The 57,025-nt window shown below is 59.8% G+C and carries 52 protein-coding genes and 3 tRNA genes (2 of these 55 running past the window's edge); 35 read left to right on the top strand and 20 right to left on the bottom strand.

Translation table 11 applies throughout. The features are described from left to right. Together secD and secF are read left to right on the top strand one after the other, a co-directional pair. Positions 1–1,630 carry the 3' portion of a protein translocase subunit SecD gene (gene secD / locus KUV46_13245; protein ID QYJ00291.1) on the top strand. 47 nt of this gene lie to the left of the window's left edge, so only the last 1,630 of its 1,677 coding nucleotides appear in the window; its start codon lies off the left edge, out of view; the stop codon is at positions 1,628–1,630. 9 nt (positions 1,631–1,639) lie between these two features. Continuing rightward, a complete protein-coding gene (secF, locus tag KUV46_13240; protein QYJ00290.1) occupies positions 1,640–2,608 on the top strand; it encodes a protein translocase subunit SecF in 969 nt (322 codons plus the stop codon). 2 nt (positions 2,609–2,610) lie between these two features. Here secF and KUV46_13235 read toward each other — a convergent pair whose 3' ends face one another. Beyond that, on the bottom strand, positions 2,611–3,375 hold the full coding sequence (locus tag KUV46_13235; GenBank protein QYJ00289.1) for an NAD kinase: 765 nt from the start codon (positions 3,373–3,375) through the stop codon (positions 2,611–2,613). Between the two features lie 104 nt (positions 3,376–3,479). Here KUV46_13235 and KUV46_13230 point away from each other — a divergent pair, with 104 nt between their 5' ends. From KUV46_13230 to KUV46_13180, 11 genes are all read left to right on the top strand, one after another. Next, positions 3,480–4,271 (top strand): class II aldolase/adducin family protein, encoded by a 792-nt coding sequence (locus KUV46_13230; protein QYJ00288.1) that lies wholly within the window; start codon positions 3,480–3,482, stop codon positions 4,269–4,271. A 120-nt stretch (positions 4,272–4,391) separates the two neighbouring features. Next, on the top strand, positions 4,392–5,609 hold the full coding sequence (hemA, locus tag KUV46_13225) for a 5-aminolevulinate synthase (protein QYJ00287.1): 1,218 nt from the start codon (positions 4,392–4,394) through the stop codon (positions 5,607–5,609). A gap of 158 nt (positions 5,610–5,767) precedes the next feature. Continuing rightward, positions 5,768–7,072 carry a serine hydroxymethyltransferase gene (locus KUV46_13220; GenBank protein ID QYJ00286.1) on the top strand — a complete coding sequence of 435 codons (1,305 nt, stop codon included), beginning with the start codon at positions 5,768–5,770 and terminating at the stop codon, positions 7,070–7,072. A 7-nt stretch (positions 7,073–7,079) separates the two neighbouring features. Continuing rightward, positions 7,080–7,550, top strand: coding sequence for a transcriptional regulator NrdR (gene nrdR / locus KUV46_13215; protein QYJ00285.1), 471 nt, complete (start codon positions 7,080–7,082; stop codon positions 7,548–7,550). Next, positions 7,547–8,206, top strand: a complete 660-nt coding sequence (locus KUV46_13210) for a RibD family protein (GenBank protein QYJ00284.1) — start codon at positions 7,547–7,549, stop codon at positions 8,204–8,206. The genes nrdR and KUV46_13210 overlap by 4 nt, the downstream gene beginning before the upstream one ends. 91 nt (positions 8,207–8,297) lie before the next feature. Further along, the gene (locus KUV46_13205) at positions 8,298–8,927 is read left to right on the top strand and encodes a riboflavin synthase (protein QYJ00283.1); all 630 of its coding nucleotides are present in this window, start codon (positions 8,298–8,300) and stop codon (positions 8,925–8,927) included. After that, entirely contained in the window at positions 8,924–10,051 is a 1,128-nt protein-coding gene (ribB, locus tag KUV46_13200) for a 3,4-dihydroxy-2-butanone-4-phosphate synthase (protein QYJ00282.1), read from the top strand. Before KUV46_13205 ends, ribB begins: the two co-directional genes overlap by 4 nt. Then, on the top strand, positions 10,051–10,479 hold the full coding sequence (gene ribH, locus KUV46_13195) for a 6,7-dimethyl-8-ribityllumazine synthase (protein QYJ00281.1): 429 nt from the start codon (positions 10,051–10,053) through the stop codon (positions 10,477–10,479). Before ribB ends, ribH begins: the two co-directional genes overlap by 1 nt. Next, positions 10,476–10,952: a transcription antitermination factor NusB gene (nusB, locus tag KUV46_13190; GenBank protein QYJ00280.1), complete on the top strand. Its 477-nt coding sequence runs from the start codon at positions 10,476–10,478 to the stop codon at positions 10,950–10,952. The genes ribH and nusB overlap by 4 nt, the downstream gene beginning before the upstream one ends. Before the next feature lie 6 nt (positions 10,953–10,958). Further along, positions 10,959–11,888, top strand: coding sequence for a thiamine-phosphate kinase (thiL, locus tag KUV46_13185; GenBank protein QYJ00279.1), 930 nt, complete (start codon positions 10,959–10,961; stop codon positions 11,886–11,888). Positions 11,889–12,025: 137 nt separating this feature from the next. Further along, the gene (locus tag KUV46_13180) at positions 12,026–14,191 is read left to right on the top strand and encodes a sodium-translocating pyrophosphatase (GenBank protein QYJ00278.1); all 2,166 of its coding nucleotides are present in this window, start codon (positions 12,026–12,028) and stop codon (positions 14,189–14,191) included. Between the two features lie 114 nt (positions 14,192–14,305). Here KUV46_13180 and bamE read toward each other — a convergent pair whose 3' ends face one another. Beyond that, the gene (bamE, locus tag KUV46_13175; protein QYJ00277.1) at positions 14,306–14,785 is read right to left on the bottom strand and encodes an outer membrane protein assembly factor BamE; all 480 of its coding nucleotides are present in this window, start codon (positions 14,783–14,785) and stop codon (positions 14,306–14,308) included. Positions 14,786–14,855: 70 nt separating this feature from the next. Between bamE and KUV46_13170 the strand changes: the two genes are divergently transcribed. The 6 genes from KUV46_13170 to KUV46_13145 all read left to right on the top strand — a co-directional run bounded on the left by KUV46_13170 (position 14,856) and on the right by KUV46_13145 (position 18,494). Next, positions 14,856–15,389, top strand: a complete 534-nt coding sequence (locus KUV46_13170) for a hypothetical protein (GenBank protein ID QYJ00276.1) — start codon at positions 14,856–14,858, stop codon at positions 15,387–15,389. A 91-nt stretch (positions 15,390–15,480) separates the two neighbouring features. After that, the gene (plsX, locus tag KUV46_13165; protein QYJ00275.1) at positions 15,481–16,521 is read left to right on the top strand and encodes a phosphate acyltransferase PlsX; all 1,041 of its coding nucleotides are present in this window, start codon (positions 15,481–15,483) and stop codon (positions 16,519–16,521) included. 2 nt (positions 16,522–16,523) lie between these two features. Then, on the top strand, positions 16,524–17,486 hold the full coding sequence (locus KUV46_13160) for a ketoacyl-ACP synthase III (protein QYJ02410.1): 963 nt from the start codon (positions 16,524–16,526) through the stop codon (positions 17,484–17,486). Positions 17,487–17,536: 50 nt separating this feature from the next. Next, positions 17,537–17,836 (top strand): integration host factor subunit alpha, encoded by a 300-nt coding sequence (locus tag KUV46_13155; GenBank protein ID QYJ00274.1) that lies wholly within the window; start codon positions 17,537–17,539, stop codon positions 17,834–17,836. Between the two features lie 12 nt (positions 17,837–17,848). Beyond that, positions 17,849–18,358 (top strand): MerR family transcriptional regulator, encoded by a 510-nt coding sequence (locus tag KUV46_13150; GenBank protein ID QYJ00273.1) that lies wholly within the window; start codon positions 17,849–17,851, stop codon positions 18,356–18,358. Between the two features lie 59 nt (positions 18,359–18,417). After that, a tRNA-Pro gene (locus tag KUV46_13145) sits at positions 18,418–18,494 on the top strand. A gap of 2 nt (positions 18,495–18,496) precedes the next feature. On the opposite strand, the gene glpK is transcribed toward KUV46_13145, so the two are convergent. Then, entirely contained in the window at positions 18,497–20,005 is a 1,509-nt protein-coding gene (glpK, locus tag KUV46_13140) for a glycerol kinase GlpK (GenBank protein QYJ00272.1), read from the bottom strand. 125 nt (positions 20,006–20,130) lie between these two features. Between glpK and KUV46_13135 the strand changes: the two genes are divergently transcribed. Continuing rightward, positions 20,131–22,569 carry an EAL domain-containing protein gene (locus tag KUV46_13135; protein QYJ00271.1) on the top strand — a complete coding sequence of 813 codons (2,439 nt, stop codon included), beginning with the start codon at positions 20,131–20,133 and terminating at the stop codon, positions 22,567–22,569. Positions 22,570–22,707: 138 nt separating this feature from the next. After that, positions 22,708–22,784: transfer RNA gene (locus KUV46_13130), tRNA-Asp, on the top strand. An 85-nt stretch (positions 22,785–22,869) separates the two neighbouring features. On the opposite strand, the gene KUV46_13125 is transcribed toward KUV46_13130, so the two are convergent. The 6 genes from KUV46_13125 to KUV46_13100 form a co-directional block, all read right to left on the bottom strand. After that, positions 22,870–23,685, bottom strand: coding sequence for a crotonase/enoyl-CoA hydratase family protein (locus KUV46_13125; GenBank protein ID QYJ00270.1), 816 nt, complete (start codon positions 23,683–23,685; stop codon positions 22,870–22,872). Between the two features lie 103 nt (positions 23,686–23,788). After that, positions 23,789–24,820 (bottom strand): deoxyhypusine synthase, encoded by a 1,032-nt coding sequence (locus KUV46_13120; GenBank protein QYJ00269.1) that lies wholly within the window; start codon positions 24,818–24,820, stop codon positions 23,789–23,791. Positions 24,821–24,936: 116 nt separating this feature from the next. Beyond that, entirely contained in the window at positions 24,937–26,124 is a 1,188-nt protein-coding gene (locus tag KUV46_13115) for a type III PLP-dependent enzyme (protein QYJ00268.1), read from the bottom strand. A 378-nt stretch (positions 26,125–26,502) separates the two neighbouring features. Next, entirely contained in the window at positions 26,503–27,663 is a 1,161-nt protein-coding gene (metC, locus tag KUV46_13110; protein QYJ00267.1) for a cystathionine beta-lyase, read from the bottom strand. Further along, positions 27,660–28,511 carry a sulfurtransferase gene (locus tag KUV46_13105; protein QYJ00266.1) on the bottom strand — a complete coding sequence of 284 codons (852 nt, stop codon included), beginning with the start codon at positions 28,509–28,511 and terminating at the stop codon, positions 27,660–27,662. The genes metC and KUV46_13105 overlap by 4 nt, the downstream gene beginning before the upstream one ends. After that, positions 28,511–29,515 (bottom strand): cysteine synthase A, encoded by a 1,005-nt coding sequence (locus tag KUV46_13100; GenBank protein QYJ00265.1) that lies wholly within the window; start codon positions 29,513–29,515, stop codon positions 28,511–28,513. The genes KUV46_13105 and KUV46_13100 overlap by 1 nt, the downstream gene beginning before the upstream one ends. Before the next feature lie 127 nt (positions 29,516–29,642). Between KUV46_13100 and KUV46_13095 the strand changes: the two genes are divergently transcribed. Next, positions 29,643–30,167 (top strand): cupin domain-containing protein, encoded by a 525-nt coding sequence (locus KUV46_13095; GenBank protein QYJ00264.1) that lies wholly within the window; start codon positions 29,643–29,645, stop codon positions 30,165–30,167. Next, entirely contained in the window at positions 30,164–30,871 is a 708-nt protein-coding gene (locus tag KUV46_13090; protein QYJ00263.1) for a hypothetical protein, read from the top strand. The genes KUV46_13095 and KUV46_13090 overlap by 4 nt, the downstream gene beginning before the upstream one ends. A 51-nt stretch (positions 30,872–30,922) precedes the next feature. Here the strand turns inward: KUV46_13090 and KUV46_13085 are convergent, their stop codons facing one another. From KUV46_13085 to KUV46_13070, 4 genes are read right to left on the bottom strand one after another with little or no spacing between them, the layout of a single operon-like run. Beyond that, on the bottom strand, positions 30,923–32,155 hold the full coding sequence (locus tag KUV46_13085) for a cyclopropane-fatty-acyl-phospholipid synthase family protein (GenBank protein QYJ00262.1): 1,233 nt from the start codon (positions 32,153–32,155) through the stop codon (positions 30,923–30,925). Then, on the bottom strand, positions 32,152–32,955 hold the full coding sequence (locus KUV46_13080; GenBank protein QYJ00261.1) for a DUF1365 domain-containing protein: 804 nt from the start codon (positions 32,953–32,955) through the stop codon (positions 32,152–32,154). Before KUV46_13080 ends, KUV46_13085 begins: the two co-directional genes overlap by 4 nt. Further along, positions 32,952–34,283, bottom strand: coding sequence for an FAD-dependent oxidoreductase (locus KUV46_13075; GenBank protein ID QYJ00260.1), 1,332 nt, complete (start codon positions 34,281–34,283; stop codon positions 32,952–32,954). Before KUV46_13075 ends, KUV46_13080 begins: the two co-directional genes overlap by 4 nt. A gap of 2 nt (positions 34,284–34,285) precedes the next feature. After that, entirely contained in the window at positions 34,286–35,716 is a 1,431-nt protein-coding gene (locus KUV46_13070) for a DNA photolyase family protein (GenBank protein QYJ00259.1), read from the bottom strand. A gap of 183 nt (positions 35,717–35,899) precedes the next feature. Here KUV46_13070 and rfaE2 point away from each other — a divergent pair, with 183 nt between their 5' ends. Then, a complete protein-coding gene (gene rfaE2, locus KUV46_13065) occupies positions 35,900–37,351 on the top strand; it encodes a D-glycero-beta-D-manno-heptose 1-phosphate adenylyltransferase (protein QYJ00258.1) in 1,452 nt (483 codons plus the stop codon). Here the strand turns inward: rfaE2 and KUV46_13060 are convergent. From KUV46_13060 to KUV46_13050, 3 genes are read right to left on the bottom strand one after another with little or no spacing between them, the layout of a single operon-like run. Further along, positions 37,348–38,256, bottom strand: a complete 909-nt coding sequence (locus KUV46_13060) for a DUF3089 domain-containing protein (protein QYJ00257.1) — start codon at positions 38,254–38,256, stop codon at positions 37,348–37,350. The genes rfaE2 and KUV46_13060 overlap by 4 nt on opposite strands. A gap of 2 nt (positions 38,257–38,258) precedes the next feature. Continuing rightward, positions 38,259–38,636, bottom strand: a complete 378-nt coding sequence (locus tag KUV46_13055; GenBank protein ID QYJ00256.1) for a hypothetical protein — start codon at positions 38,634–38,636, stop codon at positions 38,259–38,261. Further along, positions 38,629–39,636, bottom strand: a complete 1,008-nt coding sequence (locus KUV46_13050) for a phosphotransferase family protein (protein ID QYJ00255.1) — start codon at positions 39,634–39,636, stop codon at positions 38,629–38,631. The genes KUV46_13055 and KUV46_13050 overlap by 8 nt, the downstream gene beginning before the upstream one ends. Before the next feature lie 80 nt (positions 39,637–39,716). Here KUV46_13050 and KUV46_13045 point away from each other — a divergent pair, with 80 nt between their 5' ends. Next, a complete protein-coding gene (locus tag KUV46_13045) occupies positions 39,717–40,457 on the top strand; it encodes a DUF502 domain-containing protein (GenBank protein ID QYJ00254.1) in 741 nt (246 codons plus the stop codon). On the opposite strand, the gene recG is transcribed toward KUV46_13045, so the two are convergent. Then, positions 40,407–42,473, bottom strand: coding sequence for an ATP-dependent DNA helicase RecG (gene recG, locus KUV46_13040; protein QYJ00253.1), 2,067 nt, complete (start codon positions 42,471–42,473; stop codon positions 40,407–40,409). The two genes, KUV46_13045 and recG, sit on opposite strands and share 51 nt — an antisense overlap. A gap of 168 nt (positions 42,474–42,641) precedes the next feature. Between recG and KUV46_13035 the strand changes: the two genes are divergently transcribed. The 4 genes from KUV46_13035 to KUV46_13020 all read left to right on the top strand — a co-directional run bounded on the left by KUV46_13035 (position 42,642) and on the right by KUV46_13020 (position 48,256). Continuing rightward, on the top strand, positions 42,642–42,845 hold the full coding sequence (locus KUV46_13035; protein QYJ02409.1) for a succinate dehydrogenase assembly factor 2: 204 nt from the start codon (positions 42,642–42,644) through the stop codon (positions 42,843–42,845). A gap of 57 nt (positions 42,846–42,902) precedes the next feature. Continuing rightward, positions 42,903–46,349 (top strand): transcription-repair coupling factor, encoded by a 3,447-nt coding sequence (gene mfd, locus KUV46_13030; GenBank protein ID QYJ00252.1) that lies wholly within the window; start codon positions 42,903–42,905, stop codon positions 46,347–46,349. A gap of 112 nt (positions 46,350–46,461) precedes the next feature. Further along, the gene (locus KUV46_13025) at positions 46,462–47,559 is read left to right on the top strand and encodes a CoA transferase (GenBank protein ID QYJ00251.1); all 1,098 of its coding nucleotides are present in this window, start codon (positions 46,462–46,464) and stop codon (positions 47,557–47,559) included. Positions 47,560–47,881: 322 nt separating this feature from the next. Continuing rightward, a complete protein-coding gene (locus KUV46_13020) occupies positions 47,882–48,256 on the top strand; it encodes a helix-turn-helix domain-containing protein (protein ID QYJ00250.1) in 375 nt (124 codons plus the stop codon). A 12-nt stretch (positions 48,257–48,268) separates the two neighbouring features. On the opposite strand, the gene KUV46_13015 is transcribed toward KUV46_13020, so the two are convergent. Beyond that, on the bottom strand, positions 48,269–49,222 hold the full coding sequence (locus tag KUV46_13015; protein QYJ00249.1) for a LysR family transcriptional regulator: 954 nt from the start codon (positions 49,220–49,222) through the stop codon (positions 48,269–48,271). Positions 49,223–49,422: 200 nt separating this feature from the next. On the opposite strand from KUV46_13015, the gene KUV46_13010 reads away from it, so the two are divergent. Together KUV46_13010 and KUV46_13005 are read left to right on the top strand one after the other, a co-directional pair. Further along, entirely contained in the window at positions 49,423–49,923 is a 501-nt protein-coding gene (locus KUV46_13010; GenBank protein ID QYJ00248.1) for a hypothetical protein, read from the top strand. Continuing rightward, on the top strand, positions 49,920–50,564 hold the full coding sequence (locus KUV46_13005) for a GNAT family N-acetyltransferase (protein ID QYJ00247.1): 645 nt from the start codon (positions 49,920–49,922) through the stop codon (positions 50,562–50,564). Before KUV46_13010 ends, KUV46_13005 begins: the two co-directional genes overlap by 4 nt. A 72-nt stretch (positions 50,565–50,636) precedes the next feature. Here the strand turns inward: KUV46_13005 and KUV46_13000 are convergent, their stop codons facing one another. Further along, complete coding sequence (locus tag KUV46_13000; GenBank protein ID QYJ00246.1) at positions 50,637–51,506, bottom strand: LysR family transcriptional regulator; 870 nt, start codon at positions 51,504–51,506, stop codon at positions 50,637–50,639. Between the two features lie 98 nt (positions 51,507–51,604). Here KUV46_13000 and KUV46_12995 point away from each other — a divergent pair, with 98 nt between their 5' ends. The 3 genes from KUV46_12995 to KUV46_12985 are packed head-to-tail and all read left to right on the top strand — an operon-like array spanning position 51,605 to position 56,511. Further along, entirely contained in the window at positions 51,605–53,179 is a 1,575-nt protein-coding gene (locus KUV46_12995) for an oxidoreductase (protein ID QYJ00245.1), read from the top strand. 21 nt (positions 53,180–53,200) lie between these two features. Further along, a complete protein-coding gene (locus tag KUV46_12990; GenBank protein QYJ00244.1) occupies positions 53,201–55,621 on the top strand; it encodes a DUF2309 domain-containing protein in 2,421 nt (806 codons plus the stop codon). Further along, positions 55,564–56,511: a sulfate adenylyltransferase subunit 2 gene (locus KUV46_12985; protein QYJ00243.1), complete on the top strand. Its 948-nt coding sequence runs from the start codon at positions 55,564–55,566 to the stop codon at positions 56,509–56,511. The genes KUV46_12990 and KUV46_12985 overlap by 58 nt, the downstream gene beginning before the upstream one ends. A gap of 40 nt (positions 56,512–56,551) precedes the next feature. On the opposite strand, the gene KUV46_12980 is transcribed toward KUV46_12985, so the two are convergent. Beyond that, positions 56,552–56,641, bottom strand: a tRNA-Ser gene (locus KUV46_12980). A gap of 225 nt (positions 56,642–56,866) precedes the next feature. Here KUV46_12980 and KUV46_12975 point away from each other — a divergent pair. Continuing rightward, positions 56,867–57,025: the start of a septal ring lytic transglycosylase RlpA family protein gene (locus tag KUV46_12975; GenBank protein QYJ00242.1), read on the top strand. The gene runs 921 nt beyond the window's last position; the window shows 159 of its 1,080 coding nt (coding positions 1–159); the start codon lies at positions 56,867–56,869; the stop codon falls past the right edge of the window.

Here is a 57,025-nt window from a genome sequence, read left to right as displayed (position 1 = left end):
CCTTTGGGGTACGCTCATGGCAATTCCAAACGCGTTTACGGATGGCTTCCTCGGCGTTCAGCCGCGCGAACCAGAATCTGAAGCACCGCAGGACATCGCGGCCTACCAAGCGCAAATGGATGCAGCCGAGGAATCCTGGTGGCCCAGTTTCCTTCCCACCAATAAAGTCAACCTCGGGCTCGACCTTCAGGGCGGCGTCTATCTACTGACTCAGATCGATCCGGCAGAAGTTGCCGCAAACCGCCTCGAAACCCTCCAGACCGATATCGTTCAGGCGCTCAATCGCGACCCACTCATCCAGCGCGATGTGCCGGAACAGCAGGGGACGACACTTCCGATCCAGTTGCGTAATCCAGAAGATATGGAAGAAGCGCTGCGCCGCCTTCGTCGCATCAATCCGACCATTGGCGCGACCGGCGGCGACCGTGTTCTTTCAATCGAGCGTGTTGGCCCTCAGCGTATCATGGTGAGCGTGAGTGAGGATGCTCAGCAGGCGCTCGCCGCTGACGCGCAAGGCACGATGATCACGATCATTCGCCGCCGCCTTGACCCTGATGGCGTCAGCGAGGTCTCCATCACACCGCAAGGCGATACGCGTATCGTCATCGAAGCCCCAGGTGAAGCTGACCCACGGCGCATCAAGAATATCCTCAGCCAGGCTGGCCGTCTGACCTTCAACATGGCGAACATGGACCCGTCAGCCGTCAACGCGGCGCAGGCAACGCGTCCGCCACCAGGTTTTGAGCTTCTGGTGGATGAGTTCGGCCGCCCTATGCTGGTCAGCAGGACGCCCGTGGTCACCGGCAGCGACATCGCAAGCGCAAGTCAGGGCCGCAACCCGGACGACAACTCGCCGGCCGTGGATTTCCGCCTCAATGGCACCGGTGCCGAACGCTTCGGTCAGACGACCGCCAATAATCGGGGCGAGATCTTCGCAATCGTTCTCGACGGCACGATCATGTCAGCGCCGAGAATCAATGAGCCGATCTGGGGCGGCAACGTCCAGATCACCGGACAATTCACGCTCGAAGAAGCTCAGGACCTCGCCGACATTATCGAAGCCGGTGAGCTTCCAGCCAAGCTGAACTTTATCGAAGAGCGCACGGTGGGGCCGGGCCTTGGCGCTGACTCCATTGCAGCTGGTACAAATGCAAGCCTTATCGGCCTCGCGCTCGTCGGTGTGTTCATGATCATCGCCTACGGCCTGATCGGCAGCTTCGCTGTCGGCTCGCTGCTCGCCAATATCGTTCTGATCCTCGGTGCGCTTTCTGGCCTTGGCGCGACGCTGACCCTGCCGGGTATTGCAGGTATCGTCCTCACCATTGGTATGGCTGTTGACGCAAACGTCATCGTCTTTGAACGGATCCGTGAAGAGCAACGCAATGGCCGCTCTCCGACGACGGCGGTCATCGCAGGCTATGAGCGCGCGCTGTCGACGATCCTCGATGCCAACATCACAACCTTCATCGCCGCCGCGATCCTTTACCTGCTTGGCTCCGGCCCGGTGAAAGGCTTCGCAGTGACGCTCGCCATCGGTATCGTGACATCGGTGTTCACGGCGTTCGTCGTGACCCGCTGGTTTACCGCCATGTGGCTGCGCCTCGCGCGCCCTCGCAAGCTTTCGATTTAGGGGGCCGCTATGCTTCTCCAATACTGGCCAAATAGCACCAATGTCCGCTTCATGTCGTTCAGACTGCCGGCGCTGCTATTCTCGGCGATCCTGATCGCCGCATCCTTCGCCCTCATCTTCACCAAGGGTATGAATTTCGGCATCGACTTCGCTGGCGGCTCCGTCATTGAGATTGAACAACCCGAAGGCGTGCAGGAAGAGGATGTCCGTGAGGTCATGGGCGGTCTCGGTCTTGGCGAGGTCGGCGTCAACGCCGCCCGTGGCACCGGTGTCGAAGCGATCGAAGTGATCGTCATCCGCTTTGCGACCCAGCCTGCAGAGCCCGGCATGGACCAGGACACGGCGCAGCAACAAGCCAATGACCGCGTCCGCGCCGCTTTGAATGAGGCGTTTCCAGGTCTCAACGTGCGGAGCAGTGCTGCTGTCGGGCCGAAAGTCTCCGGTGAGCTTCTCAGAAGCGGCCTTATGGCGCTTGCCGTCGCGCTGGCGCTGATGATGGCCTACATCTCGGTCCGCTTCCAATGGAAGTACGCGCTCGGCGCCGTTGCTGCGCTGTTCCACGATGTCATCATCACCATGGGCATGTTCTCGCTCACCCAATTCGAGTTCAACCTGTCCACCATCGCAGCACTTCTGACGATTGTTGGTTACTCGATGAACGACACCGTCATCGTGTTTGACCGCGTCCGTGAAGAGGCCCGCAAGTACAAGAAGATGGAGCCGGACAAGGTTATCGATCTTGCCGTCAACCAGACGCTGTCGCGTACCTTGCTGACATCCGGCACCACGCTTCTGGCGCTGTTCAGCATCTACCTTTTCGGTGGCACCGTGCTCAGCGGCATGAGCTTCGCGCTCATCTTCGGCGTGATCATCGGTACGTATTCGTCGGTGTTCGTTGCGTCCTCAGTGCTGCTCCTGCTTGGCCTTGACCAGGGTGAGAAGCAGCGCCGCGAGGTTGAAGGCTTCCAGGGCGTCTGACGCTAGAAGGAAAACTGTTCGCGAAGGATACGCTCATCCAGGGCGTGTCCCGGGTCGAACAGCATGGTGAGCGGCTTGCTGCGGTCTTCAGTGACAGAGACCTTCGCAATGTCGCGCACTTCCTGATTGTCCGCAGCAGCAGACACGGGGCGCCGGTTCGGTTCAACGATCTCGAATTCCACACGCGCATCGTGACGCAAGAGGGCGCCGCGCCAGCGACGTGGCCGGAACGCGCTCACCGGTGTGAGGGCCAACAGATTCGCGCCAATGGGAAGAATAGGGCCGTGCGCCGAGAGGTTGTAAGCTGTTGAGCCTGCAGGCGTCGCAACCATGATGCCGTCGCAGGTCAGCTCGCTCATCCGCTCATTGCCATCGACCCGAATGCGCAGCTTTGCGCTCTGGGCCGTTTCGCGGAATAGCGAGACCTCATTGATCGCAAGACGTTCGAAATGCTCACCATGCACATCAGTCGCAACCATGCGGAGTGGCACGAGCATGGCTTTCTCAGCCCGGTTCAGCCGATCAATCAGGTTTTCCTCGACATAGTCATTCATCAGGAAACCGACCGTGCCGCGGTTCATGCCATAGACGGGCTTGCGATCGTCAAAGCGCCGTCGCATCGCATTCAGCATCGACCCGTCGCCGCCAAGTGCCACGATGACCTCTGCTTCCTCCTCGGAATACTGGCCATACTGACGGGTCAGGCGCTGCAGGGCTTCCTGCGCTTCCGGTCGCCGCGATGCGGTGAAAGAGATCTTGATGCTCATTTGCGTGGTGTCGCTGCGCTTGGAGCGAAGGTCAAGCTTGCGTAGGGGGATAGTGCAAAAGGGGGCAATTGCTGTATGTTCCAGTAAAGACTTGGAGGAAGATCATGCCGGACGATATGAAATCAATTGATGTGAAGAGCGCTGTTTCCGCAGAGGAATGGCAGGCGCGCGTGGATTGCGCGATGCTCTACCGTCTCACAGCCCTGCACGGCTGGGACGACATGATCTTCACGCACATCTCGCACCGCGTCCCGGGTCCTGAGCATCACTTCCTGATCAATCCATACGGCATGCTCTTCGACGAGATCACCGCGAGCTCGCTGGTCAAGGTCGACCTTGAGGGCAATATCGTGATGGACACGCCATACTTCATCAATCCGGCGGGCTTCACCATCCACTCGGCAATTCACGCGAATCGCGAAGACGCGAACGTCGTCATGCACCTGCATACCGATCAGGGCGTTGCCGTTTCCTCGCAGAAGGAAGGCCTGCTTCCGATTTCGCAGACTGCGATGATCGTGCGCGCTGACGTTGCCTATCACGACTATGAGGGCGTGGCGCTCGACCTGGACGAGCGTGAGCGCCTTGTTGCTGACCTTGGTCCACAGAAGCACTCCATGCTGCTGCGCAACCACGGCACGCTGACCTGCGGCGAGACTGCGGCCATGACCTTCACGCGTATGTTCTTCCTGGAGCGCGCCTGTTCCATGCAGGTGATGGCGCTGTCGGCAGGCCGCGACGGCGTGCTCGAATGTGATGTTGACCTGCAAGGCAAAGTGGCCGGGCAGGGCGGCATGACCGGCCACAGCTCTGGCATGGGCTCACTGACCGAAAAGCTCGTCTGGCCAGCCATGAAACGCAAACTGGACCGCCAGTCGCCGGGCTACGACACCTGATTTTCGACTGCTGCGACAAAAGCGGTATAGCGGAAAACACCTATGGATACCGGCTTGTGGCTTTGCCATATAGCCGGGAACCCATTCACGAGCCCTAAATACGGGAAAGGTGAAAAGCCGATGAAACATCTCAAGGCGTTCGAAGATGCGCTGACTGATATTCGCGATGAGGGCCGCTACCGCGTCTTCGTCGACCTTCAGCGTCATCGCGGCAATTTCCCGAAAGCGACCGCCAAATTTGAAGATGGCGAGCGCGAGATCACCGTCTGGTGCTCGAACGATTATCTCGGCATGGGTCAGGACGATGACGTCCTGAACTCCATGCATGAGGCAATCGACAGCTTTGGCGCTGGTTCCGGTGGCACCCGCAACATTTCGGGCACGACGCGCTACCACGTCGAGCTAGAGCGTGAGCTCGCGGACCTTCACGGCAAGACCGGCGCGCTCCTGTTCACGTCTGGCTACGTCGCCAATGACGCAACCCTGTCGACGCTCGGCAAGATCCTGCCAGGCCTCATTATCTATTCCGACGCGCTGAACCACGCGTCGATGATTGAAGGCATTCGTCGCTCAGGCGCTGACCGCCGCATCTTCCGTCACAATGACGTCGAGCACCTGCGCGCCCTGATGGAAAATGATGATCCATCGCGCCCAAAGCTTATCGCTTTTGAGAGCGTCTACTCGATGGACGGCGATGTTGGACCGCTGAAAGAACTCTGCGATCTCGCAGATGAATTCGATGCACTGACCTATCTCGATGAAGTCCATGCTGTTGGCATGTACGGCGAGGAAGGCGCAGGCGTTGCCCAGCGCGAGCAGCTGATGGACCGGATCGACATTATCGAAGGCACGCTCGGCAAGGCTTACGGCGTCATGGGTGGCTATATCGCCGCGCACGACACCATCATCGACGCGATCCGCTCGATGGCTTCGGGCTTTATCTTCACCACCTCGACCTGTCCGGTTATGGCAGCTGGCGCACTGGCAAGTGTCCGCAAGCTTCGCACCGAGGACGGCCGCACGCTTCGTGCCGACCACCAGGCCAAGGCCGCGCTCCTGAAAGCGAAGTTCCGCAATGCGGGTCTGCCGGTCATGGACAGCGTAACCCACATCGTCCCGCTGCTCGTTGGCGACCCGGAAAAATGCAAGGCGCTTTCCGACACGCTGCTCTTCGACTTCGGCATCTATGTCCAGCCCATCAACTATCCGACAGTACCGCGCGGCACGGAGCGTCTTCGCTTCACGCCCGGCCCTGTGCACGATGAAGTGATGATGGATGAACTGGTTGCTGCCATCCTCGCTGTCTGGAAACAGCTTGGACTTGAGGAAGCCGCCTGATCCACAGCCTTTATTGAAGGCATGACGAACGAGACAAATGCCCGCCAGCCTCCGCCGGGAAGCTTGCGGGCATTGTTGCATTCGTCGCACACGCTCGCGTCTTGCTCCCGGACGCGAGCGCTCTTAGAGAGATCAAAACGCAGAATGAGGATCTGACCATGCCCGATACGTCTTCTTCGGCAAGCTTTGACCGTACGCGCTTCTTCTCCGCCGGTGTGAATGACACCGACAAGGAGCTTGCAGATGCGATCGCGAAGGAGCTTGACCGTCAGCAGCACGAGATCGAGCTGATCGCCTCTGAAAACATTGTCTCAAAGGCGGTTCTGGACGCGCAGGGTTCGGTCCTCACGAACAAGTATGCAGAGGGCTATCCGGGCAAGCGCTACTATGGCGGCTGCCAGTTTGTGGACCTTGCTGAAAACCTCGCCATTGAGCGGGCAACAAAGCTCTTCAACTGCGAATATGCCAACGTCCAGCCTAATTCCGGTAGCCAGGCAAACCAGGCCGTCTTCCAGGCGCTGATCAAGCCGGGCGACACCATTCTGGGCATGAGCCTCGATGCAGGCGGCCACCTCACCCATGGCGCAAAACCGAACCAATCGGGCAAATGGTTCAACGCGGTCCAGTATGGCGTTCGCGAAGATACCCACCTCATCGACTTTGATGAGGTCCGCGCACTTGCGAAAGAGCACCAGCCAAAGCTTATCATCGCAGGTGGTTCCGCCTATCCGCGCCAGATCGACTTTGCGAAGTTCCGTGAGATCGCTGACGAGGTCGGCGCCTGGTTCATGGTGGACATGGCGCACTTCGCAGGCCTCGTCGCGGGCGGCGCGCACCCGAACCCACTCGATCATTGTCACGTCGCTACGACGACGACCCACAAGACGCTTCGCGGCCCTCGCGGCGGCATGGTGGTTACCAATGACGAGACCATCGCCAAGAAAGTAAACTCGGCAGTCTTCCCGGGCATCCAGGGCGGCCCACTCATGCACGTGATCGCTGCAAAAGCGGTTGCTTTCGGAGAGGCGCTCACCGACGACTTCCGCGCCTATGCCGCGCAGGTCGTGAAGAATGCGCGCGCCATGTCCGAGGCAGCAAAGGCTTCCGGTCTCGATCTCGTTTCCGGCGGCACCGACACGCATGTCGCCCTGATCGATCTTCGCCCGAAGAAAGTCACCGGCAAGGATGCGGAGGCCGCTCTTGGCCGCGCCTACATCACCTGTAACAAGAACGGCGTGCCATTTGATCCTGAGAAGCCAGCGATCACCAGCGGTATCCGCGTCGGGTCACCTGCGGGTACGACGCGCGGGTTCGGCGAGGCAGAATTCCGACAGATCGGCGAATGGATCGGTGAAATCGTCGATGCCGTCGCAAGCGGCGATCCATCCTCAACCGAGGCGCGCATCGCCGAAGATGTGAAAGCGCTGACTGCCCGTTTCCCCATATACGAAACGCTGGGATAGGCCTGAGGTGAAGTGCCCGTTCTGCACCGCTGAAAACACGGCCGTGAAGGATTCGCGCCCGGCTGAGGACAATACGGCTGTTCGGCGCCGACGTGCATGCGAAGTCTGCGGCGGCCGGTTCACGACCTTTGAACGGGTGCAGCTGCGCGAGATCATCGTCGTCAAACGCGATGGCAAACGCGCCTTGTTCGACCGTGAGAAAGTCGCAAAATCGGTGACGATCGCGCTCAGAAAGCGCGCCGTCGGCGATGAAGGTGTCGAACAGCTCGTTTCTGGCATCGTTCGCAAGCTCGAAAGCAGCGGCGAAACCGAAGTCACCTCTGAAGACATCGGCGAACTTGTCATGGACGCACTGAAGACCGTCGATCCTGTCGGCTATGTGCGGTATGCGAGCGTCTACAAGGACTTTCGTGATCCGACAGACTTCGCGAAGTTCATCGACTCTTCCGCGCTGGACGAACCCGGTTCAGACGAGTGAGCGGTAAAGTCTCTGTCACGCTGAAACTCGCAACCTCGCTAGATGGCCGGATTGCGTTGTCTAACGGTGTCAGCCAGTGGATCACCAACAGCAAGTCTCGCGCCCGCGTCCACGAGATGAGGGCGCGTCATGACGCTGTGCTGGTCGGCGTCGGCACGGTGCTGGCCGATGATCCACTTCTGACGGCGCGGACAGTTCCTGCGCCAGCCACTCAGCCGGTTCGCATCGTCGCCGACAGCCGTCTGCGCACACCGCCTCATTCCCGGCTCGTGGAATCCATCGGCCTCGGCCGCGTCATCCTCGCCCATGATGATCACGCAGACGGAAACGCCTTTGCGAAGACGGGCGCCGAAACCTGGCCCGTAGGCTCCTCGGACGGAAGGCTAGACCTCAATCAGCTGCTGCGACGCTGCGAAGCCGAAGGGCTACAGCGCATCTTCCTCGAAGGAGGCGGCACACTCGCGGCGAGTTTCCTGGCCGCGGGCCTCGTCGACGTGCTTGCCTGGTTCCGCGCACCCATCCTCATTGGCGGCGATGGTATCCCGGCAGTCGGCGCGCTGGGGCATGAACAGATGGACCAGACCACGCGGTGGGAGCTGCAATCGCGCGAGTCGTTCGATGCAGACTGCCTCGAAATCTGGACCCCCGCATCCTAGCACTGCAACGCGCGGGTCAAATTGACCCGAGGAAAGTGATTGGTACGCCTCAATCACATGCCTATATGCCGGGTGAGGAAGAGGAATTACCATGTTTACTGGGCTCGTAACCGATATCGGCCGCGTCGACAGCGTTGAGGACACTAATGGTCTGCGGCGGATGCGTGTCGTGTCGCATTACCCCGTCGACAGCATCACAATGGGGGCTTCCATCATGCATGAAGGCGTCTGCCTGACCGTCGTCGATTTCGGCGAGGAAGACGAGGGGAGCTGGTTCGAAGTCGAAGCAGTCCCAGAGACCCTGTCGCTGACGACGCTCGGTGCGCTCACCTCCGGCTCCGGCGTTAATCTGGAGCTATCTCTCAAGCTCGGTGAAGAACTCGGCGGTCACCTCGTCTACGGCCATGTCGATGGTCTCGGCGAAATCGTGTCCGTAAAGCCCGAGGGCGACAGCTTCCGCGTCACGATACGCCCGCCCTCGGAAATCGCGCGCTATTTTGCGACGAAGGGCTCCGTCACAGTCAGCGGCGTGTCACTGACCGTCGCGAAGGCGCACGACAATGGCGACTTTGATGTCGCCATCATTCCTCACACCTGGGAAGTGACAACGCTCAGCGCATTACAGCCGGGCAGCAAAGTAAATCTTGAGGTCGACATGCTCGCGCGGTACGTCGCCCGGATGATCGGTGCCGACGCACCAGAGACCAAGGGCACAGCATGAGCGGCGATCTCCACCACGCTATTTCCTCCATCGATGAGATTATTGAGGACGCGCGCAATGGGCGCATGTTCATTCTCGTCGACGCTGAAGACCGCGAGAATGAAGGCGACCTCGTCATCCCGGCAAGCTTTGCAACGCCGGAAGCAGTTAACTTCATGGCGAAGTATGGCCGCGGCCTGATCTGCCTCTCCATGACGAAGGAACGCGCCCGCACGCTCAACCTCGACATGATGGCGCGCGACAACCGCGAAAGCATGCAGACGGCCTTCACCGTTTCCATCGAAGCCAAGGATGGCGTGACCACCGGCATTTCTGCTGCAGACCGCGCCAAGACGGTTGCGGTCGCCATCGACCCGACCAAGGACCATCACGACATCGTATCACCGGGTCACGTCTTCCCGTTGATCGCGCGCGATGGCGGCACGCTTGTTCGCGCAGGCCATACCGAAGCGGCCGTTGATATTTCTCGCATGGCTGGCCTCTATCCGGCGGGTGTGATCTGCGAAATCATGAATGATGACGGGACGATGGCCCGTCTTCCTGAGCTCGTTTCCTTTGCGCAGCTTCATGGTCTGAAGATCGGCACGATTGCCGACCTCATCGCCTGGCGCCGCAAGAATGACCGCTATCTGGAGCGTCGCGTCGAAGCCCCTCTCGACAGCGAGTATGGCGACGGCTTCAAGACGGTCGTCTTCCGCAACACGCTCGACAATTGCGAACACATCGCCGTCGTTCACGGCAAGATCACCCCTGAAGAGACTGTCCTGGTTCGCGTTCACCGCACGGACGTCCTCTCCGACATTCTCGGTCAGAAAGGTCCGCGTGCGAATCTCGTCGAGCGCGCGATGAAGATCATCGCGAATGCCGAAGAGCCGGGCGTCGTCATTTTCGTGAACACGATGCGGCCGAACTCCATTGCATCGCGCCTTGGTCTCAAGACCTCCGAAGGCGATGACGGACATATGCCACTGCGCGAATACGGCGTCGGCGCGCAGATCCTGCGTGAGCTTGGCGTGCGCAAGATGATCTTCCTTTCAGACACCAAGCCGACACGCGTGGCGGGCCTTGAGGGCTATGGCATGCAGATCGAAGGCTGGCGAACCCTCAACGACGGAAACAGCTGATGGCCCACCGCATCCTGATCGCGACCTCGCGCTACTACGAACACATCTCCCTCGAGCTTGAAGCAGGCGTTGCCGAAGCGCTGGCTGACGAGGACGTGACGCTCGAAACCATTGAAGTGCCGGGCGCTTTCGAAGTGCCGGGCATAATTGCCATGGCAGCAGACAGCGGGCGCTATGACGGCTTTATCGCGCTTGGCTGCGTCATTCGCGGTGAGACGAGCCATTATGATTATGTCTGCGGCGAGAGCGCACGCGGGCTGATGACCCTTGCCGTCGAGCGCCGTCTCGCCATCGGCTATGGCATTCTGACCGTCGAGAACGAAGAGCAGGCCCTCGCGCGCGCTGACCGCAAGCGCAAGAACAAAGGCCGCGACGCTGCCGTAGCTTGTCTCGAAATGCTGAAACTCCGCAAGAAGTTCGTCGGATGAGCAACACCCAGAAGCTCCCATTTGAAGTAATCCGTGCCCGCCGGGCAGGGGCGCGCCTTGCTGCCGTGCAGGCCCTCTATCAGATGGAGCAGACGGGCCGCGGTGCCCGCGCCGTTATCCGTGAATTCATGGAAGACCGTCTTGGCTTTGGCCCGGACGAGGAACCGGTTGAAGAGGCCGACCCGGACCTCTTCAAGGCGGTTCTTCGCGCAACCGTGGAGCACCAGGCAGAGATCGACAAGGCGATCCTCAAGCGCCTGAACAAGGGCTGGAAGCTTTCGCGCCTCGATTCCACGACCCGCGCGATCCTTCGCGCAGCGACAGCCGAATTCATCGCGCATCCTGAGCTGTCTAGGCCCGTCATCATCGACGAATATGTCTCGCTCGCGCATGACTTCTTTGAGAAGACAGAGGCGAATTTCGTGAATGCCGTACTCGACAATATCGGCAAGGATATCCGCCCAGGAGAATAAGGCCGCATGAGCGAGTTCGACTGGATTGCCCGTTACCTGCGCCCGCTCGCGAAATCTCCGGGCGCTGACGGGCTCAGAAACGATGTCGGGGTCCTTCGGCCAGCCGGTTCACCGCTTATCGCAACGCTCGATACAATGGTTGAAGGCGTCCATTTCCTGAGCGGCGACCCGCTCGACACCGTCGGACAGAAGCTCCTCCGCGTGAACATTTCCGACATTCTCTGCAAGGGCGCCGTGCCGAGGGACGCCTTGCTTTCTATCGCAATGCCGGAAGCTTTCAGCGAAGACCAATTCGCTGCCCTCTGCGAGGGGCTCCGCAGAGACCTCGACGCCTGGAATATCGCCTTGATCGGCGGCGACACAGTGCGCACGACAGGCCCGCTTTCACTTAGCCTGACGCTCACTGGCACATGCCTGACCGAAAGCGTTATCCAGCGAAGCGGCGCGCGTAAAGGCGACACGGTCTATGTGACCGGCAAGATTGGCCGTGGGGGCCTAGGCCTCCGCGATGCGCAGAGCGACATCGATAGCGAGCATGCCGCTCATTACCGCGTTCCAGACATCCCTCCCCTGAACATCGCAGATCTCATCGCCGCGTTTGCGACTGCGTCCATCGACGTTTCCGATGGATTGATCTCCGATGCCGGACACCTGGCGCAAGAGAGCAAGGCCTCCATCAAGATCGACCTTGGGCAGGTCCCCTTTGCCGAGACCGTTCGTGATGCTGAACACGCCCTTGAAATGGCGACATCCGGCGACGACTACCAGACCCTGTTCACGGCGCCTGACACCGACAAACACCGCCTGCTTGGAACCGCAGAATCTCTCGGTCTTCACGTCTCACCGGTCGGCGTCGTGCGCGCTGGCGAGGGCATTATGCTGAGCTTGAATGGCTCTGATGTGCCATCGCCTGTCCGGACAGGATACCGCCACTAGGCCACTTTCGTCCCCAAACCCTTCATTCGAAGTTTCTTGCTAATCGCCGCTTGGTTTGGCAGTCCTGAATCCACACAAGGGCAGGGCTGATTCAACGCGAATACAGCCTCATAATAAATAAGGGAGGAAGGGCACTAATGACCCTATGGTACTGGATCGCACTGGCGGCGGGCTTCGCCGCGGTGCTGTATGGCTGGCTGCAGTCGCGCTCGATTATGAGCGCCGATGCCGGCACAGAGAGAATGAAGGAAATTGCGGGCGCAATTCAGGAAGGGGCAAACGCCTATCTGAAACGCCAGTATACCACCATCGGCATGGTGGGCGTTGGCGTAGTCATCGTCCTGTTTATCGCGTTCAGAAACTGGGAAGTTCCTGTCGGTTTCATTATCGGTGCAGTGCTTTCAGGCGCGGCGGGCTTTATCGGTATGAAAGTGTCCGTGCAGGCAAACGTGCGCACCACCCAGGCGGCTAGCAAAAGCCTGCAAGGCGGTCTGAACATCGCGTTCAAGTCGGGCGCCGTTACCGGCATGCTGGTCGTAGGTCTCGCCCTGCTGGGTGTGGTTGCGTATTACGGCCTTCTGACCGGTGTCGTCGGCTATGGTGAAAGCGACCGCGCTGTCGTCGATGGTCTCGTCGCACTCGGCTTTGGTGCTTCGCTGATCTCGATCTTTGCCCGTCTTGGCGGTGGTATCTTCACCAAGGGCGCGGACGTTGGCGGCGACATGGTCGGCAAGGTCGAGGCTGGCATCCCGGAGGATGACCCTCGCAATGCCGCAACCATCGCAGACAATGTCGGCGACAATGTCGGCGACTGTGCTGGCATGGCAGCTGACCTCTTCGAAACATTTGCCGTGACAATCGTCGCGACCATGGTTCTCGGCGCAATATACTTCAGCGGCCTTGGCTACCTGAACTCCATCATGCTTCTGCCGCTCGCAATCTGTGCTGTCTGTATTGTGGCGTCCATTGCAGGCACCTGGTTCGTGAAGCTTGGTAAGGGTTCGACCAATATTATGGGCGCGCTCTATAAGGGCCTCATCGCAACGGGTGTGTTCTCGCTTGCTGGCCTTGCCGTTGCCGTCAATTACGGTCTTCCAAACGGCTTCGGTGAACTCGAAGGCGCTGGCGCAGCTCTGCGTCTTCTCACCAATGAAGGCGGCGAAGCGGCAACTGTCACAGGCCTCGATCTCTTCTTCTGCGGTGTCGCAGGTCTGGTTGTGACCGCGCTCATCGTCGTCATCACGGAATACTATACTGGCACGGCTTACCGTCCGGTGCGTTCCGTGGCGAAGTCGTCTGAGTCCGGCCACGGCACGAACGTGATCCAGGGTCTCGCTGTCTCGCTCGAGTCGACAGCGCTTCCAGCGATCGTGATCATTGCCGGTATCATCCTGACCTTCAATCTTGCGGGCCTTTATGGCATCGCGATCGCTACGACGACGATGCTGGCTCTGGCAGGCATGATCGTGGCGCTCGATGCGTTCGGACCTGTGACGGATAATGCCGGCGGCATCGCCGAAATGTCCGACCTTCCAAGCGAAGTGCGTGACACGACCGATGCGCTCGACGCCGTGGGCAACACGACCAAGGCTGTGACCAAGGGCTATGCTATCGGTTCTGCCGGTCTCGGCGCACTCGTGCTGTTCGCGGCGTACTCAGAGGACCTCAGTTACTTTGCGACAAATGCCGCAGAGGGCAGCGTTCTGCTTGGGGCGACCGTCAACTTCTCTATTGCCAACCCATACGTCGTGGTCGGCCTTCTGTTCGGCGGTCTCCTGCCATTCCTCTTCGGGGGTATGTCGATGATGGCCGTTGGGCGCGCCGCTCAGTCCGTTGTGGTAGAAGTTCGCCGTCAATTCCGCGAAATGCCGGGCATCATGAAAGGTGAAGTCAAGCCGGACTATAGCCGCGCTGTCGACATCCTTACACGGGCCGCGATCAAGGAGATGATTGTGCCATCTCTGCTGCCGGTCCTGTCTCCCATCGTGCTACTGCTGGTCATCTGGCCGATTGGCGGTATCTCGGCGGCGCTTGCTGCTGTGGGCGCAATGCTCCTGGGCGTGATCGTCACGGGGCTCTTCGTGGCAATCTCAATGACGTCCGGTGGCGGTGCATGGGATAATGCCAAGAAGTATATCGAAGACGGCAATCATGGCGGCAAGGGCTCTGAGGCTCACAAGGCTGCAGTGACCGGTGACACTGTTGGTGACCCGTACAAGGATACCGCTGGCCCAGCCGTGAACCCGATGATCAAGATCACGAACATCGTGGCGCTGCTCATGCTGGCCGTTCTCGCCCATTAAGGCAGGAACTTAAAACAAAAAAAGAAACCCCCGACCTTCGAACGGTCGGGGGTTTTTCTTGTCTAGTTCCGAAGAGCTGGCAGGGATTTGAGGCCCGCGCTCTCTTTCCAAATTCTAGTTGCGACGGCCCGTCGGATTGCCTGGTGTGGCCTCGTTCGACGGCGGGAGAACTGTACGGCCCACATTGCCGAAGATCTGTTCCCAGAGGCCAAGCTCACGTCCGCGGGTTGGCGTCTCGCGAGACGCATAGTTCAGGACGCGGCCATCGTTCTGGTCGTATTCGAGCACTTCCTCAACCACGTCTTCGTCGCTGAAACGGATCGCGGTCACGGTCCGCGTGGAGATGTCAGGGCGATAGAACGCAAAGCGCTCCTGGATTGTCGTGATGTACATCCAGGTATTGTCGTCAAAGATGCTGCTGGTCGACGGCGAACCGAGCTGGGCCAGCACACTCGAACGCGTGTCGATACCTGGTGTGATCTGGCTCGGCGCGACCTCGTCGGGCGCGTAACCATGATATTCCTGCATAGGCGAGATACAGCCAGCAGTCAGGCAGGCCAGTGCAAGGCTAGCGAGAATGGTCCGATGTGCCATGAACAATTCCTTTCACTCTGAAATCGCTTACATGGCGGCAGAGGCGATTGGCAAGTTATAGAGCGCAGATATGGATTGGCTCCGCAGATTTCTCCCAGGCAGTTCACCCCGTAAGGACAAGGCGGCTGTTTCAAGCTTGTATGCTGCGATTCTGGGCCGTGCTCGCAATCCAGACGTCTTCGGCAGCCGCGGCTTCGCCGATACTATGGAAGGGCGTGCTGGAGCGCTCGCTATCTATTCCGGCCTCGTGACCACGCGCCTGTCGGCAATTTCCCCGCAAGGTCGAGCGCTCTCGTCGCGTCTGACTGACCGGATATTTGACGACATTGATGCTGGCCTCAGGGAGACAGGGGTCGGAGATGCCTCCATCGCACGCAAGGTCCGGACAATCGGCGAACGATTCGTCGGGTTGGGGATCGCAGTGAACGAAGCCTTTCTGTCACCCGAGCCTAAAACGAGCATTATGGAAATCCTCGAGCGAAACGAGCTGACAGACGGTACCGGCACGACGAACGCAGCCGACGACATCATCAATGCGAGGCGCATTCTGGATACCCAGTCTGCCGAGACTCTGCTGTCAGGCGAACTTGACTGGCAGCCCTGATGATTTCATCGCCAGTTGCGTTCAGTGAGTTGCACTGATCTGGCCGCGTGCGTACTGTCCCGCCAATTCAAGATTGGACCTGTTTTCTCCAATGAGTGACCTCACCCTCTCAATCGACGCCATGGGCGGCGATGCGGCACCGGAAGTCGTGCTGGACGGACTGAAGCTCTTCAGCACCAGGTCGAAAGATATCCGCTTCCTTCTTCATGGGCGCCAGAGTGAGCTTGAAACCAGTGTTGCTTCGCGTGGCCTGACCAGCATCTGCGAGATTTGCGACCAGCCTGAGGTCGTCAGCATGAACGCCAAGCCGTCCTCGGCCCTCCGCAAGGCAAAGGGGACGAGCATGTGGAGCACAGTTGAGGCCGTAAAAGACGGGCGGGCGGCAGCGGGCGTGTCGGCAGGCAATACTGGCGCGCTCATGGCGATGTCCATGTTGGCTCTCCGCAAGATGGAGGGCGTCCACAGACCCGCAATGACGGCCATATGGCCAACGCTCAAAGGCCGGACGGTCGTGCTTGATGTAGGTGCCAATCTGGACGCTGATGCAGAGCAACTCGTCGAGTTCGCCGTGATGGGCGAGTCCTACGCACGAGCCGTTTTCGGCATTCAAAAGCCGGCGGTCGGCTTGCTCAATATCGGTTCTGAGGAAGAAAAGGGCAGCGACGCGATCAAGCTCGCCAGCGAAATCCTGCGGACCCGTGATCTTGGAATTGAATTCAAAGGCTTCGTTGAGGGCAACGACATTTCCATGGGTGTGGTCGATGTCGTCGTTACCGATGGTTTCACCGGTAATGTCGCCTTGAAGACAGCAGAAGGTACCGCGCGTCTCGTGTCGACATATGTGCGTCAGGCACTCACCTCCAGCCCGCTTTCAAAAGCCGGCGCGCTACTTGCGCGCCGCGGCCTGATGGAGCTGCGCACAAAAATGAACCCGTCGAGCGTAAATGGCGGCGTGCTTCTCGGTCTGAACGGTGTCGTGGTCAAAAGTCATGGCGGCACTGATGCGGAGGGCTTCGCGACAGCTGTCGGGCTGGCGGCAAATCTCGCGCGTAGCAATTACATGCAGGAAGTCGCCACGGGGCTGACCCGTGTCGGTCGTCAGGACATTGCAGCAGAATCGGTCAGTAAATGAGCATGCAGCGTAGCTTTATTCGCGGGTCAGGCGCCTATCTGCCTGAGCGCATCCTTACCAATACCGACCTCTCGAAGATGGTGGATACGTCCGACGAATGGATTCGCGAGCGCACCGGTATCGAAGAACGCCACATCGCAGCCGACGGTGAGCTCACTTCGGATCTGGCGACAGGTGCGGCAAAGGAAGCGCTGGCCAATGCAGGCATAGACGCAGGCCAGATCGACCTGATCGTGCTTGCGACAACCACTCCCGACCAGACTTTTCCGGCCACGGCGACGACCGTTCAGGACAAGCTCGGCATCAAGCAGGGCGCAGCGTTCGACGTGCAGGCCGTCTGTTCTGGCTTCCTCTTCGCGCTTGCGACGGCAGACTCCATGCTTCGTCAGAACCTGTTCTCGACGGCACTTGTCATCGGCGCAGAGACGTTCACGCGCATTCTGGACTGGTCGGACCGGTCAACCTGCGTCCTCTTTGGCGATGGGGCAGGGGCTGTTGTGCTGCAGACCGGCACCGGCGCTGAGGATGAAGGTGTGATCGCCCACCATGTGCGTACGGACGGCTCTAAAAAGGAGCTTCTCTACGTTGATGGGGGCGTCTCTTCGACCGGGACCATCGGCCATGTCCGCATGCAGGGAAACCAGGTTTTCCGGCATGCCATTGCGAACATTTCCAGCGCCGTTGAGTCGGTCCTCAGCGACACCGGCTACTCGATCGACGACATTGACTGGTTCGTGCCTCACCAGGCTAATCAGCGTATTCTCAACGGCGTTGCCAAGAAACTTGGCCTCGACGAGGAAAAGGTCATATCTACTGTAGCAAAGCACGGAAACACGTCCGCCGCTTCCATCCCGCTCGCTCTTCATACGGCGGTCTCGGATGGTCGCATCAAAAAGGGCGATCTTGTGCTAAGTGAAGCTATGGGCGGCGGCTTTTCCTGGGGCGCTTCCCTCTTTAGGCTGTAATCTTTTCGTTAAGAAATCAGCCATATCTGTTAACCAGAGGAGCTGAGTTCGTGAGCAACAAAACCGTTACCCGCGTAGAAATTTCCGACGCCATTGTGCGTGAGGTGGGTCTCACCCGTCAGGAATCAGGCGACATTCTCGATCGAGTGCTCGATCTTATCGGCAAGAGCCTCGAGCATGAGAATGAAGTGAAGCTTTCGCGGTTCGGTAACTTCGTGGTTCGCAAGAAAGCAGCGCGCGCGGGACGTAATCCGAAGACGGGTGTTGAAGCCAAGATTTCAGCGCGTCGCGTCGTGACTTTCAAACCTTCTCCGCTCCTCAAGACTGCCGTGGAAACAGACGACGACTAAGAGGGGAAATTCATGGGAAATGCCGCTAAGCGGGTAAGGAAATCCGCAGCCGCCTATCGTTCAATTGGTGAAGCTGCTGAAGAGCTTGATCTTCAGCCTCACGTGCTTCGCTATTGGGAAGGCAAGTTTACGCGGTATCTGAAACCCATGAAGCGGCCCGACGGTCGCCGGATGTACCGGCCCGAGGACCTTCGCGCGCTTCACGCGATCAAGCTGCTTGTTCACGAGAAGGGGTTCACCCTCAAGGGCGCAGGACAGCTCCTCAATGAACAGGGCTTGGACGCCGTTCTCGATGGCGCGGCCATTCTCGGTTCAAAAGCTAACGCGCAGCAGCCCGCTCAGCCTTCAACCAGGGAAGGCCCAGCGCGAAAGCTACAGGATTCGGTCCGTGCGGCTTTCTCGTATGAAGATGCACCACAGGAGACCGGCCTGAAGGGCAGCGAACGCCTCGAAACCATGTTGAGTGACCTTGAAGATATCAAGGCGCGTCTTGATGCAGCCCGGTTGCGAAAAGCGGCTTGAGGGACCTGCAGCAACAGTGATTGCAATCAGTGGGCGCCGCGATTAAGCAGGCGCCTAGTCGGAGCGTAGCGCAGCCCGGTAGCGCACTTGTCTGGGGGACAAGGGGTCGTGGGTTCGAATCCCGCCGCTCCGACCATCCTAATCGCGGTCGAGCTGAGCCCTGTAGAGCGTTGTCTTTACAGCCTTCTCCCAGCCTGTGATGAGCACTTTTCGTTCCGCATCATTCATTGTCGGCTTGAAGACGGTTTCGCTCTGCCAGAGCTTCTCAAGCGCGTCGACGCTGTCAAACACGCCGGACTGAAGCCCGGACAGGAAGGCCGCGCCGCGGGCGGTGCTCTCGATCATATCCGGACGGTCGATCGTCGTTGCCGTAACATCTGCGAGGAATTGCAGGAACCAGCTATTGGCGACCATACCGCCATCGACGCGGATACGGCCTGTATCGAACCCATCGGCATTCAGAGCCGTCAGCAGGTCGAGCGTCTGATAAGCGACCGATTCCAGCGCCGCGCGCGCTATGTCAGCCTTGTCGGTGCCCCGCGTGAGGCCAAACATCGCCCCGCGCGCATCGGCGTCCCAGTGCGGCGCCCCAAGCCCGGTAAATGCCGGCACAAAATAGACGCCTTCGTTTCCGCCGGCCTGCTGGGCCAAAAGCTCGGTCTCGCTCGCGCTCTTGATGATCTGCAGGCTATCGCGAAGCCATTGAGACACAGCCCCCGCAATGAAAATAGACCCCTCGACCGCGAATTGCGGCGCGGCGCCAGTGCGACACGCCACCGTGGACAGGAGGCGGTTCGTCGAGGTGAGGCACTCTTCTCCGCTATTGGCGAGCAGGAAACAGCCTGTGCCATAGGTGCTCTTCACCATGCCTGGATGAAAGCAGGCCTGCCCGAAGGCGGCGGCCTGCTGGTCGCCCGCGACGCCAGTGACGGGCAAGGCACGCCCAAACCATTCCGGCGCCGCTTCGCAAAAGGATGCAGCGCTGGTCTTCACCTCCGGGAGCACAGACCGTGGCACCTTCAGGAGCTTGAGCAGCTCATCATCCCAGCCCCCTTCGCGAATATTGTAGAGCAGGGTCCGACTCGCATTTGTCTCATCGGTGACGTGCGCCTTGCCGCCACTCAGCCGGAACATTAGGAAGCTGTCGACCGTACCGAAGGCAAGCTTTCCAGCCTCTGCCAGACTTGCCGCCTCGGGAACGTTTTCGAGGATCCAGCGCAGCTTGGTGCCAGAGAAATAGGGGTCGATGGTCAGGCCGCTGCGCGAATTGACCATGTCTTCGTGGCCGCCTGCCTTGAGAGCCTCGCACATCGAAGCCGTACGCCTGTCCTGCCAGACTATGGCGCGGCTCACGGCCTTTCCTGTCTCACGGTTCCAGACGATGACGGTTTCTCTCTGGTTCGCGATTCCGATAGACACGACCTTGCCGCCCGTCTCGGCTTCGCCTGCCTTCATCGCACGGCGCGCAGTGTCGAGCGTCGTTGCCCAGATGTCTTCAGGTTCATGCTCGACCCAACCCGGCTTTGGGAAATGCTGGGTAAACTCCTCTTGGGCGACCGCCACCACGGTGCCCTTCGAATCGAAGACCATTGCGCGGCTTGAAGTCGTTCCCTGGTCCAAGGTGAGGATAAGCGCCTCTGACGGCATCGCGATTACTCCTGTTTTGCCGACACACTCTCACCTGATCGGTCAAATTTCAAAGACCTGTCTTGAGAGGATGTTCACCTCTTTTCTCTAAGAGACGCCTTGTAATTGCGCAAAGAGGAATGGTGATGGGCGATGCATCGCACCCGGCGGAGCCACCAAAACTGAAGTCAGCCAGCATCCTTGGCTCGATCGAAATTCCCGACGAACAGCTCGGCGCGATCCGTGAAAAGCAGGTCGACGCCGTCGGTTCGCTATTGCCCGTTATCGGCCTCGCCAACCTCATCAATGCCGCTGTGGTGATGATCTCTTTCGCCAACACGCCGGCGAACCGACTACTTGGTGTCTGGTCGATGACGATGGTTATTGCCACATCAATCATGTTGATCGGCTATTTCATTATGCGTCGTCGGTCGAAAGACGCGCAGACAATTCCATCGGCCGAAGCGGGCAAGAACAGCATTGATCGTTTCGCTCGTTTCGCGTCGGTGCTCGGCATCCTCTGGGGCATTCTCCCACTTCTCATCCTCCCGCTAACCGATCATACGAACCAACTCGCCGTCAGCTCTATTGTGGCAGGCGTGATGTTCGCCGGCGTCCTGCTCATAGGACGTATTCCAGAAGCCGCCATGGGCTTCCTGATCCCCACCGTCATTGGCTACGTCGTCGGGCTTCAGCTCGGCCAGGATCCGCGCAACGACTTCCTGTCCGTCCTGGCATTTGTGTATGCGGTAGTTCTGTGGACATCGTCCAAATGGTCGTTCAACCAGTTCGTCGAACAACACCTCAACGGGTCGGCGGTGAAACAGCAGGCTCAGTTGATCGGTCTTCTGCTGCGTGACTTTGAAGAGAGCACGTCAGACTGGCTCTGGCAGACCGATCAGGGCAATTTTCTCATCGACATTCCGCTGCCTACCGTCTCCGAGCAGAACAATTTTGAGCTGATGGCCGTCGGTGTCGGCCTGACGACGCTCTTCAAGGAGAGCGACGCATCCCGAACTCTGTCGCGTTGCCTGGAGCGTCAGCAGAGCTTTCGTGATCTGAACCTCGAGGTCGAAGGCGAGTCACAGACCTGGTGGTCCCTGACGGGTAAGCCGATCTTTGACAGCGCCGGCAAATTTCAGGGGTTCCGGGGTGTTGCGTCCGATATCACCCAGTCCAAGGCGATCGAAGATCGTATCGCATTCATGGCCCACTTTGATCCGCTGACGTCGCTGCCCAACAGGGCCAATCTTCACGAGTGTCTGGAAAAGGCCGCCGCCCGTCCCATTCCGGATGGCCGTTGCCGCGCCTTGCTGTGGCTGGATCTCGATAACTTCAAATGGGTCAACGATACGCTTGGCCACCCGGCAGGTGACGAACTCCTGTGCCAGGTTGCCAATCGCCTTAAGGATGCAGCGCCAGACGCCCATGTTATCGCCCGGCTTGGCGGTGACGAGTTCGCGATGCTACTCGAATGCGACTCTCAGGACGAGCTGATCGAGACCGTGAAATCGATGAGCGAGCGCCTGAACCGGCCATACGACATCTGGAGCTCAATCGTTCATTGCGGCGCGAGTATCGGTGTGCGCATCATCGAACAATATAATATGGAAATTCAGACGCTTCTGAAGCACGCCGACCTCGCCCTCTATCAGGCCAAGGAAGCAGGTAAGCGCACATGGTGCGTCTTCAGCCAGAACCTCGAGGACCGGGCCAAGGCGCGCCAGACAATCGAGCTGGACCTCAACAAGGCGCTTGAGAACAACGAACTTCGCCTGTTCTTCCAGCCGCAGCTGGACGCAAAGACCAATAAGATCATCGGTGCTGAGACGCTCATTCGCTGGCAGCATCCGACGCGGGGCCTGATCGGGCCAGACCACTTCATTCAACACGCCGAAGATAGCGGAATCATTACCCGTCTGGGCGACTGGGCGCTGCGCGAAGCGCTGAGGGCTGCGCGCCGCATGCCGGATAATATGCGCGTCGCGGTGAATATTTCGCCGCTACAGATCCACAGTTCCAGCCTTGTGACGACGATCATCAACGCGATCGCCGTCAATCAGATCGACCCGGCGCGACTTGAGCTTGAGATTACCGAATCGGTCCTCATGACGGATACCGAATTCACGTTGCAGCGTCTCAACCAGTTGAAAGAGATTGGCTTGCGAATCTCGCTCGACGATTTCGGTACCGGCTTCTCATCGTTGAGCTATCTGCGCCGTTTCCCGTTCGACAAGCTCAAGATCGACAAGAGCTTCGTTGAAGACATCGACCACAATCATGAGAGCCGTGCCATCACAAAGGCAACGCTTCAGATTGCCAAGGCGCTCAATATGAGCTGCACGGCCGAAGGCGTCGAAACCGAAACCCAGAAGCAGTATCTCACCGAGATTGGCTGCGACGAATTGCAGGGCTTCCTTATCAGCCGCCCGCAGCCGCTTGAGAAACTCGGCCACCTTTTCCCAGTGCGTTCAGAGGAAGAAGCAGACCAGTTGCTGTCGCAATCTCCGGCAGACATTTCGATGTCGGGCGACGTCATCCGTCTCGAAGGTCAGCCGCGCAACCGGCAGAAAGCGACGGGCTAGCGCGGTACCTATTGGCGTTTTCAGCTGCCCGCTGCAGCCAGCTGCAAGTCGTCTGCATACGAGCGCGTTTCATGCTTGACCGGTGCGCGTGGCTTGTCTAATCAGGCGCCTCACCGCCAAATGCGGTGGACGATCTGCGCGGGTGTAGCTCAGTTGGTTAGAGTGCCGGCCTGTCACGCCGGAGGTCGCGGGTTCGAGCCCCGTCACTCGCGCCATTTCGTTCGAAATGGCAAAACAGATCAAGAAAAAGGCGACCGCCTCAAACGGTCGCCTTTCTTTTTGGCCGCAATGCGCGTGCCCTCAGCTATCGGCAAAGGCGGCCGGGCGTTTCTGCAGCTCTGCCATCACCGCCTCGATCTGGTTCTTGCTACCGATCAGCTTGTCCTGCAGCACTGATTCCTGAAGCAGGGCCTCTGCAGCGGTCATGTCTGGCAAATTGTTGAAGATCTCCTTGTTCGCGCGGATGGCGTCCGGGTTCTTGCCTGCGATCTGCGTCGCAAGCTCCATGGCGCGCTCATACGGTGTCTCGCTGACCTCTGTCGCAAAGCCGTACTCAGCCGCGTCAGCGCCCGAGAAGATGCGTCCGGTGTAGGTGAGCTCGCGCAGGCGGTCATCGCGGCAGAGCGAGCCCATAATCGCCGTGCCCGCCATGTCCGGTACGAGGCCCCATTTGATCTCCATGATAGAGAGTTTCGTCTCCGGGTGGATGATCCTCATATCTGCGCCCAGCATCACCTGAAAGCCGCCACCGAAGGCGACGCCATGCACAGCGGCGATGACAGGGACGGGCAGGGCGCGCCAGCCCCACACGGCCTGCTGCGCCCGGTTGGTGATGCCATGCGTGCGCGGGGTGAGCCCCTGGCGGCCACCCGGCGACCCGCCGCCACTATTACCTTCAGCCATCTTGCCAAAATTACCCATATCGAGACCTGCACAGAACGCGCGGCCATCGCCAGAGAGCACGACACAGCGCACTGACTTGTCCTTGGACAGTTCCTCGGTCGTCGAGAGCAGCGCTTCGAACATCGCATCGTCCAGCGCATTCATCTTGTCTGTGCGAACGAGTTTGACGTCAGCGACGCCGTCTTTCTTCGTGACCTGAATCCGGTCGGACATGTGCGGTCTCCTCATGCTTGGAAATCTCGCTTCAATCTGCCCAACGAAAAACGCCGGGACAAGTAATGTCCCGGCGTCATGGTCTTTCGTGTCGCGCTGCGCCCTAAAGGAAGAGCTTGGCGAACTCACGCTTGCGGCGGTTCTTCCAGGCACCCTTGTGCCAGGCCGCAGACGCCAGAAGCGGAACCACGGAACCTGCCTCGGCAAACACCATCTGCTCATGGACGGTCTGCACCTTGCCCCAGCTCGCAGCTTCTTTCAGCGTCGAGGACGAGCAGGCGCCGTCACGCGTGTCGGCAACAGTGATCTGCACGGCATATTTGTGCATCTCGCATTCCTTGCCGAGGATTTCAGCGCAAACCACTGTATCCTGGACGAAATTCTTCGGCACACCGCCGCCCACCATGAGGAGACCCGTCGTACCGGCAGCGATCTTGACGTCCGTGAGCTCGCGGAAGTCGGCGACGCTGTCGATCGACATGTAGTTGCCCGGATTTTCGACCTGGTGCTTCACGAGGCCAAAACCTGCCGAGCAGTCAGAGAAGGCCGGCACGAAAATCGGCACATTGTGATCGTAGCAGGTCTCGATCAGCGAGCCTTTCTTGACCGCATTCTCCTTCAGCCACTTGCCCATCTCCCAGATGAACTCACGCGAGGAATAGGGGCGCGGCTCAAGCTTGTTGGCGATATCATAGATGACGTGGTCGCAGGCCTGCAGCTCTTCTTCATCGATGAACGTGTCATAGATACGGTCGATGTAGAGGTCGCGCAGGACGTTGTCGTCGACCGACTCCGGCGCCTGATAGTGCTTGTAGCCAAGCGCCTCGAAGAAATCCATGTCGATGATCGACGCGCCAGTTGCGACGATACAGTCGATCAGGCCGTCCTTCACGAGGTCGCGGTAGACGTGCATACAGCCGCCCGCCGAGGTGGAGCCTGCGAGCGTCAGGATGGTCGAGCAGTCCTCGTCCTCAAGCGCCATGTTGAAGATATCTGTCGCCCGCGCGAGGTCGCGCGAGGTGAAGGACATCTTGCCCATCGATTCGACGATAGGACGCGCGTCGAACTTGGTGATGTCGATATGCTCTACCGGCTTGCTCAGCAGTTCGGCCTTACGATTGGAATTGTCAGACATGAGGGTCTCCGATGACTTGGGAGGCGTTGTAACGGTGTGGGGTGATTGGGTCCAGAAGGCAGGCGGCCCTCACCCTTTCAGGCGAAGGCCGCTCTCAGACTAGATTGAAGGGATGACTACGCCATGACGGCGACGGTCGTCTCGCTGTAGAAGCCATTGAAGCGCGAGGAGAGGGCCTGGCCATAGGCACCGAGATGGCAAATCTCGACCCAGTCGCCTTCCTGCACATCAGCAGGCAGCTCGAATGGACCATTCATGACATCAAGGCTGTCGCAGGTTGGCCCGAAGAAGCGGAAAGCTTCAGTTTCACCTTGGTCGCGTGGCTCGACGGTGTGGAGCTTCACAGGGAACTTCCAGGCGCACTGGGCCGCGTCGAAGAGCGAGCCATAGCTACCGTCATTGAGGTACAGGTCACCGCCCTTGCGAAGCTCAACACGTGCAAGCGTCGAACCACCTTGCGCACAGAGCGCACGGCCAGGCTCGCCCAGCACCTGAAGGCCTGCGAAACCATGAGCCGCCAGCGACGCACGGATCGCGCTGAAATACTCACCCATCGGGCGCGGCGACATGCCTGGATACGGTACCGGGAAACCACCACCGCAATCGATCGAATCAATCTTAACGCCCGCTGCATCTACGATGGAGCGGACATAGGCCAGCGCCATGTTATAGTCGCTGATCTCAAGGCACTGCGAACCAACATGGAAGGTCACGCCTAGCTTGAAGGCATGGCGGCGTGCTTCGCCGAGCAGTTCGACGGCCTGATCGCGGTCTGCACCAAACTTGCCCGACAGTGGCATGGCTGCGCCGCCCTTCGGCAGCGCCACACGCAGGTGAAGCGTCAGGTCGCTCGCATAGCCCGTGACTTCAAGCATCTTCTGAAGCTCGTCAGCAGAATCGAACGAGAAATCACGCACGCCGCACTCATAGGCGTGACGGATCGCTGCGCGCGACTTCACAGGGTGCATGAAGAAAAGCTTCGCGCCCGGCACAACACTCTGGACGAGGTCGACCTCGCGGGTTGAGGCAACATCAAAGTTGCGCACACCGCTGGTCCACAGCGTCTTCAGGACGGCCGGATGCGGGTTTGCTTTCACGGCATAGAGAACCTTGCCGGGGAAACCGTTCAGAAAGGTACGCGCAGCCGCCGCAATCTTCTTCGGGTAGAGAACGAAGATCGCGTCATCGCCTTCATAGGCGCGCAGGACATCGCCAACACTTGCAAAGGCCGGAAGACCTGAGCGGTTGGAGGTATCGGGAAGAATAGCAGGGCGCGCCAGCGGCGCAGAACCAGATTTAAACATGGCAAAGATTCGGATTTTAGCTGGCACGAAGCCAGTGAACTTATTGACTGCACCAGTACAAACGCCCGATGCGCACGACAGTTCGGCGGGCGAACCCGCTACGGCCTTATAAGTTCAGCGACCGCAGCCGCATAATCTCCGAATTTCTGGTCGTAATAGTTATAGAGCCCGGTGTCCCAGGCTACGTCCAAACGGCTGTAAGCTGCCGCTAAAGCGATCATGTTCGGTGCCATCCAAGTATCCTCGTCCAGCATTACCGGGCTCAGCACCCGATGATGAAAGTGAAGACATCTGGGCTCACCCGTACTGACGCCCTTTCGGGACCGTCGTAGCTCGCTTGCGTGTCGGCGCTCGAAATATTGAATCGCGATTCAAAGATCAAGTATTTTTTACGTGATGTAAGACGGCGAATGCGTGAGCCAGATCAGCGACAAGATCGGCAGGGTCTTCAAGGCCTGCATGGAGCCTCACAAGCCGCCCCTGACGGGCCTGCGTCCAGTCTTCCGGCAGCCGTGTCAGCTGCTCATCGCAAGGGATGATCAGGCTTTCAAAACCGCCCCAGGAGAAGCCCATCTTGAAGAGTTTCAGCGCTGACAGGAAAGCATCTACATGGGCGTCTTCTGGCGCATCCAGAAGAAAGCCAAACAGACCGCAACTTCCTGAAAAGTCCCGCTTCCAGATCTCGTGATCGGGATGGTTGGGCAGGGCAGGGTGGATGACAAGGCTGACATCATCCTGCGTGTCCAGCCAGTTCGCGATCTCGAGCGCACTTGCTTCATGCGCTTTCAACCGAGTGCCCAGCGTGCGTGTGCCCCTCAGCGCCGCATAGGCATCATCCGGCCCGAGCGATATGCCCCAGTCTTCTGTCAGAGCTTCGATTGCCACGGCATGCTTCTTGTCATTCGTCACAACCGCGCCGCCAAAAGCATCCGCATGGCCCACCACATATTTGGTGAGCGCCTGAAGCGAGATATCGACGCCGAGATCGAGCGGGCGATGAAACACGCCAGCGCCCCAGGTATTGTCCATCACCGTCGTAATACTTGTCTTGCGCGCAATCTCGACAATGGCCGGCGTGTCCGAAATCTCGAAGGTGAGAGACCCCGGCGATTCGAGCACGATCAATCTGGTCTCTGGCGTGATGGCCGCCTTCAACGCCTCAGGGTCGCGCGGATTAAAGCGTGCGGCGCTGATACCCATCGTCGGCAGGCGCTTCTCACAGAAGCGCCTCGTGGGCCCATACACAGAATCTGAGAGCAGCACGTGGTCGCCGGCCTTCACGACAGACGCGATCGCCACGGCGCAGGCACTCAGGCCCGAAGGCGTCAGCCGCGCATACTTGCCACCTTCCAGCTCACACAAAGCCGCTTCCAGCTCCCGGTGCACCGACAGACCCATCCGGCCATACCCGGTCCCGCCGCCATAAAGCGATTGCCGGTCCGGCAGGAGCACAGTCGATGCACGCTCGACAGGTGGGTTTACGGTGCGCCGCTCGGGATTGCCCTTGCGGTTATGGATGAGCCGGGTCGGAAGTTTCATGCCGATGCGGTCGCAATCTCGCTCTCTGGGTGGGAGGCCCATTCCGACCAGGAGCCATCGTAGACAGCGACGTCCCAATTGCCGATCTCGGCCAGAGCGAGCGCAATGACTGCGGCTGAAACGCCAGATCCGCAACTTGCAATAGCCGGCCCACCGGCGTGATCGCCCAGCAGCGCCTTGATCTGGTCCTTCGAGACGAGCTTGCCGTCCGCGCCAACCAGCTTGCCGGAAGGGACGTTTCCGCTGCCGGGGATGTGCCCAGAGGGCAGATCCGGGCGTGGCTCTTTCTCAGTCCCGGAAAAGCGGCCCGCAGGGCGGGCATCGAGGATCGGTGTGTCACCAGACGCTGATGCGGCGGCGACCTGCTCGCGCGACTTGATGAGGTCTGAGCGCACGCGCGGCGTAAAGTGCCGCCCGCCAGTGATCACAGGCGGCAGGTCTTCAAGTTCGCCGCCCTCTGCCTCCCAGGCACGCAAACCGCCGTTCAGCACGTACACATCCTTGTGTCCCATGACGCGGAACATCCACCAGACGCGCGCGGACGCAAAGAAGTCATTCGCATCGTAAACGACGACCCGGTTTCCATCACCGATGCCGAGCTTGCGAACACGCGATGAGAACTTCACTGAATCCGGCATCATGTGCGGCAGATTGCTTTCCGTGTCGCTGATCTCGTCAATGTCGAAATAAACCGCGCCCGGAATATGCCCCCGGTCATAAGACTGGCGCCCCGCACCGGCACTTGCCGTCCAGCTTGGGAACCAGCTCGCATCGACGACGCGAAGGTCGGGCGCCTTCAGATTATCTTTCAGCCAAGCCGCTGAAACGAGCGGTGATCCATCAGCCATCAGGCTTCCTCCATCCATGGCGGAACGGGCAGGTCCTTGCTGCGCAGGAATTCAGGATTGTAGAGCTTCGACTGGTAGCGATTGCCGTAGTCGCAGAGGATCGTCACGATCGTGTGGCCCGGGCCAAGGTCCTTTGCGAGGCGGACGGCGCCCGCAATGTTGATACCGGCAGACCCGCCAAGGCAAAGGCCTTCATGCAGGATTAGGTCGTAGAGGATGTTCAGCGCCTCGTCATCCTGACACCGATAGGCATAGTCGACCTTCAGGTCCTCGATATTCTTGGTGATACGGCCCTGACCGATACCTTCGGTAATCGACGTGCCTTCTGATTTCAGCTCGCCATTCTTGAAGTACTCATAGAGCGCCGCGCCGCCGGGATCAGCGATCCCGATCTTTACGTCCTTGCTCTGCTCCTGAAGGTATTTCGCAACGCCAGCGAGCGTGCCGCCTGAGCCGACCGCGCAGATGAACCCGTCGACCTTGCCGTCGGTCTGCTGCCAGATTTCAGGACCCGTCGTCGCATAGTGCGCCTCAAGGTTCGCAGTATTGTCGAACTGGTTTGCCCAGATCGCACCATTCGGCTCTGTCTTGGCGAGTTCTTCGGCGAGCTTTCCGGAATAGCGCGCATAGTGATTGGGGTTGGAGTAGGGGACCGCATCCACCTCGATCAATTCCGCACCAAGCAGCTTCACGGCCAGCTTCTTTTCCTGGCTCTGCGTGCGCGGCATCACGATCACGACGCGGTAGCCAAGTGCACTGCCCACCAGAGCGAGGCCAATGCCGGTATTACCGGCCGTACCTTCGACAATCGTGCCGCCCGGCTTCAGCGCGCCAGAGCGCTCTGCGTCGCGGACAATGCCCAGCGCCGCGCGGTCCTTTACAGACTGGCCCGGATTGAGGAATTCGGCCTTGCCGAGAATGGTGCATCCGGTTTCCTCTGAAACCCGCTGCAGTTTGATGAGTGGTGTATTCCCGATCGCGTCGAGAACCGAGTTGAGGATCATTCAGACTACTCCGTTTACAGTGTCGATGTAGCTATCAGCATTGGCAGTGACAACACCGGTCCGGGCTGATCCAGTCAGGCTTGTCGCGCGTAATAGGTTCGAAGCTAATCTGTTTGAGCGCCCGGAAATGTCCAACGTCGACACATATCACGCCTTCATGCTGGACTATGCGACCGGCAATCTGTCGGCCAGCATGAGCCTCGCGGCGACCCTGCATCGCCTCATGTCAGAGGAGGGCGACGAGATTGCGCGTGTCTGGGAAGCGGTTCGCGCCAATATCAATCCGACCGGTGAAGATCATCAGGAAGCCATCTACCGGATGGAGGACATCGCCACCGAGATCATCAATACTGACTATAACACCGTCATGTGGCGCAAGGGCATATCTGGGGCCCGCTTCTGCAAGCTGCCAGAAAATAGCGGATCGCTGATGCGGCTGGAGCCGGGCGACCGGGTGTTCGCACACGGACACAGCACGCTGGAAGCGATGATCGTTCTGGAGGGCTGCCTCGAAGACGGGCGCGACACGTTCGAGGCTGGAGAACTGGTTCTCGCGACGCCCGGAGAGCGCCACCGCCCCGCCGCATCCGGGAACAAGGCATGTACCTGCTTCGTTGCTCGTGCAGATACGCCATTCTGGAGATTCACGTGAAAACCTCGATCAGCACCCTCGCGCTGGCAGCAGCGCTGACCGCCGCACCAGCCTTTGCCGATAGCGCTGAGACCGACAGCATCAGCGCGCCGGTTTCGGATGAAGCGCCAGCAGCCTGGCAGCCTCAGGACGGAGACCAGATCGTCTTCAACGTCCTGCGTAAAGGCAATGAATTCGGCACGCACACCATCTCCTTCGACGTCGAGTCCGAAGACAGCTTCACGGCGCGCTCTGATGTCGAGCTAAAGGCCGGCCTCGGTCCGATCACGGTGTTTCGCTACGAGCTCGACGCGACCGAAACCTGGAAGAACGGCAAGCTGGTCGGCCTTGAAGGCCAGACAAATGATGACGGCGACGATGAATTCGTCGAGGCAAGCATCAATGGCGACAGCCTGACCGTTGAAGGCTCAGCGTATTCCGGCAATGCGCCGCTCGGTATCATCCCGTCTAGCCACTGGAACATCCAGCAGGCATTCAGCAGCCAGATCCTGTCCACTGAAACGGGCGAGCTGCTCGACACCAAAGTCGACGAAATCGGCCGTGAGACCCTGACGATTGGCGGCGAAGAAGTAGAAACCACCCACTACCGGCTGCAGTCAGATCTGACTGTCGATCTCTGGTATGATGATCAGTCGCGCTGGGTGAAGCTCAGCTTCGAAGCGCGCGGTCAGCAGATCGATTATGTGCTGACTGAACTCTACTAGGCAGTACTCACACCAGAACGACAAAAGGCGGGCCGCAAAGCCCGCCTTTTCTTATGCCCGCGATAGCTGGAACTGGCCGACATTGATCCGGCCATTCCCGAAACCAGCCTCACAATAGCTGAGATAGAAGCGCCACAAACGACGAAAGCGCTCATCGAACCCGAAAGTCTGGATCTTGTCCCAGGCCTCTTCAAAGCGATCAGCCCATAGCTTCAGCGTGCGGGCATAGTCCTGTCCGAAATAGTGCACGGCATCGAAGCGAAGCCCCGCATTGCTCAGCGACTCTCGAAGCGCCACTTCGCTTGGCAACATGCCACCCGGGAAAATGTAGCGCTGGATGAAGTCGGTCCGCTTGCGGTATCGACGGAACAGTCGGTCCTCGATCGTGATAATCTGGAGCGCAGCTTTCGCATCATCCTTCAAGCTCTCACGCACCTTCTCGAAATAGCTCGGCCAGTACGCTTCACCGACCGCCTCGAACATTTCGATAGAGGCAACGCCATCATATTTGCCCTGATGGTCGCGGTAATCCTCCAGACGGATCTCTACACGGTCCGACAGTCCCTCTCTCTGCATCCGGGCAGCTGCATAGTCCCGCTGAGCTTCGGATATGGTGAGACATGTCACCTTTGACCCACGCGCCTTGGCCGCATATTCGGCGAACCCGCCCCAGCCGCAGCCAATCTCGAGCAGTTCGCTATCAGGCCCGGCAGCAAGCTGATCGGCGATACCTTTATATTTGGCCGTCTGGGCCTGCTCCAGAGACAGGTTTGGCTTGTCAAACAGGGCAGACGAGTAGGTCATCGTCTCATCGAGCCAGGCCGAGTAGAAATCATTCCCGAGATCATAGTGCGCCATGATGTTTCGGCGCGCACCGGCGCGGCTGTTGCGGTTGAACATATGGCGTAGCTTGTTGATCCCCCTCACGAGCGAGCCACCAACGGCTAGCTTTCCAGCCGCCTCGAAATTCTCCGAGAAATATTCCAGGACCGCTGTCAGGTCCGGCGTGGACCATTCGCCGTCCATATAGCTTTCGGCAAAGCCGATATCGCCGCCCGCGAGAGCACGTTTAGCGAAACCAAACTCGTGGACGTCGACCACAGCATGCGGACCGGGATTTCCCTGATCGAACAGCACCGAACGCCCATCCGGCAGATTGAAGCGAAGCGAGCCATTCTCTGTTCGAAGCAGGAAGAGCCCCGCAAGCCGGAAGCCCGCGGGAACACCGGACAGTTGTCTTAGCGTCGAGACTGTTGCGCGAATTTCGCCTGACTGCTGGTTCATTGGTGTTTCTCCTTCAAGACACGGCCTGATGGTGTCGCAACAGACACCCTTTGCTGCGCCTGATGCGGTTTGGAATGATAGTTTGCGCCCTTCAGCCAAAGCTTCAAAGCCTCCCAGTGGATCGCCAAGGTTACCCCCAGCGTGGAGAGCGGCATGAAGATGGCCTTGCGGAGAAGCGCCTGGTCGGTTGCCGGGGCAGCTTTGGTCGACAGGGTCGCCATATGTTTGACGCCGCCGTCTGAGACTGTGCTCACGCCAAGGCGCAGCATGTTTTCGTCGCGCTGAAGCGAGAACTCATACTTTCCCGAGACGTCGAAGAATGGCGAGACATGGAAGATCTTGTCTGCGGCATGCTTGCTCCATGCGCCATCAGCGGCGGCGACATAGACGTGGCGTTCGCCGAACGTGTTGCGCACTTCGTAAATAACGCCGGCAGGGCGTGCCTCCTCGTCCTCCGCAATCCAGACGGAGATGGGCGCAAACTTGTAAAACAGGTGCCGGGGAAAAGTGATGAGCTTCAGCTTGAGCGCAGACGCGTCCACGCCCGCCTCCAGCAGCCGCTCGTGTGCCCAGCCCCGCAATGACTGCCCACCCTGGGCGCCATGCTCATCTGTCCGAAAGCCAAAAAGCGCGCCTTCATCGACACCAAATAAGCGACACTGACGACGCGCATCTTCCAGCCGGTCGACATCAACTTCGACCATGAAGACGCGATAGCTAAAGTCCGACACAAACGGCGTGAACCGCCGGTGCACCGTTTCACCCTGGTGCAGCTTCAGTGCAGGGGCGGTGTCGCTCACTGCGCCGCGGCCCCGGCTGCCTTGGCATCCGCAGATATGGCTCGTTCCGTTGACGGTACGACGAGTTCGACGCCCTCAGCGGCCCAAGGGACCCGTCCGCCAAGCGAGAGCGCCGCGCGAAGACCGCTCTTCAGCCCATCCTCATGGAAGCCCGACCCGAGCCACGCGCCCGCAAGCCAGAGCCCCCTATCGCCCTGAATTCGCTCCAGCGAGCGGCAGGCCGCAGCGGCCGGTGCGTCGAATTGCGGGTGATCGAACGTCACCTCATGGAAAACCTTGTCTGCCGCAGGTGGCACGGACGGGTTCAGGGTCACGAACAATGGGCAATCTTTTGGCAAATTCTGAAGCAGGTTCATCCAGTAGGTGAGGCAGATATTCTCGCCGTCGGAATACTTCTGGATGACGTTCCAGCTCGCCCAGGCTGCGTTCCTGTCGGGCATGTAAGTCGGATCCCGGTGCAGATAGATGCGATTTGGGCGGTACCCGACCGAGTTCAGCAGGAAGCGTTGATCCTCGAAAGCCGGCGCCAGCATCTGGCGGGCCGTATCGGAATGAACGGCAAGAATAACATCGTCAAACAAGTGCTCACGACCATCCTCGGTCGTCACCCGCACATGCTGGCCGAAGGGGCTGACTTGTTTTACCGGCGCGCTGAGGCGCAAGCGGGAGCCAAGCACCTCCGCCGCCTTGTCGACATATTGCCTGGACCCACCAGTCACCGTGCGCCATTTTGGGCGCTCGGCATGCATCAGGCGATGGTTCTCAAAAAAGCGGAAGAAACTTAGCGCCGGATAGTCCAGCATCTCTGAAGGGGGCGTCGACCAGATCGCGCCGCCCATCGGAAGGATATAGTTCTGCTTGAAGTCCTCGCTGAACCCTTTCTGGTTCAGCCACACACCCAGCGTCTCATTGCCGATCCGTCCGGCCGCAAGGTCCTCGCGGGCAATGTCGTTGAATTTGAGGATCGTGCGCCAGAATTTGTGAAACCGAGGTCGCAACAGGTTCCGCTTGCGGGCGAACATGCCTTTTACGGTCGAAGCCCACTCGAACCCGTCTTCATTCGACACTGCAAAGCTCATATCGCTTTGCTCTGTCTCCACGCCCAGCGCATCGAAGAAACCTGTGAGGTTGGGATAGTTGCGGCCATTATAGACGATGAAGCCGACATCGACGTTCAGCTCATGCCCGTCATAGTCGATGGTCCGCGTGTGAGCATGACCACCGGCGCGCTCACGCGCTTCAAACACGGTGACGTCAGCCGTGTCTTTCAGTGCATAGGCAGCGCCAAGACCGGTAATGCCTGAGCCGATGACAGCAATTTTCTTCATTCTCAGTCCTGCTTTTCCTTAAGCGCTTCCCAGGCATCAAGCGCACGCTGGCGCCCTTCCTTGTGTGCGATAATCGGTTTGGGATAGGTGCTCCCAAGCTCAATGCCCGCTTTCTTCAGTACGTCGCGGCCCGCCTCCCAGGGTGCATGGAGATGCTTGTTGGGAAGCTTCTTCAGCTCCGGGCACCAATGACGCACGTAGGCACCGGTCTGGTCGAACTTCTGGCCCTGCGTGATTGGGTTGAAGACCCGGAAATAGGGCGATGCATCTGCGCCAGATCCGGCCGTCCACTGCCAACCGGCTGCATTCGATGCAGGATCCGCATCGACAAGCGTGTCCCAGAACCAGTCTTCGCCTTCGGTCCAGTTAAGGAGCAGGTGTTTGGTCAGCAGGGAGGCCACGATCATCCGGACGCGATTATGCATCCAGCCTGTTGCCCAAAGCTGGCGCATACCCGCATCGACGATCGGATAGCCGGTTTCGCCTTTCCGCCAGCGGTGAAGATCCTTTTTACTGGATCTCCACTCCATCACATTGAATTTACTGTCGTAATTCTCACGTCCCATCTTCGGGTTATGATAAATCAGGACATAGGAAAATTCACGCCAGACGATTTCGGAGAGGAATGACCAGGCGCTTTCCTCTTCCTTCAGGCCGCGATTGATGCGCCCCATAACTGCCCGCCAGATCGTCGCCGGGCTGATCTCGCCATGTCGCAGGTGAGGGGAGAGGCCTGACGTGCCATCCTCATCGGGACGATTGCGCATTTCCTCATAGTCGCGGATCGGGCCGTCGAGAAAGTCCTGCAATCTCTCCTGCGCACCATCCTCGCCCGGGGTCCACATCTCGTCGAAGCCTTTGGACCAATCGGGCTTGCTTGGATGCAGGCCCCAGCTCTCAATCTCGTCCCCATCGATGCCGACGCCATCGAACTTATCCGGCGCGGGTAGCGGGTCGGGCGCTTCATAGCTGCCGCGCACGGCGCGCCAGTAGGGCGTGAATACCTTGTAGTAGCCGCCAGACGTCGTCTTGTACGCCCACGGCTCGGTCAGAAGCGTGGTGTTGAAGCTCTTTGCGTCAATGCCGTCATCCTTGAGCGCTTTCTTGATGTCCGCGTCACGGTCGATCTCGGGCTGCGTGTATCTGCGTCCCCAGAAAACCGCTTCGGCGCCGGTTTCCTTGATTAGGTCACGCAGGATTTTCTCGGCATCGCCCTTCCGGCAGATCAGCTTTCCGCCGCGTTGCGAAATAGCTGAGCGAAGCGACTTCAGCGATTTATCCAGCCACCATTTCGATGCGCCGCCAAGATCGCGGCCGCCAGCAACCGTATCTTCGAGAATATAGACGGGGAATATCTTCGCATTCGCTTCGACAGCGGCTGCAAGGGCCGCATGATCTGCCAGCCGAAGATCGTTCCGAAACCAGACGATCACAGAATCCGGATTGTCCTGTCCCAGCGTTTTTCTCCTGCTTGCCCAATGTTGTAGTCGTTTACGTGGCAAACTGTGGCGTGGATCATTCTTGTCCACATCCCATGTGTCTGGTGCCAAAGGAAAACTTTGTTTAGTCAGACAGGACGCGACCTGAAATTAGAAGCTGGCACGGGGTAATGCGGCTTGAGACAGCAGATATCCGAGATTCTCGAAAAAGCCCGCGGCAAGCAGATCATCTGCGTCGGGGACCTGATGCTCGACCGGTACGTCTATGGCAGCGTCGGCCGAGTGTCGCCCGAAGCGCCCGTTCCAGTCCTTCGAAAGACAAACTCAACCGAAGTGCCGGGCGGTGCAGGCAACGTGGCCCGAAACCTCAGCGCGCTTGGTCTCCGCACAGTCATGATCGGCTGCGTCGGCGACGATGAGGCGGGAACGCAGCTTACTGACCTCCTTGAAGCCGATCCGCTGATCAGCTGTCAGCTCGTGCGCACCGCAAACATGGCCACCGTAATCAAAACCCGTTTCATCGCGGGCACGCAGCAACTCCTGCGCGTCGACACTGAAGACGATGGGCCGGACCTCGCGAAGGCCTCGCTAGAGATCGGCAAACTGGTTGAAGCGGCGGCGAAGACGGCCTCGCTGATTATCGTGTCTGATTACGCAAAAGGGGTGATCACCCCGGTCGTCTTTAACGCCTGCATCAAGGCTGCGAAGGCCAATGACATCCCGGTTCTGGTCGATCCGAAGTCAAAGGATTTCAGCATCTATGCAGGCGCCAGCCTGATCAAGCCGAATGCGAGCGAACTCGCCGCCGCAAGCGGCTTGCCCACGGCAAGCGACAACGACGTTGATGCCGCCCTCAGCGCGATGGCAAACCTACTACCGGAAACCCGGCTCGTGGTCACCCGCGCAGGCAAGGGCATGTCCTGGCATGAAAGCGCCAGAACCTTTCACATGAAGGGCGAAGCCCGGCAGGTGTTCGACGTGTCCGGCGCTGGTGACACCAGCATGGCCGCACTGGCCGCCGCGATCGCTGCAGGCGCAGACCTCAAGGACGCCGTCGCCCTCGCCATCGCTGCATCTGGCATCGTGGTTGGCAAGGTCGGGACGGCTACCGTCAGCGCAGAAGAGCTTCACCGCGCACTTTCCGCGGGTGAGGCGCCTGTCTCTGCTGGTTTGCTGAACCGCTCGGACATTGCTGAACTGGCCGTGCGATGGCGCGCATCCGGCCTGCGGGTCGGCTTCACCAATGGCTGTTTCGATATCCTGCACCCCGGCCACCTACGCGTCTTGCGCCAGGCCCGCGCGCAATGTGACCGCCTCATCGTTGCGATCAATACGGATGCGTCGGTCAAACGCCTCAAAGGCGAAAGCCGGCCCGTAAACACTGAGCAGGACCGTGCAGAGCTCCTCGCAGGCATCGCCGGCGTAGACGCTGTCACAAGCTTCGACGAGGACACGCCCGCCGAACTGATCGATGCAATCCAGCCAGACGTTCTGGTCAAGGGCGGCGACTACAAGGCCGACGAGATCGTTGGCGCCGATACGGTCAAGGCGCGCGGCGGTGAGGTGGTCATCGTGCCGCTTCTTGAAGGTCGATCGACGACCGGCATCATCGAGCGCTCACGCAGCTAGTTTCCGCGTTCACCCGAAATATCACGTTCCGAGTTTGGGCGACGGATCGGGGCGACATCCACGACTTCCTCTGCCGCCCATGTGTCGAATGGTTCTGCTGGCTTTGGCAGGGTCTCTTCCAGCCAGACCGACAGTGTTTCGGCGCGCGCCTCGACACTCTGCGCCAGCGTGCCGTCATCGCTATAGACCAGCCGCGGGCGGGGCAGGCTCGGCAGGAAAAAGCGCCTGACAGGCTTGCTGGCAGTAAGGCTCGTCGAAACCACACACGCTTCGACAGCGCCGCTACAAGCGCCCACCGCCTCAGTCCACTCAGCCGCGCCCATATCCGCTGAAATCATGACACCCCCGAAGCGCTGGCGGAAATCTTCATCAGAGGGCAGGGCGCCAAGCGCGCCTTCCAGCAGCGTCTCGGTGCCGGGCCCAGCCACGATCAGCACGCCGCGCTTACGGTTCTCAGCGGACACATAGCGGGCCACGGCCGCTGCCACGTCGCTCGAGGCCAATGCGCTGGCTTCCGTTCGCATCCGCTTTCCTGACGCAGGCGACGGCGCGCGGTAGGACGGCGCGTAAATGACCGCGCTCTCATCAGATGAGAGCCCGGCCTCATCCATGAAATCGGCATAGTCGCCCTTGCTGATATCGCTCGACGCCGGAAGCAGGCCCGCAGGCTGCGGCGTGGTCGGGTAGGGTGCCAGTACGATAATATCGACGCCCCAAGGACTCGCCCATCCACCCGGCGGCGTTTCCGCCGGGCGCTGAAGCCAGTCCTCATCCAGCGAGTAATCCGGCTCCACAGCATCCCGTTCACCCTGACCAAGCCAAGACGCGTAGACACTATCCTTCAATGCGACCCAACCGACAGCCAGCGCAGCGATAATGCCAAGCGCGATCAGGATAGGGCGCATATTCAGTCCTCTAGAGCGGTTGCCAGTCCCGAGTATTTCGGTTGATCGACCTTCAACTGCGCAATTGCGGTCTTTTTGAGGTGATCCATCAGGGCCGCCGACTCAACCGTCAGCTCGCCCGAGCGGATCTTGCCACGGAGTTCCTCATTCAGCGCCTCGCGGGATTTTCCGTCACTGCCGGGCAGCAGGGCTTTGAGGCGCTCATACTCGGCCGCGTCATTGCCTTCGCGCGCTTCGAGGTCCCGAAGGATCGTTGCTAGCACGTTGGACGCAACGCGCGCATGGAAAGCGGCGCGGCCTTTCAGCTCCGGCATTGCCGAATGATCGACGAAATTCTTAACCGCCTGAACGAGTTCACTGACACTTGGCTGATCATGCATGACGTTGGCCCTCCAGAAGGTTCACAAGGTCCATCTCGGTCTCTGAGACGCGCCGACCAATGGCTGCACGCTCAACACTCGCATCGGCGCCAGAGCGGAACGTCTCGTACATGCCCATACACATGATGCCCCACTTCATGCTGCCCAGCATGTCCCACCAGTCGATATCGCGCGGCGTGAATTCCGCGCCGCCCGCAGCAGCATAGGCTTCCAGCAGCGGTTCTACATCGCCAAAGCCGCCAAGGCGCTTGTCAGACTGCCCGAACCGCCAGGAATTGGTGCACATCCAGCCAATATCCTCACGCGGGTCGCCATAATGGGCGAGCTCCCAGTCCAGCACGGCCGCCAGACCCTGCTCATCCACCATGATATTGCCGAGCCGGAAGTCGCCATGCACGAGCATCGGCTCAAGCGGCTTTGGCGCATTTTCTTTCAGCCAGACAATCGCGAGGTCGAATATGGGCCTGCAGACACCGATTTCCTGATAGGTCTGCTCATACTGCTCGACCTGCGCAAGACCGGTGCTCTCGCGAATACGCGGCACATCAGAGCCATCGATGCGGTGGATGCCAGCCAGCGCGCGGCCACATTGTGCCGGCAGGTTCTCTCGAGCCTTGGCATACTCATCATCGCGCAGGATGCGCCGCGCGATCGTCTCGCCTTCGACTCGGGACATGATAAAGCCTTCGCCGACACCTTCATCCGGCTCCAGCACATGGACGACTTCGGGCACCGCCACGCCGGCATCGTGGGCCTTACGGATCAGCTTTGCTTCGTTCGGCAAGCCAATCGCGCGCGAATCATCAGTCGCTTCCATGCCTTCCGGCGCGCGCCGCAGGATCAGCGTCTCCGGGGCTCCGGTACCGTTGAGGGTAAGCAGCCAGGTTTCCTGGCTTGCGCCACCTGACAGCCGGTTGGCAGAGGCCAGCGCTGTCTGCTCGCCATACACGCGTCTAAGGACCGCCTGCAGCCTGCTATCGAATTCTTGTTTCTCACTCATCTTCGCCACAATTAACGGAAATCATATGATCTCCAAGCCATACTCAACGTAAACCACGACCACTTTTCAGGAGCGCTTTTATGGCGGATAAATCCGGTCACTCTGACAACGGATTGATGGCACCCGAGCCGAAACGGCCCAGTCTGTGGGCGTGGCTGCGGGGTAGATTCCTCGCAGGCATGGTCATCGCCGCCCCGATTGCGATCACCTTTTTCGTCCTGCAATTCCTGATCAATTTCATCGACAACAGGGTCAAACCCCTGCTGCCGCCGATCATTCAGCCAGAGACCTATACGAACATCGCGATTCCCGGCTTTGGCGTGATCGTGATGATCGTGGCGCTGACGATTCTCGGCGCGGTCACCACGAACCTACTTGGTCGTTCAGTCGTGCGGGGCGCAGACCGGCTTCTCTCCAGCGTGCCAATTGTCCGCAACGTATATGCCGCCTTCAAACAGCTGATCGAGGTGCTCACCAACAATCAGCAGGCCTCTTATGATCGTGTGGTTATGGTGGAGTACCCGAAGGTCGGCTCATGGTGCATCGGCTTTGTATCGTCCAATGCAAAGGGTGAGATCGCGCACCGTCTAGGCGCCGACTTTATCGGTGTCTTCGTTCCAACGACGCCAAACCCGACCTCGGGCTTCCTTATCTATGTGCGGGAATCTGAATGCATCGAGATGGACATGTCGATCGAGGACGGCGCTAAGATGATCCTGTCGGCTGGCCTCGTTGTGCCTGAGCACGGCGAAGAGACACCTAAGCAGCGCTCACTCCCGCTGGCGGACGAGCGGACTGAGAAGCTCTCTGAGGATGCTTAGCGCCTGGCCCCGCTCGCTCACCAGGCCGGGATCAGTTTCAATTGCATAGCGGGCATCCTTGCGGGCGATTTCGATGAGGTCAGCGTCGGTCTGCAGGTCGACAATCCTGTAATCGACAGCGCCGGACTGGCGCACACCGAGCACATCGCCAGGCCCGCGCAGCTTGAAATCCGCCTCGGCAATCGCAAACCCATCCTCAGTCTCGCGTAGCGTCTCAAGCCGCTTGTGCGCGAGCTCACCGAGGGGAGGCCGGTAGAGCAGGATGCAATAGGATTTGCGCTCACCGCGCCCCACCCGCCCGCGCAGCTGGTGCAACTGCGCCAGGCCAAATCCTTCGGCCCGCTCGATCACCATGACCGTGGCATTTGGCACATCGACGCCAACCTCAATCACCGTCGTCGCAACGAGCACTTTCGTATCGCCGCGCCTGAATGCCTCAAGTGCCTCGTCCTTCTGGTCGCCGCGCAGGCGGCCATGCACGAGGCCGACCTTCTGCCCGAGCCAGTCCTCCAGCGCAGCGGCGCGGGCGACGGCCGAGCTGTCATCCTCATCTGCATCGACGCGCGGACAGACCCAGAAGACACGCTCGCCTCGGTCAATCGCGCGTCCGATCGCTTCGACGACGTCCTCGATGCGTGTGTCGGGAATCGCACGAGTTTCAATCGGCTGACGGCCTGCAGGCTTCTCATCAAGGATCGAGATATCGAGGTCGCCATGCACCGACTGCGCCAGCGTCCTCGGAATAGGCGTCGCGCTCATTACCAGCATATGCGGCGCCGACGCCTTTTCGATGAGACGCATCCGGTCGGCAACACCAAAGCGATGCTGTTCATCCACCACGATGAGGCCAAGCTTCCGGAAAGACACGCTTTCCTGAAAAAGAGCCTGCGTGCCGACCGCGACATGAATGCTGCCATCGGCGAGCCCCATGAGCGTCGATTCGCGCTTTGGACCTTTCTCACGGCCTGTCAGGATCGCCACCTCATGGCCGAGGGGCGCGAGCAATCCTGCCACCGTCTCATATTGCTGACGCGCCAGCACTTCGGTGGGCGCCATGAAGGTGGCCTGGTAGCCAGCTGACACCGCTTTCAACGCGGCCATGACCGCGACCAGCGTCTTACCCGCGCCAACATCCCCCTGCAGCATCCGCCTCATCGGGTGCGGCCTTGCCACATCATCTGCGATCTCGCGGATCGCCCGCCTCTGCGCCGATGTCAGCTTGTAGGGCAGACGCGCCGACAGCGCATTCAACGCATCATTCGGCCCCTCAAGCGGCGGCGCAGTCCTGCGGGCGCGGCTTTCGCGTGCAAAGGCAAAGATGATCTCGCGCGCCAAGGCTTCGTCATAGGACAGGCGGCGGCGTGCCAGTTCGAACGCGTCAGGGTCGAAAGCGTCAGGCGTATGCAGACCCGCCAGCGCCGCCTTGAAGCCCGGCCAGTGCTGCGCGGCGACAAGATCATTGCCCAGCCATTCCGGCAAATCGTCCGGAACGAGGTCCAGCGCGGCGATCATCGCCGAATGCACCCGTTTGTTCGTCAGGCCTGCCGTCAGCCGATAGATCGGCTCTACCGGCGGCGGCGGCTCACCCCGCGCGGGGTCCACGACATGGTCTGGATGCGACATCTGCCGCTCGCCCTGAAACTCACTGACGAGGCCGGACACGATCCGCTCCTTGCCGATCGGAAACTGTCCCTGCAGCCAGCGCGGGTCGGCACGAAAATAGGTGAGCGTCAGAAAGCCACTGCCATCAAAGAGCTGGATGCGGTGCGGCGCCCGGTCGGAATAGGGCGCTTTGTACGACATGACTTCGCCGCGAACCGTTGAGACTTCGCCAGCGACCAGGTCCTGAAAACTGTTGCGCACCCGGCGATCCAGCCATTTTTCCGGCAGGTGGAGCAGGAGATCCCATACCGTATCGCCGTCTATCAGCCGCTCAAGGACCGGCTTCAGCTTGGGACCAATCCCCGGAAGCTTGTCGACGGGCTGGAACAGGGGAAAGAGTCGTTCATCACGCATGGGTCAGCTGACAATATCGAAAGCGTCGCAGGCTTCAATTGAAGAGGTCGGTGGGCAATCGCTCAAGCTTCACCTATGTGACGGTTTCACGCTCAAACAGAGGTATCTCTCGTGGAAGAACGTAAACGCAAACTCCAGTTCCGCGCGTCGCGCCGTGGCTTCCGGGAAATGGACCTGATCATGGGCCAGTTCGCCCAGCAAAAGATCGATGCCATGTCCGAGACCGAACTTGATGAGTTCGAACGCCTGCTCGCCACGCCGGACTGGGAAGTCTACGCCTGGATTATCGGCAACAAACCCGTGCCGCCAAATTATGCAGGGCCTGTGCTGGACCAGTTGCTCGGCTTTAGATACGACGCGCGCGCTCTCTAAAAACACGGCGAACGCGCTGAAGGCGCGCTCCTGTCTGTCCCGCCAGGTGATCGACCAATGCCCAGCCCTTCGCGCCTCACCAGCCTGTCTGCGCCGACGAACGTCTCAGGCGCGCCCTTCGGACTGGATATCAAAGCCTTTCAGGACTCCCTCCTGAACAAGGGCGGCATCGCGCTCTACGTCGCGCGGGATGACAAGACCGCAGCGACCGCCCTCAAGCTCGCCGAATTCTTTCACCCGACAATGGACCGCGTCCTTCTGCCGGGCTGGGACATGCTTCCCTATGACCGGGTCAGCCCGAGCGCCGCTGTGGCGTCCCAGCGTTGCGCCGCGCTCGCGCGCATTGCGCAGCAACGCGAAGGCAGCAAGCCGCTTCTGGTCATCACCACAGGCTCATCCCTGATCCAGCGCCTGCCACCCCGCGAAACAATGCGCGCGGCCAGCTTCTCCATGAGTGTCGGCGAAGAACTCGCAGAGGACGCCCTCACCGACTACCTGTCCGTCAACGGCTATATCCGCGCCTCGACGGTGAGTGAGCGGGGCGAGTACGCCATTCGCGGCGGCATCATCGATATCTATCCGCCGACCAGCGATGAACCGATCCGGCTCGACCTGTTTGGCGATACGCTGGACCAGCTGAAAGCCTTTAATCCGGAAACCCAGATTTCAACGCGCGAGCTGCCATCGATCACGCTTGCACCCGTCTCCGAGATTCTCTTCTCCAGCGACACGCTCAGCCTGTTTCGCGAGAAATACCTTGATGCCTTCGGCGCGCCAGGCGGCGACACGATGTATGAGGCCGCGCGGGCTCAGATCAGGCGGCAGGGTCTCGAAAACTGGCTCCCGCTCTTCCACGACCATCTCGACAGCCTGTTCGATTATATCGGCAGCGATGCCCTTATCGGCTTTGGCTATCTGGCGGGCGAGGCCTCAAGTGAGCGCCGCTCACAGGCCGAAGACTATCACGCCGCCCGGCTCGAAGCGGCCACCGAGGACCGCCCCTCGCGCGTCCTCCCGCCGGACGCACTCTATCTGAGCAATCGAGAGCTCGACGAAGAGCTTTCCGCACGCGGCATCGCCCGCTTCTCTGCCGCAGGCGCCGAAACCGGCATCGACCTCGGCGGTAAGCACGGCCGCGACTTCGCACCAGAACGCGCGCAGCCAGAGACGAACGTCTTCAAATCGGCCGCCGCCCATGCGCAAGCCCTGCGTGAAAGAGGCCTGACCGTTATCTTCGGGGCGTGGACGTCCGGCTCTGCCGACCGGCTCGTCAATGTCATGGATGATCACGGGCTCGGCGCATTGCCGCGGGTCTATTCCATGGAAGCGGCGGTCACGGCTGGCCTCAGCATCTGTGAATTGCCGCTAGAGCAGGGGATCGAGACCGAATCTCTCGCCATCATCTCAGAACCCGACGTGCTCGGTGACCGGCTGGCAGCCCCGCGCCGCAAGCGCAAGGCCGCGAACTTCATTTCCGAGGCGGCCTCCCTCAATACAGGCGACCTCGTCGTGCACGTCGATCATGGTGTTGGCCGTTATGCCGGCCTCAAGACACTCGAGCTGACCGGCGCGCCGCATGACTGCCTGGAGCTCGAATATTCCGGCGGCGACAAGATCTTCCTGCCGGTCGAGAACGTCGACCTTATCAGCCGCTATGGCAGCGATGACGCCGAAAGCGCCGTCGACAAGCTGGGCGGTGTCGGCTGGCAGACCCGCAAGGCGAAAGCCAAGAAGCGCATCCTCGAAATGGCGGCAGAGCTGCTGGAGATCGCCGCCGCGCGCGAACTCAAGAAGGCCGAACCAACGACAACAGGGCAGGGACTCTACGAAGAGTTCGCCGCCCGCTTCCCTTACGAAGAGACAGACGACCAGCTCAACGCCATCGAGGATACGCTCGAAGACCTCGCCAGCGGCAAGCCGATGGACCGCCTGGTCTGCGGCGATGTCGGCTTCGGCAAGACTGAAGTTGCCCTTCGCGCCGCCTTCGTGGCCGCAATGAGCGGTATGCAGGTCGCCGTCATCGCGCCGACCACACTGCTCGCGCGCCAGCACTTCAAATCCTTCGCCGAACGCTTCGCCAATTGGCCGGTCAAAGTCCGACACCTGTCGCGCATGGTCACGCAAAAGGAAGCGAACGACGCCCGCGAGGGCCTCACCAGCGGCGATGTCGACATCGTCGTCGGCACCCATGCACTCCTGTCAAAGTCGATCGAGTTCAAGCGTCTCGGCCTTCTCATCGTCGATGAGGAGCAACGCTTTGGCGTGAAGCACAAGGAGCGGCTGAAAGAACTGAAATCGGACGTCCACGTCCTGACGCTTTCGGCAACGCCGATCCCGCGCACCCTCCAGATGGCGCTCACCGGCATCCGCGATCTTTCCATCATCGCGACCCCGCCCGTCGACCGCCTGTCTGTGCGCACCTATGTCGCCGAGTTCGACACCGTCACGATCCGTGAGGCGCTGCTGCGTGAGAAGTATCGCGGCGGTCAGGCCTTCTTCGTCGCCCCGCGTATCTCTGACCTCGATTTCCTCGAAACCTTCATGCGCGACAACGTGCCGGAGGTGAGCTTCATCGTCGCTCACGGGCAGATGCCACCAACAGAGCTCGAAGACATCATGACCGCCTTCTATGAGGGCGAGTATGACGTGCTGCTCTCGACCACGATCGTCGAAAGCGGGCTCGACATTCCGCGCGCCAATACGCTCGTCATCTATCGCTCCGACATGTTCGGCCTGGCGCAGCTCTACCAGCTTCGTGGACGCGTCGGCCGGTCCAAGCTTCGTGCCTATGCCTACCTCACCACGCCGCGTGAGCATGTGATGACGCCAGGCGCCGAGCGCCGCCTGCGCATCCTGCAATCGCTCGACAGCCTTGGCGCAGGCTTCCAGCTTGCGAGCCACGACCTCGACATGCGCGGCTCTGGTAACCTCCTCGGCGACCAGCAGTCCGGCCACGTCAAGGAAGTCGGCGTCGAACTCTACCAGTCCATGCTGGAAGACGCGGTCAACGCCCTCAAATCCGGCAGCGACCTCGAAGAAGAAGTCGCAGACGACTGGTCACCGCAGATCAATCTTGGCGTCGCGGTTCTTATCCCGGAAGACTATGTCGAGGACCTAGGCGTTCGCCTCGGCCTCTACCGCCGCCTTGCTGAGATCGACACCGATGAAGGCCGTGAGCGTTTCGCCGCCGAGCTTATCGACCGGTTCGGCCCGCTCCCTGAAGAGACCAAGCAGCTCCTCGACATCACCGCCATCAAGGCGGCCTGTAAGAAGCTTGGCATCGGCAAGCTCGATTCCGGCCCGAAGGGCATCGTCATGGCCTTCCGCGAAGATACGCCCGTGGAGCCGCGCGAGCTGATGACCATCGTCCAGTCGCGCCCGAATTCCATGAAGCTTCGCCCGGATGGCAAGCTGGTCGTCACCCGCGCGCCGGACGAGAAGGAAAAGCGCATCCAGCTCATCCGCAACCTGCTTCGTGAGCTCAGCGCCCTGACACCCGCCTGACTGCCCCTTTGCCGCTGCAGACCAGCGACTGGTGCGACGCGACGGCAAGTCTTGGCAGCCAGACCCGCTCTTATATGGTCTCGCCATTGCGAAATCAGGGAGGAGCGAGGCGATGGCCAGCGGACCACTTACAGGCATCAGGATTGTTGAATTTCAGGGCATTGGGCCGGGGCCGTTCTGCGGCATGCTCCTGTCGGACCTTGGCGCAGACGTTGTGCGCATCGACAGGGCAGGCAAGGGCGGGCGCGCCGCCACGCCAGCGAATGTCGAATCGCGCGGTCGCCGCTCCATCGCGCTCGACCTCAAGAACCCGGACGATGTCGAAACCGCGCTCAAGCTGATCGAAAAGGCTGACGGTCTTATCGAGGGCTTCCGCCCGGGTGTTATGGAACGCCTCGGCCTCGGCCCGGATGTCGTGCTCGCGCGCAACCCGAAGCTGGCCTATGGCCGCATGACCGGCTGGGGTCAGTTCGGCCCGCTGTCACAAGCTGCCGGCCACGACCTCAACTATATCGCGCTTACTGGCGCACTCGGCGCGATGGGCCGCAAGGGTGAGCGTCCATACCCGCCACTCAACCTCATTGGCGATTATGGCGGCGGCGCGCTCTATCTCGCTTTTGGTCTTCTGGCCGCCATCCTCAACGCCCGCGGCGGCGGCGAGGGGCAGGTGATCGACGTTGCCATGACTGATGGCGCGGCGTCCCTGACCTCCATGTTCTTTGGCATGCGCGCCATGGGCGTCTGGAGCGATGAGCGTGAGGACAACATGCTCGATGGCGGAGCCCACTTCTACGACACCTATGAGACCAAGGATGGCGGCTATGTCGCCATCGGCTCGATCGAGCCGCAATTCTACGCGCTCTTGCTTGAAAAGGCCGGTCTCACCGATCCGGACTTCCAGCACCAGATGGACCGCTCCAAATGGCCAGAGCTCAAGGCCAAGATCATCGACGTCTTCAAGACCAAGACCCGCGACGAGTGGTGTGAGATCATGGAAGGCACCGATGTGTGCTTTGCTCCGGTCCTCTCCATGACTGAAGCGCCCGAGCATCCGCACAACAAGGAACGCCAGACTTTCGTCAACTATGAGGGCGTTACCCAGCCAGCACCGGCGCCGCGCTTCTCAAAGACGCCAGGCAAGATCCAGCGACCGCCGGCCAGCCCGGGCGCTCATACAGATGAGGTCAAGAAGGACTGGAAGATCAGCTGATCGCCTCGAGGGCTGCTGAACATAAGACAACAGGCCGTGCACAACGGCGTTCAGCTAGCTTCTGATACATAAGGGATGTCGGCTGCGGAGACGGGAGACTCTTTCTCCCAACGCTCTGGCCGCCGGCGTCCTTCTTGCTTGAACTGGGCTGCCTACGGGCGGCCCTTTTTTTATTCTATAGTATCGAACACTTTATCTAAACTATATGACATCTTTGCGTTTCATATTTTTTATGAACGGCCCGATTGATGTAACGGATAAAGCTAGGCGATAACATATATCAACAACTGACAGTTAGAGTTGCAATAAACGAGGGGTTTCTATGGGCACTGTTTTGACCGCTTCGCCGCGCAAGGTGAGTGATGCTGACCGCGGGATAGGTCAACTCGTGCGCCAGGCACGCCGCCGCGTTGGTATGACCCTTGATGATCTCGCCAAGCAGCTCGGTCTTTCCTACCAGCAGGTCCACAAATACGAGAACGGCACAAACCGTATCAGCGCCGGTACGCTCGCCGCCATCGCGAACCTGCTCGCCGTTCCGATCGACCACCTCTTTCCGGATGAAGTCCTTCTCGGCAGCACCGATGGCGAAGACAGTGAAATCGACCGCATGCGCGCCGAAGTAAACCGCGTCACGCGCACGATTGATGACCCCAAGAAACTTGAGGCCATCATCACTATTCTGAAAACGTTCTGAAGTCCTGACGGCCTAGCGGCCGCGCTTCGCGTATTTGTCGAACTGGTTCGGATGCACAAACGTGTCCTGGAACCAGGGCGATTTCTCTGCTGAAAACTGCTTGCGCGTCCAGTCGATGAACTGGCGCCCATGCGACAGGCGTTGCATGCGCGGCGTATAGGTCAGCCAGAACTGGATCGGCGCGACTTCCTGAAGCTCTAGCGCAATAAGTCGCGGGTCGAGTTCGATGACGTATGAAGGCATGACCGCAATGCCGCCCCCAGCCGCACAGATCTCGCGCAGGACGGTGCCCGAATTCGTCAGCAGTTTGAACCGGATTGCCTTCTTCAAGTCGACGGCCCGGCTCGACCAGTTTTCGATCTGGTATGAGTAGGCATCGTGCATCAACACGTCATGCCCCTGCAGGTCATAAAGACTGGCGGGCGCCGTGCGCCCAGCCAGGTAATCCTTCGTGGCGAAGAACATATAGTGCAGCACGCCAAGTCGTATGGAGAGGATGTCTCTCTGGCGCGGCTCGCTGAACGTGATGCTGAGATCTGCGTCACCGGTGGCGAGGTCTGCATCCCGATCTGCAATCTGAAAGTCGAGGTCTACGCCCGGCCGTTCTTCCTGAAATTGCGGGACGAGACGCGCGAGCCAATGCGAGGCAACGCCATCCTGTCCTGAAAACCGCAAGCTGCCGGTTCCTTCGAGGTCAAAGTCACTCACCGTGTTGACGATGTCATTTGCGCTATCGGTCATGGCGCGCGTGCGTCTCTGAACCTCTCGCCCCGCCTCGGTCAGCTCCACGCCTTTTGTGGTGCGGCTGAACAGCTGGCAGCCGAGCATCTTCTCAAGCTCGTCAATCTTGCGGCTGACGGTCGGAGTGGATTCGCCGAGGCGCTTGCCAGCTGCGGTCAGGCTTTTGAGCTCAGCAACGACGCCAAAGACGCGCAGTTTGTCCCAGTCGAGGGATGTCTTTTTCATTCAAATGCCTTCCGGGCCAAGGGCAGTGGCCATGCCCTGACCTCGATTTGAAAAAAAGTAAATCGCACAACTTGACAACCCTTGCGCGAAAAACGAAGAATCTCGCGTAAAGGGAGTTTTTCATGACCATTCACCGCACAGTTGTATCACAAACCGCCCGGCCATATTGCAACACATCTCCTGAACGCGTTGCGGCAATCATGGGAAAGTATTCTCTTCGCCGCGCAAGGCCCGGCGAGGTGATTGAGACGCTGAAACTGGGCGAAGCCCTTGTCGGCGGCGCGCTTGCAAGGCCTGAAGTTGTCGCAACCATCGACACGATCACCCAGATGACCATCTGGAACACAGGCGACCCGATTGCGGGCATCTTCCTGGTGGTGCCAGTCACTGAAGAGGGCAGGGGGGCTGTTGAAGATGGCAGCTTTAACCCGGCAGACCCGGCCATCCGCCACATCGCGCCGGCCAATACGCCAATCTTTGGCGTCTATTGCGGCATCTATGCCGGCGCAACACGAGAGGCTCGCAAATCCGTCCTCATGGCGGCAGGCGATTTGCGCCTGAATGCCTTCGCACCAGTGCCGACCTATGCCCGCGGCGCCACTGAAGACGGTGCCCGCTCCATGCTGACACTCGGCTACCGACCACTGCAGGGCGGCCTGAAAGACCTCTTCGTCTCCGACCCTGTGAGCGCCGACCAATGACGACACCACTCGCTTACCCGGCGACAGGCTGCAAAGCCCTGCGCCGCCCGCCTACACCGGACAGTTTTCGCGCCCTGCGTGTGCGCCCGGTACAGTCACTGGACGATCTCCAGCGTGTCTTCGCCATCCGCGCCGCTGTCTTCATGGCCGAACAGCGCTGTCCCTATGACGAGGAATATGACGGCAATGACCTTGCCGCGCTTCACCTGATCGCCTTCATCGGCCGCGAACCTGTCGGCACGCTGCGCCTCAGATGGTTTGCTGACTTCGGAAAGATTGAGAGGGTCTGCATCCTGCCTTCCATGCGGGGCAGGCACATTGAGCGCATCCTGCTCGCCCACGCGATCGAGATTGCCGCGCGCAAGGGCTACCGCCTGATGATTGGCCAGATCCAGGCGCGGCTCTGGCCGCTCTGGTCCCGCGTACTCCATTGTGAACTACAGGATGGCCGGGAGAGTTTCAGCTTTTCGGACTTCGAATATCTCGAGATCGACATCCCCGTGCCACGCCACCCCAACCCGCTCACAGCCGGAAGCGACCCCTTCATCCTCATCCGCCCGGAAGGTGACTGGGACCGGCGCGGCATTCTGGAAGAGTCTGCAGAAAGGTCGAGCAATCAGGACCGCGAAGAAGCCGCCTAGCAGCGAATCGACAGCCAATCGTATTGAGCCATCACTGGGCCGGCGTCCCTCCCACCAATCAACCGCGTCCGCTTAGCTCGTCCCGAATAAGGTCTCCAAAGCTGCATTTGGCAGGCGCTTTTTCATCGTGATTGCGGAAAACGTCTCGCGGACATTGCTTAGCTTGCATGCCTCAGCAAGCCGCCCATTTGCGAGTTCGTCCGTCACAACGATCGGCGGAAGGATGGCGAGCCCGATATCCTCACGAGTAAGCAAGCGCATCATCGCCATATCGTCAACTTCGGCCGCGATCGTTGGAGAAAGATTGAGCTGCTCGAAAAGGACGTCGACGCCGTTTCTGAAGCCGCTATCGGCGGTCGGAAGGATAACAGGCTCAGTAGACAGAAGCTCGACAAGATCTGACCTGCCAGACAGGCGCTCCGGCGTTCCAACCAGGCTGATTTCCTGTTCGGCCAAAATGCGCGATGACCAGGGCGTTGCAGAATCCCTGAGAGGCACCTGGTTGACGAGGACGATATCGAGCCGGTGCGCTTCAAGGCTTGCCAGTAGTTCCGCAATCGTGCCGGACCGGATGATGACCTCAACGTCGGGCGCCTGAACGACAGGTCTCAGAAATCCGATTTGGAAGTTGCGAGATAGAGTGGACAGTGCCCCGACCCTGAGGATCGTTTTCTGCTGGCGTTCCGAATGCCGGAGCCGGCCAACCATCTCCTCTCCGGCCGCAAAAATCGCGTCGGAGTGATCGAGCGCAATCTGGCCTGCTTCTGTCAGGACCAGTGACCGCCCGCGACGCTCGAACAGGTCATGGCCAAGACTGTCTTCAAGCTTCCTGATCTGGGTGGAGAGCGCCGATTGCGAGAGATTCAGAGATTCCGCGGCGCGTGTGAGGTTGCCTTCTCGAGCCACGATCCAGAAGTACCGAAGGTGATTGTAGTTCAGCATATTCGTTCTCCATAAAAGAACGATTTGGACGATATATTGTATTATACTAAACTATTTGCCTTTGATAGCGAGACGCCGATGAACAAGGAGACATCGGCATGTCCTTCGCCCCATTCCTCTTGCTGACACCCCCGCTAATTCTTTTGGGCACGGCTCTCGTGAGTTTCAGTCAGTCGGCTCCATACCCTCCAATTCGTAAGGCTGTGCCTTGGCTTGGTCTGCTGATCGCGCCGATTTCCGTCGGCGCGCTCGCCCTTTACCTCATGACCGGCGCATCGACGCTCGCAATCGGCCCAGGCGAATTTGTCTTGCTGACCCTGCGCTTCGACATTGTCAGCGCTTCTCTCGTCGCGTTGATCGGTTTCATCGGTTCGATCGTGCTCGCCTATAGCGGCCAATATCTGGAGGGCGAGGCCCGGCAAGGCCGTTTTCTCGGGCTGATGTCTCTCGCCATGGCTTCGGTCCTTCTGTTCGTGATGTCCGGCCATATCGTCCAGCTCTTCATTTTCTGGATGACGACCAGCTTCTTCCTTCACAAGCTGCTGCTGTTCTATCCTGATCGGCGGGGTGCACAGCGCGCCGCGAAGAAGAAGTTTCTCTTTGCTCGGGCAGGCGATCTCTTTCTGCTGGCCGCTGGTGTCGCTCTGTGGACGCAGTTCGGCACCGGCAACATTGCCGAAATCAACGCTATCGCACGCAGCGGCACTGAGCCTGGCAGCGCGATAATTGTCCTTGCCGCATTCCTTCTGGCCTGCGCCGCGCTTCTGAAGTCGGCCCAGTTTCCATTCCATGGCTGGCTGACCGAAGTGATGGAGACCCCGACGCCTGTTTCTGCGCTGCTTCACGCGGGTATTATCAATGCAGGCGGGTTCCTTCTGATCCGCTTCGCGGACGTCATGCTACTCGCCCCAGGTGTCCTTGCCATGCTGGTGATGATCGGGGGCTTTACGGCGCTCTTCGCGGGCCTCGTGATGCTGACCCAGCCTGCGGTGAAGACATCACTCGCATGGTCGACCATAAGCCAGATGGGCTTCATGATCTTCCAGTGCGGCCTGGCGCTCTTTCCGCTCGCACTTCTGCATATTGTGCTGCACTCGCTCTACAAAGCGCATGCCTTCCTGAACTCTGGCGACGCAGTGCGGCAGGTCGCGTCAATTCGCCGGCCAGGACCGATTGCCGTGCCTAGCCTCAAGGCCGTGGGCGCGTCTTTCGCCATCGCGATCGGCATTTACGCGGTCGTAGCGCTTACACTCGGGCTCGATGGCAAGTCACCACAGGCCATCGCACTTGGCGCCATCCTCGTCTTCGGCGTTGCCTACATGCTGGCGCAGGGTCTTGCAGGAAAAGCACCCCGGCAGCTCGGGCTGTACACGGCCGGCTACGCGGTAGCGACAACGCTCGCCTATTTCGGGCTCCAGACACTGGCGACGCATCTCGCCTATCCATCCCTGCCGTCCACACCTGCGCCAGACGGTCTTGGCTGGGCAATGATCGCGACCGCTCTGTTCAGCTTTGCTGCCACGGCATTCGCACAGGCCACATTCCCGCTCTGGGCGGACCACCCCGCCGTTCGCGGCCTTCGCGTCCATCTCACGAACGGATTTTACATAAATGCGGTCTGGGACCGGCTGCTCGGCGGCTGGAACCAGCGGTCCAGCGTCCCCCGCAACTAGCCACATCTCGGTTCAAAAAGGATGACCTCCATGTCCACGACCAAATCAAAGAAGAGCGCCCAGATTCGCGCACTCGTCGACACTGCAGCGCGCACCATTCCGCCAATGTGGCCGCTCGAAGCGACCGTTGCCGTGAATCCCTTCCTCGGCGCGAACACGAAATCCCTCGATGCGACAGCTTCGGTCTTCGCCCCCATAACCGGTCAGGCACTGACTATGCAGCCAAGCTGGTTTCAGGAAAAGCTGGAAGCAGGCGAGGTAAAGGACGAAGATCTGAACGCCGCCCTGGAAGCATGCGGCGCGCCATCAGACGTCTCGCCAGCGGATATCCGGAACCGCCTGTCCAAGCTGGTGGACCGCGCACCTGCACGCATTCCCACTGTGCTAGATCTCGCCGCATCGCCATCAAATGTAGACCTTCGCGGCGTCATGACGGACCGCGTAACCGCCTGGGCAGCAAACTTCTTCGACCAGGGGCAGGCGCTCTGGCAGATTACCGACAAGGGTGCGGCCTGGGCGTCCTGGCGCGACTACGCAACCAATGACCTCACGCCCGAAATTCTGGGGCTTGAAGGCTTTTGCGCTTTCGCGAGCCGGCTGACAGATGATGTGGAGACCTTTATCGGCGAAGCGCTCGATGAACTTGGGGTCTCGGGTAACGCGGCCGAGATCTACCTTACACAGATATTGTTTGACCTCGGAGGCTGGGCGCAGCTCGGCCGTTACCGCCTCTGGCAGGCGGAGCTGGCCGGGTCTTCTGACCCGATCATGGGTGATCTGCTCGCGATCGGGCTCGCCTGGGAAGTCTTTGCCCATCGCGCCGCGAGCAGCGAAATTATGCTCGACTGGAAACGCGCCAACAAGGCCCGCGAGCGGGCAGGAGAGGTTGGACAGGACTTCTGGCTACTCGGCTGTCTACAATTTGCGCTCGACCATGCTGAGCAAAGACGGCTCGCTGGGCTTTTATCCGCGCCGTCGGTGGCACAAAACGCCGAAGCCCGGCCGCCACTACAGGCCGCCTTCTGTATCGATGTGCGGTCAGAGGTCTTCAGACGCGCGCTGGAAAGCGTGAGCGAGACGACAGAAACACTCGGATTTGCTGGCTTTTTCGGCCTCGGCATCGATCACAGGTCCTTCGCGTCCGACGTTCACGAACGCCGTCTTCCCGTTCTGCTAAATCCGGGCCTGGAAACCTTTGAGACAGGTGAAGATGAAATCAGCGAAGATCGCGCCAAGCGTTTCCGCCTCCGCGCTGTCAGGGCCTGGGGGCGCTTCAAGCTCGCCGCGGTTTCATCCTTCGCATTCGTTGAATCGGCAGGGCCGATATACGTGCCAAAGCTCCTTCAGGGCGCCCTTGGCTTGAAGTCGGGCAACAGCAAAAACGGACCTGCGCCAAAGCTTCACCCCTCGGTTACGCTTGAAGTCAAGGTGGATGCAGCTCACTCAATCCTCAAAGCGATGTCGCTGACGCAGAATTTCGCGCGTCTCGTGCTGCTCTGCGGACACGGCGCCTCTGTGGTGAACAATCCGCATGCGAGCGCTCTGCAATGCGGTGCGTGCGGCGGTTACAGCGGCGAGGTAAACGCGAGGCTTCTCGCTGGCCTGCTGAATGAGGAAGCGGTCAGGCAAGAGCTGTCGACGCGCGGCATCGACATTCCAGCTGACACCTATTTTGTTGGCGGGCTACACGATACGACATCCGACACCGTCACCATCTATGATGACGGCAAGGCATCAAGCCACTCCAAAGACATCGAAGCGGCCAGGCGCCTCCTTGCCGAGGCTGGCAAGCTCGCCCGGGCGGAACGCGCGGCGACTTTGCCGAGCGCATCGCAGTCAGCAAGCCTCCTGAAACGTGGACGCAGCTGGTCGCAGACCCGCCCGGAATGGGGACTTGCCGGCTGCAGCGCATTTATAGCGGCGCCGCGCGAGCGCACACTCGCAAAGGACCTTTCTGGCCGTTCATTTCTCCACTCTTATGACTGGCGCGAGGATAAGGACTTTAGCGTTCTGGAGCTGATCCTGACAGCGCCGGTGGTCGTCGCCAGCTGGATCAGTCTGCAATATTACGGTTCGTCCGTTGCGCCTGACCTGTTCGGCGCGGGCAACAAGCTGCTCCACAATGTCGTTGGCGGTGTCGGCGTCCTGGAAGGCAATAGCGGCACGCTCAGGGCAGGGCTTCCCATTCAGTCCGTCAGTGACGGGCTGAAGCTTCGCCACACGCCGGTCCGCCTGTCTGTATGTGTCGAGGCGCCCCGCGAAGCGATCAGCGCAATCCTTGCGAAACACGACGACGTCAGAGCCCTGTTCGACAATCACTGGCTCCATCTATTCGCCATGGATGACAATGGCGCGCTGGCCCACCGATACGACGGCAAAGGTGGATGGCAGCCAGCCTTTTCAGCTCATCACGCAGCGGCTCCAACAGGGGCGGCTGCGTGAGCGGCCTGACGCACCTTGAACGGCTTGAAGCTGAAGCGATCCTGATCCTGCGAGATGGGGTGGCTGAGGCTGAACATCCGGTACTGCTCTTCTCGGGCGGCAAGGATTCGACCGTTCTTGCTCATCTTGCCTTGGAAGCGTTCTACCCGTCGCGCCCGCCCATGCCGCTCCTGCATGTCGACTCTACCTGGGAGTTTCGAGAGGTCGTCTGGTTCCGGAACCAGTTTGCCGCTGAGAACCAGTTTGAGCTCGTCCTCCACCATAATGAGGAAGGCCGCGCGCAAGCCCTGAACCCGATTGATCATGGCAGTATGTACACAACAGTGATGCGCACCGACGCGCTCAAACAGGCGCTCGATGCCGGCGGGTACGACGTCATATTCGGGGGCGCACGACGCGACGAGGAGGCGAGCCGCGCGAAGGAGCGGATCGTATCTGTCCGAAATGCCGGGCATGGCTGGGACCCGCGAAAACAGCGGCCCGAACTGTGGTCGCAATACAATTGGAGACGGTCATCCGGTCAGACACTACGGGTGTACCCTCTATCGAATTGGACCGAATTCGATTTGTGGGCCTACATCCTTCTGAAAAACATCCGGATCTGTCCGCTTTACTTCGCCGCAGAGCGTCCGGTGTACGATCAGGAAGGCACACTCATTGTCATAGATGATGAAGATCGCGCCAGAATGCTTGGCCTGTCGATATCACGCATGGAGAAGGTGAGATTCCGCTCACTCGGTTGCTGGCCAGTGACAGCGGCTGTCCCGTCAGAAGCAAGTGAGTTGTCGTCAGTCGTCAAAGAGACGTTCTCTAGCCGTGTGTCGGAACGCAATGGACGTGTAAGCGATGAGGGGTCGCTCGAAAACCAGAAGCGGACGGGCTATTTTTAGGAGCCTAGTATCCGCCCGGCAGCTATCAGTCAGTCAGTGATGGCGGAGGGACGGGGATTCGAACCCCGGGAACGCTTGCACGCTCGCTAGTTTTCAAGACTAGTGCATTCAACCACTCTGCCATCCCTCCGCGTGGGGCGCTGTTTCTGACATTATGCAGGCAAATGCAATAGCAGTGCTGAACCTCATTTCCGCCTTAATCTGAGGCGACCTCACTGCTCAGGATCCCGATCAAAGAAACCCTTTGTTTGGAATTTGCACCGTAATTTGAACCACTGGGGAGGCGAATAGAGCTGTTGCTTGCGCAAGCAGGTTTCGGCCAGAGCTCAACCCGCGCATCAAACGAGGTCCCAGAGTGACATCGATTCCTGTGTCAGCCCGCTACTTCACGAGTGCCATCGCCCTGTGCCTGATGTCTGTTCCAGCGTCAGCGGACACCGTCGATTTCGACGCGTCGCGCCCGGGGACGGCGCCGGAATTCTCGGCGCCGCTGCTGAGCCCGGTGAATGCGAAA

The sequence above is a fragment of the Thalassovita mediterranea genome (genome assembly GCA_019448215.1).
Lineage (GTDB): Bacteria > Pseudomonadota > Alphaproteobacteria > Caulobacterales > Hyphomonadaceae > Henriciella.
Note: the sequence above shows the minus strand (reverse complement) of the source record. Positions and strands in the feature narration are given on the sequence as shown.

Bases quoted from the DNA above. Each gene is read 5' to 3' on its own strand.
- thiL (QYJ00279.1), top strand. From the start codon at position 10,959: ATGAGCGAGTTCGACTGGATTGCCCGTTACCTGCGCCCGCTCGCGAAA.
- KUV46_13160 (QYJ02410.1), top strand. From the start codon at position 16,524: ATGCAGCGTAGCTTTATTCGCGGGTCAGGCGCCTATCTGCCTGAGCGC.
- KUV46_13115 (QYJ00268.1), bottom strand. From the start codon at position 26,124: ATGTTTAAATCTGGTTCTGCGCCGCTGGCGCGCCCTGCTATTCTTCCC.
- KUV46_12985 (QYJ00243.1), top strand. From the start codon at position 55,564: ATGGCAGCCAGCCTTTTCAGCTCATCACGCAGCGGCTCCAACAGGGGC.
- mfd (QYJ00252.1), top strand. From the start codon at position 42,903: ATGCCCAGCCCTTCGCGCCTCACCAGCCTGTCTGCGCCGACGAACGTC.
- KUV46_13100 (QYJ00265.1), bottom strand. From the start codon at position 29,515: ATGATCCTCAACTCGGTTCTCGACGCGATCGGGAATACACCACTCATC.
- nusB (QYJ00280.1), top strand. From the start codon at position 10,476: ATGAGCAACACCCAGAAGCTCCCATTTGAAGTAATCCGTGCCCGCCGG.
- KUV46_13120 (QYJ00269.1), bottom strand. From the start codon at position 24,820: ATGTCTGACAATTCCAATCGTAAGGCCGAACTGCTGAGCAAGCCGGTA.
- KUV46_13125 (QYJ00270.1), bottom strand. From the start codon at position 23,685: ATGTCCGACCGGATTCAGGTCACGAAGAAAGACGGCGTCGCTGACGTC.
- KUV46_13055 (QYJ00256.1), bottom strand. From the start codon at position 38,636: ATGCATGATCAGCCAAGTGTCAGTGAACTCGTTCAGGCGGTTAAGAAT.
- recG (QYJ00253.1), bottom strand. From the start codon at position 42,473: ATGCGTGATGAACGACTCTTTCCCCTGTTCCAGCCCGTCGACAAGCTT.
- KUV46_13060 (QYJ00257.1), bottom strand. From the start codon at position 38,256: ATGCGCCCTATCCTGATCGCGCTTGGCATTATCGCTGCGCTGGCTGTC.
- KUV46_13230 (QYJ00288.1), top strand. From the start codon at position 3,480: ATGCCGGACGATATGAAATCAATTGATGTGAAGAGCGCTGTTTCCGCA.
- KUV46_13010 (QYJ00248.1), top strand. From the start codon at position 49,423: ATGGGAAAGTATTCTCTTCGCCGCGCAAGGCCCGGCGAGGTGATTGAG.
- KUV46_12990 (QYJ00244.1), top strand. From the start codon at position 53,201: ATGACCTCCATGTCCACGACCAAATCAAAGAAGAGCGCCCAGATTCGC.
- KUV46_13170 (QYJ00276.1), top strand. From the start codon at position 14,856: ATGGATTGGCTCCGCAGATTTCTCCCAGGCAGTTCACCCCGTAAGGAC.
- hemA (QYJ00287.1), top strand. From the start codon at position 4,392: ATGAAACATCTCAAGGCGTTCGAAGATGCGCTGACTGATATTCGCGAT.
- KUV46_13180 (QYJ00278.1), top strand. From the start codon at position 12,026: ATGACCCTATGGTACTGGATCGCACTGGCGGCGGGCTTCGCCGCGGTG.
- KUV46_13045 (QYJ00254.1), top strand. From the start codon at position 39,717: ATGGCGGATAAATCCGGTCACTCTGACAACGGATTGATGGCACCCGAG.
- KUV46_13235 (QYJ00289.1), bottom strand. From the start codon at position 3,375: ATGAGCATCAAGATCTCTTTCACCGCATCGCGGCGACCGGAAGCGCAG.
- KUV46_13135 (QYJ00271.1), top strand. From the start codon at position 20,131: ATGGGCGATGCATCGCACCCGGCGGAGCCACCAAAACTGAAGTCAGCC.
- KUV46_12995 (QYJ00245.1), top strand. From the start codon at position 51,605: ATGTCCTTCGCCCCATTCCTCTTGCTGACACCCCCGCTAATTCTTTTG.
- secF (QYJ00290.1), top strand. From the start codon at position 1,640: ATGCTTCTCCAATACTGGCCAAATAGCACCAATGTCCGCTTCATGTCG.
- KUV46_13050 (QYJ00255.1), bottom strand. From the start codon at position 39,636: ATGAGTGAGAAACAAGAATTCGATAGCAGGCTGCAGGCGGTCCTTAGA.
- glpK (QYJ00272.1), bottom strand. From the start codon at position 20,005: ATGCCGTCAGAGGCGCTTATCCTCACCTTGGACCAGGGAACGACTTCA.
- metC (QYJ00267.1), bottom strand. From the start codon at position 27,663: ATGAAACTTCCGACCCGGCTCATCCATAACCGCAAGGGCAATCCCGAG.
- KUV46_13015 (QYJ00249.1), bottom strand. From the start codon at position 49,222: ATGAAAAAGACATCCCTCGACTGGGACAAACTGCGCGTCTTTGGCGTC.
- bamE (QYJ00277.1), bottom strand. From the start codon at position 14,785: ATGGCACATCGGACCATTCTCGCTAGCCTTGCACTGGCCTGCCTGACT.
- ribH (QYJ00281.1), top strand. From the start codon at position 10,051: ATGGCCCACCGCATCCTGATCGCGACCTCGCGCTACTACGAACACATC.
- KUV46_13220 (QYJ00286.1), top strand. From the start codon at position 5,768: ATGCCCGATACGTCTTCTTCGGCAAGCTTTGACCGTACGCGCTTCTTC.
- ribB (QYJ00282.1), top strand. From the start codon at position 8,924: ATGAGCGGCGATCTCCACCACGCTATTTCCTCCATCGATGAGATTATT.
- KUV46_13005 (QYJ00247.1), top strand. From the start codon at position 49,920: ATGACGACACCACTCGCTTACCCGGCGACAGGCTGCAAAGCCCTGCGC.
- KUV46_13025 (QYJ00251.1), top strand. From the start codon at position 46,462: ATGGCCAGCGGACCACTTACAGGCATCAGGATTGTTGAATTTCAGGGC.
- KUV46_13085 (QYJ00262.1), bottom strand. From the start codon at position 32,155: ATGAACCAGCAGTCAGGCGAAATTCGCGCAACAGTCTCGACGCTAAGA.
- KUV46_13075 (QYJ00260.1), bottom strand. From the start codon at position 34,283: ATGAAGAAAATTGCTGTCATCGGCTCAGGCATTACCGGTCTTGGCGCT.
- KUV46_13000 (QYJ00246.1), bottom strand. From the start codon at position 51,506: ATGCTGAACTACAATCACCTTCGGTACTTCTGGATCGTGGCTCGAGAA.
- KUV46_13035 (QYJ02409.1), top strand. From the start codon at position 42,642: ATGGACCTGATCATGGGCCAGTTCGCCCAGCAAAAGATCGATGCCATG.
- plsX (QYJ00275.1), top strand. From the start codon at position 15,481: ATGAGTGACCTCACCCTCTCAATCGACGCCATGGGCGGCGATGCGGCA.
- KUV46_13205 (QYJ00283.1), top strand. From the start codon at position 8,298: ATGTTTACTGGGCTCGTAACCGATATCGGCCGCGTCGACAGCGTTGAG.
- KUV46_13150 (QYJ00273.1), top strand. From the start codon at position 17,849: ATGGGAAATGCCGCTAAGCGGGTAAGGAAATCCGCAGCCGCCTATCGT.
- KUV46_13020 (QYJ00250.1), top strand. From the start codon at position 47,882: ATGGGCACTGTTTTGACCGCTTCGCCGCGCAAGGTGAGTGATGCTGAC.
- KUV46_13095 (QYJ00264.1), top strand. From the start codon at position 29,643: ATGTCCAACGTCGACACATATCACGCCTTCATGCTGGACTATGCGACC.
- KUV46_13105 (QYJ00266.1), bottom strand. From the start codon at position 28,511: ATGGCTGATGGATCACCGCTCGTTTCAGCGGCTTGGCTGAAAGATAAT.